Here is a 57,671-nt window from a genome sequence, read left to right as displayed (position 1 = left end):
CTGATTAGCACCTAAATTTATTTTTACCACTCACCTCTAGCCTGGTGCTTGTATTTTTATTACCGCTTTTCACCGCTGCTTACACACGCTTCATAGCCTATACTAAAGAGTTTCAAATAAAGTCACTACCTGAGTTTTTCAAACCCCACAGTCTAAGTTTAGAAGATTCAAACTCATTAAGAGATTTCTACAAAACCGAATTTACCTCCTTAAACAAAGAACTTTCTAAAGCAAATAAAATTATCACAGACTACAGAACAAAAGATGAAAATATATTTAAAGAGTACAAAGACAAAATTAATAACGTGTTTGATTTATTTGCAGCTGTAAAGTTAGATGAAAACATTTTAAAAAACGAACTAGCAAACCCTGAAATAGATAAAATAAGATTCTTAGAGCAATTTCTAAGCTCCTCTGTGAATCATGAAAACCTCTATCCAGATTCAACATATATTTTAAAAAACAGTAAGACTTTATCTGCATGGGGATTTGAAAGCGATTTAATAGAAATTGAAGATGAAAATGAAAATGAAAATGAAGATAAGATCAATATGATAAAAATAACTAGAAAAGGGGTTGAAGAGCTTTCTAATTTGAAGTTTGAAGCATTTAAAAAACACTACGATCTAAATTCAGTCAATAGCTTTAATGGGCATGGCTTACATTAACTTATCAAGAAAAATTAAATCGTTGGGTTTCGTTTCACTCAACCCAACCTACGCTAGTGACATCCCAAAACCAAAAAAGCACTTATAAAATAAGTGCTTTCGTTGGTTTGCTCAATTAGGGTGGTTTACAGCGCGTTAAATACGTCGTCTGTTTTAGCTGCGCAAATAAAATCGTTTTTGTGTAGGCCTTTAATTGAATGGCTCCACCATGTAACGGTTACTTTGCCCCACTCGGTTAATAAACCAGGGTGATGACCTTCGTCCTCAGCCATGTCGCCGACTTTGTTAGTAAACGCGATAGCTTGTTTAAAGTTTTTAAATTTATAAACACGCTCAAGCTGCATAATGCCGTCGCGTACTTCTGGAACCCAGTCTGGGATTTTAGTAATTAATTGCGCTAACTCTTCGTCAGATACTTTTGGCGCATCTACGTGGCAGGCTTCGCATTTTTGTGTACTTAATGAAGTCATTCTAAATCCTTACTTTTAGCTTTTTAGCATTAATGTTTAACTGGCTAATTTTTCTTTTGGTGGAAATTTTGGGTCGTGCAAGCCAAGCTCTTTAGCTCGCTCAACTAAAGTCATAACATCCATTTGCGATATATCAAACAAGTCATGAATCGAATTTATGGTGTAGTACTGTGGTTGCATAATATCAATACGGTACGGAGTACGCAGTACATCAAGCACATTCATTGGGCTGATTTCTGGTGTATTTGAGTATACGTATTGAGTCTCTCCTGGGCTTGATAAAATACCGCCGCCGTAAATACGCAAGCCATCTTCGGTTTGCATTAAACCAAACTCAACTGTAAACCAGTAAACGCGTGCAAGGTATACACGGTCTTTCTTTTGCGCTGCGTAAGCTAACTGCCCGTATCTATGCGTAAACTCAGCAAAGTCTGGGTTACTTAACATTGCACAGTGACCAAATATTTCATGAAAAATATCTGGCTCTTGCAGGTAGTCAAATTCTTCACGGCTTCGAATAAACGTTGCAATAGGAAACTGCTTGTTAGCAAGTAATCTAAAAAACTCATCAAAGTCGATAAGCGCTGGAACAGGGGTTACTTGCCAACCGGTAGTCGCTAGCAACACTTCGTTCAACTCGCTTAATTGCGGAATGCGATCGTGTGGCAGATTAATTACTTTTAAACCTTCCATGTACTCGTTACACGCTTTGCCTTCTATACATTTAAGTTGACGTGCTACGAGTTCAGACCAAATTTTATTTTCTTCATCACTCCAATGTATAACCCCATTTTCGTCTGGTGTTTTGGAGGTGTATTTACTTGCTTTAGCCATAAGTACCTTCTTGGGGTTAACCTTAAATCGGTGTAAGTGTGATACTTAAAATCAATCAAATATCGAATGACCCCATACTATGCAAAAGTGAAGAGAAGTTTAATAGGTAGGCTAACATCTATAATTGGCACGATCACAACATTCGTAAATATAAATTTACACCAGTGACCACAATAAAATACAGACCTTTAAATAAAGGTCTGCAGAAGCAAAAACACTGTACACATTTAAATACAGCTATTGAATTTGAGTGAAAGCATGGTCTAAATCATCAATAATATCGTTAACATTTTCAAGCCCAACTGATAGACGGATCAAGCCATCACTTATTCCTGCTGCAGCTCGCTCTTCGGGAGTATAAGGTGAGTGAGTCATTGAAGCTGGATGCTGAATAAGAGTTTCAGCATCACCTAAACTTACTGCTAAAGTACAAAGTTTCATACTATCAATGAACTGCGCACCATCTTGCAATGTGCCTTTTATTTCAAATGCAATAACACCACCAGCGGCTTTCATTTGATTACCAATAAACTTATGACCAGGATGCGATTTAAGCCCTGGATAATATACGGTGCTCACTTGTGGGTGCGCTTCTAGATATTCGGCAATAATCTGTGCGCTTTGACAATGGCGCTCTATTCTTATAGCAAGGGTTTTTAAACCTCGGTTAATTAACCATGCGTCATGTGGGCTAATAGTTGCGCCAATATCTTTTAATACGGTCATTTTAATAAGCGTTATATGATCGGCCGATCCACATACAATACCCGCTACTACATCGCCATGCCCGTTCAAGTACTTAGTTGCACTGTGCACTATTATGTCAATGCCGTATTTTTTAGGCGATTGCAGTAAAGGCGTTAAAAAGGTGTTGTCGACCACGCTAATTAAGTTGTACTGTTTTGCTACACTGCCAATAAGTGCTAAATCGATTACCGCCATGGTGGGGTTAATGGGTGTTTCTACAAATATCATTTTTGAATTAGGTTTAATTGCTGCGCGTAATTCGGCCTCGTTAGTCATATCAACAAAAGTGACTTCGATTCCCCAGCGCGGCAACATATGCGAGAAAAACGCGAAGGTACATCCATATAAAGCACTTGAGGCAACAAAGTGATCTCCTTGCGATAAAAAGCTTAATACCGACGCAGACACTGCCCCCATTCCGGTTGCGGTTGCAGCTGCGGCTTCACACGTTTCTAGCTGAGCAACTTTTTGCTCAAGCTCGGTAGTTGTAGGGTTTCCTAAACGCGTATAAATATAGCCAGGCTCGTCGCCTGCAAAACGCGCAGCACCTTGTGCAGCATTTTCAAAATGAAAGGTAGAGGTTTGATACAAAGGAGAAGTGAGTGCGCCGTGCGGGTCGTTTGCTTTTTGTGGTCCGTGAATACACTGGGTATTTATATGATGCTTGCTCATTGTAGGCTCATTTTTTTGATTATTATGTTTTATCGATTTCATAATCAAAACGTATGGGCTTACAAACAGCAAGCATGCCGGATGCTCAGATGGCTATTTGTGAAAAGTTTATGCATATAGCTGTACACAAATATTGCCAAGTCATTGTGAGCTTTAATTTATTTAAAGTAGTTTTAAAACACTTATTAAAAATACTTACTCTGGCGTTGCTGGCTTTTTACGACTAATAATTTTACTCGCAATGCTTTGTACCGTCTCTTTTAATAAACTGCGCTTATTTTCAAGCCTTGGTAATGGTCGGCTAAGCTCCATTGCTTTATAGCCAATTCGCGCGGTAAAAATACCCGCACTTATACCTTGAGCCGCACGACCCGACAGTTTACCAAGTAATTCTGCACTGAGCGCTGTGGCGGCTAAATCCGACACTAACTCTGCACTGCCTACAAACATGACTTGCCTTATAAGCATACGGTATAGCTTTATACGGCTCGCATAACCAAAACCAATGCCATAAATTTTACCTATTTGCTCAATAAGTTTTGTACCGCGCCAAAGCACCGCCATCATATCGACCAGTGCAAGTGGACTAAGTGCCACCAGTAATGCAGACTCAGTTGCAAAGCGATTAATTAGCTTTTTAGCTTTAGTGTCTTGCGTTATTAATAAACTATTGGCGTATAGCGTCATTATTTCTTTGTCACTGTGATGCGTAGCTACTTGGCTTTTAAAGGTTTCAAAGTTATCAAGCTCTTGGTGTTTATTAAGCTTTTCTAACCAAGGTAATGCACCACCTACTTGCTCACTATTTAAAAGTCTATCAGCTTCAACTCTATGTAACTGATTACGCTTTAAACTGCGCAGCATTCGATACTCTCGCCATAACAAGCGCCCTATTAGTAATACACCGCTTACAACGGCGGTTAAATAAACACTCCCTAAAATAACGGATTGCTCAAAAGCGAACACTAACGAAAACGCAAATTCTAAAAGTACCAGTATCAAAAAACTAATAGCAAAAATACCCTTGAGGGTTTGCCATTTTGATTTTTTATAGACAGGTTCTAAGTCAATTTCTGGCTCAAGTGCTTCATCTTCAAGGTCTTCGTAATCACTTTGCCCGTGCTGAATAACTTTTGCACTTGATAAAACAGACTCATCTTGTTCAATACTTTGTGCGTTAATTCGACGCCCTGCTTGAAATTGTTGGTTTAACTCACTCATGTTAATTTGTCTCCTAGCAGGTACTGCATTACATGGTCTAATCGAATATGTTTTAGCTGTTTATCAGGATTTGCCATAGGGGAGAACGATAAAAACTCAAACCCCTGTGCAGGCCACTCACTTTTATTGAGCATTCTCGCTGGTGGCTGTGGCGGTAAATAAGTAAGCCATTCAAGTTCGTTTAAAGGCTTTCCGTAAATACAGTCAAGCGTTTGACCTTTGTCGGTAATTTGGCGCGATTGTGTCGCTGCGATTGACGACATAGCCATGGTTTCTATTTTTACACCATCAAACTTTAAATGATTACTTTGCTCATGCACGAGTGAATCGAGCAGTAACGCTAAGTCTTTATGGTGTTTAGCACTTATATGGTCTGATTTGTTAGCCGCAAATAATATTTTATCAATATTGGGTTTAAACAAGCGTTTAAAAAAGCCCGACTCTCCATAACTAAAATGAGCGAGTAACTGATTTATTACACTGCTTTGCTCTTGCAGGGTTTCATGCCCTTCGTTTAATGCGCTAAGTACATCTACAAGTACTATTTGGCGATCGAAGTGCTTAAAGTGCTCATTATAAAATGGTTTTACGACTTCTTTTATATAGGCATCAAAACGCTTTATTAAATGCGCTAAGTTTGAGCCCGATACAACGTCGTTATTTATATGATCCCCCGATACCGGAAAAAACAATAACAACGGTGCACCCTGTAAGTCACCAGGCATTAACATGCGACCAGGTTGTAACATGGCTAATTTGGTGTCTTTTTTAAGCCCTACCAGCATACTTTGATAAAGCTGTGCAATATGAGCAAGTGCACTTTCATCTACAGGTGCATTTAAATCGAGTTGCTCAACGGCAGCTAAAAAATCACTTGATGTATTTACACGCGACGCTTGTGTTAATAATGGATATTGTTGGGTGCACCACTGCTCGTAACTTTGCTCAAGCATAGGTAAATCAAGCAGCCACTCACCGGGGTAATCAATAATATCTAAATAAAGCGTTGATTGCGGTGAAAAGTGCCCGCGCAGTCCTGCGTTACTTCGATATTTAATTGCCAAGCGTAATGTATTAATTCGCTCAGTTGATGCAGGCCAACTCGGTTCGCCATCGCTTGGTAATAAAGCATTGAGTGCTCGAGGGTAATCAAACGTAGGCACTTTTAGCGCCTCTTGCGGCACTACTTTTGTGGCAATGTGGCGATGCTCACGCATCACATCAAAAAAAGGTAAGTTTTTATCATCAGCTTGGGTTGTTAGGTGCTTAACAAGCGCAGTAATAAACGCTGTTTTACCGCTACCACTTAAGCCTGTTACGGCCAGTTTTACATGTTGGTCTAAACTGCGATGAAGGGCTTTTTGTGCTTTGCCTTTAATGCTTTTAAAGGTCTTTTTTGCAAATGATTGGCTCATAAAGTGTCTTGCACCCTATCTGCCGTAATTTATCACGCTACAAACAAGGTGCTTATAAATCCTTTAAAGTTTATTAATTTCACGGCTTACCGTAAATTCGCTCGAAGTAACATGGCGTTCCATATCTTGTAAGCGAACATCTACACGCGTTAAGCGCTCTTTTAAATCTTGCAATGCGCGGCGTGGTGGCTCGCCTTTTTGCCAGACTTTAAATTTTACTTCTAACGGATCGTCATGTTTAGTTGAATTTGTATTCGCTGTAGCAGGTTCTTTTTTATCTAAAATAAACCACGCTGCAATATACGCTACCACAAATAATGGACCACCTGTTAGCAGTACCGCACTAACAAATATAATGCGAACTAACCATAACTCCATATTAAAGTAGTCACTTAATCCCGCACATACGCCGGCAATTTTACCACGCTTTGGGTCTCTTAATAATTCGCGTTTGGTACTCATACTTTGCGTCTCCATTGTGGTGACTCTTGATCAAGCAATGCTTCTAGCGTTTCTACTCTATCAGCCATTTTTTCAGCTTTGTGTGCGAGTTCAAGTAACTGGCGATGTTCGTGTTCACTTAACCCTTGGCTTACTTGTTTTTTGCTACGGTAGTGTAAAATTAACCACAGTGGAGCAACAAAAATCATAAACAAGATAAATGGTGCAACTAGTATCTCTGGGTCAAACATAATCCTCTCCTGACAATCCGTTTTGATGTTTTTAAGCTGGGGCACATGGGCCCCATATATTTTTATATGTAATTATTTATTAGCCAGCTTCTTTTTAAGTTTGGCTAGTTCATCATCTATCTTTTCATTTTTTTGTAAATCAGCAATTTCGTCTGCTAACGTTTGTTTACCTAAATCGTAAGACTCAATTTGAGATTCTAGTCCATCAATTTTAGTTTCGTAGCGTTCAAAGCGATTAAGAGCATCTTCTACCTTTGAGCTATCAAGCGCTTTTTTCACTTCAAGGCGCGACTCAGCCGAACGTTGACGCAGTATAATCGCTTTTTGACGTGATTTAGCATCAGCTAACTTATCTTGAAGTGTTGTAACTTCTTGTTGTAGCTTTTCAATATGAGAATCTACATTTTCAAGCTCACTTTGTACTGCGGCTACTGCATCTGCCGACTTTTGCTTTTCAAGTAGCGCTGAACGCGCTAAATCGTCGCGGTCTTTACTTAAAGCCAGTTCGGCTTTATCTTGCCAATCACTTACCTGTGCTTTAAGTGTTTCTACACGGCGTACAATTTCTTTTTTCTCTGCCAATGTTTTAGCTGACGTAGAACGTACCTCAACAAGCGTATCTTCCATCTCTTGAATTATCAGACGAACCATTTTTTCTGGGTCTTCTGCTTTATCTAAAATGGCGTTGATATTAGAATTAACAATATCTGCAAAACGTGAAAAAATTCCCATAACATTTACCTCTGTAATTTAAACTTAGTTAGTCTGCTCTAACTAGTATCAATATGCTTGCCAACTTTTCAAAAGTTAAAATACACTGTATTTTCATTACGTTAAACTATATAGACAAATTACTTTAGTTATCTATGATTATGAAATACACTAACTGTTAGTAAAAATGACCAAGAGTTAGGAAATATGAGCCAATATCGCCAGCAAGATAATTTACTCGGCCAATCAGATAGCTTTCTGTCTGTATTAGATCAGGTATCGCAACTCGCTAATTTAGATAAACCGGTACTTATTATTGGTGAACGCGGCACAGGTAAAGAATTAATAGCAGCACGCTTACACTTTTTATCCAAACGTTGGGAGCAAAACTACGTAAAGCTTAACTGTGCAGCGCTTAACGAAAACCTACTCGAAAGTGAATTATTTGGTCATGAAAGTGGTGCTTTTACAGGTGCAAGTAAACGCCATGAAGGTCGTTTTGAGCGCGCTAATAGCGGTACTTTATTTTTAGATGAGCTGGCTAACACATCGCCAATGGTACAAGAAAAACTGCTACGCGTTATAGAATACGGCGAATTTGAACGTGTTGGCGGCAAACAAACAGTAAAAGTAGATACTCGTTTAGTGTGTGCTACAAACGAAGACTTACCCTATTTAGCTGAGCAAGGTGAGTTTAGAAGTGATTTACTCGACCGTTTAGCATTTGATGTAATTACCCTACCGCCACTGCGAGAGCGCCAAGACGATATTATGCTACTTGCCGAGCAATTTGCGATGAATATGGCACGTGATTTAGAGTGGGAATTATTTAGCGGCTTTACTCGAAGTGCTACCGAAACACTCCTTAGTTACAATTGGCCTGGTAATATACGAGAACTTAAAAACGTAGTTGAACGTAGCTTATATCGTCACGGCAGTGAACATATCCCCGTTCACCAGATTATTTTAGACCCATTCGATAGCCCATTTAGACCAAAGCCACGTGTAAAAGCCGTTGCAGCCTCACCAATAATTGCACCAGAGCCTGTAATTACAGCGACTCCTGTTGTACAACAAAACATTGAGCTTGCTGCTAATATTCAATTTCCATGCAGCTTAAAAGAACGCTCAAACGACTTTGAAATAAACATGATTAATAAAGCACTCGAACATAGCCAATTTAATCAAAAGAAAACTGCAGAAGTACTTGGTTTAACGTATCATCAATTACGTGGTTATCTAAAAAAATACAATTTGTTGGATCAACAATAGTTAGAGGTTATGCGGGTGCATAAATTATTACTTTCTTTGCTAGCAGCCACTTTAGTTGGCTGTATAGATAGCAAAGAAGAAATCATAGAAGAAAAAAATCAAGGCTTAGTTTATTGCGCTGAAGCTAACCCTGTGTCGTTTAATCCGCAAGTAACAACCACGGGTTCGACTATCGATATTATTGCCAACCAATTATACGACCGACTAATTAGTATTGATCCCGTTACGGCTGAATTTCAAAGTGAATTAGCTACCGATTGGAAAATCAGTAAAGATGGTAAATCGGTAACCTTTACCCTGCGTAAAGGTGTTAAATTTCATACAACAGCTTATTTTACTCCTTCGCGTGACTTTAACGCCGATGACGTTATTTTTACGTTTAGCCGACTATTCGATGTGTATAATCCTTATCACTTTGTAGGTGATGCAAATTATCCTTATTTTCAAAGTGTGGGAATTGATCAGCTAATCCGAAAAATTGTTCGCGTGTCTGACTATCAAGTACGCTTTGAATTATTTAGCGCAGAAAGCAGCTTTTTAGCAAACATGGCAACTGACTTTGCGGTTGTGCTTTCAGAAGAATACGCAACAAAGCTAAAAGAGAACGACCAAACTAACCTATTTGATCAGTACCCTGTTGGCACAGGACCGTATATTTATAAAGAATATCGCCGCGACCACTTAGTACGCTTTTACAGAAATCCGCTGTACTGGAAGCACGATGTAGCACTTGAGCAACTCGTTTACGATATAACGCCTAATGGCACTGCTCGTATTGCTAAAATGCTGACTAAAGAATGCGATGTAACAGCCCACCCTAGCAGCGCGCAATTGAGTATTTTGGCTCAGCGTGATGATATAAATATCGAAAAAGAAACAAACTTAAATGTTGGCTATTGGGCATTTAATACAGAGCGTGCTCCATTTGACGACCTCAGAGTACGCCAAGCACTCGCGCATGCCATAGATATAGATAAAATTATGCAAGCAGTGTATTACGGTAACGGTACGCGTGCACAATCAATTTTACCACCAACATCGTGGGCTTTTGAACCACAAGAAAACATTCCAACCTTTGACCCTGAGCTTGCCAAAAAACTATTAATAGAAGCTGGGTTACCTAATGGCTTTGACATGAATATTTGGGCAATGCCGGTAAGCCGTATTTATAATCCCAATGCTCGAAAAATGGCTGAGCTAATGCAAAGTGATTTACGCAAAGTGGGTGTTAACGTAAGTATTGTAGAATACGAGTGGAATACGTTTATTCAACGTATTGGTGAGCATCGCCACGACAGCGTATTACTTGGTTGGGCTGCTGATACACCAGATCCTGATAACTTTTTTAGCCCACTGCTTAGTTGCTCAGCAACCTTTAGCGGAAAAAACCCAGCAAACTGGTGTGACCCTGAATTTGATTTACTCCTTACCCAAGCTCTCGATACGACAGATTTAAATATGCGTAAAAAATACTACGAGCAGGCGCAAAGTCTTATTATTGATAAGCTGCCATTATTGCCTATTGCTCATGGTTTGCGTTTTCAGGCAAGCAGTTCTGATGTAGAAGGCATAACACTTGGACCATTTGGTGCTATTTCACTAGCTAATGCGAGGAAAAAGTAATGATCTTAGATTATATTTTTCGTCGCCTTGGTTTATTTTTTTTTATGATACTACTGCTGAGTATCTTTACTTTTTCACTCGCCTATTTATTCCCAGGTGATCCACTCAGTAATTTAAGCGGCATACCAAGTAGTAACTTTACCCAGCACAGCGAGCTCGAAGATAAGTACTTATATGATAGTAATTACTTTATGCAATATATCGCCTTTTTAGGACGCATTTTTCAAGGTGATTGGGGCGTTTCTTTTGCATCAGGGCAAAACGTATTTTCTCATATTGTTGATTTATTACCTGCTACATTAGAGCTCAGTATTTATGCACTTTTTGTATCGGTTGTGGTAGGTGTACCTGTTGGTATTTTAGCTTCTGTTTATTATAAACGTTGGCCCGACAAACTAATTAACTCGACTGCTATTGTTGGTTATTCAATGCCCGTTTTTTGGTTAGCGCTATTACTTATTATGGTGTTTTCGTTAAAGTTAGGTTGGTTTCCTATGTCGGGAAGAATGGGATTACTTTACGAGATTCCATCTGCTACTGGTTTTATTTTAATTGATATTGCCTTAGCCAATTTTCCCTATCAGGGTTTTGCTTTTTTAGATGCATTGCGCCATTTAACTCTGCCCACCATTGTGCTTGCTATGTATCCAACCACAGTATTAATTCGCTTTACGCGTGAATCAATGCTTAAAGTAATGGATCAAAACTTTATAAAAACAGCTAGAGCAAAGGGTCTTAATCGCAGACAGCTAATAATGCACCACGCGCTGCGAAATGCTTTGCTACCGGTAATTAAACAGATTGGTTTGCAATTTAGTACGCTCATAACACTTGCTATGATAACCGAAGTTATTTTTTCGTGGCCAGGTATTGGTCGCTGGTTAATTGACAGTATTTATCAACGCGATTTCCCCGCGATTCAAGGCGGATTAATGGCGGTTTCGCTCTTTGTTATTTTAGCCACCATCATAACTGAGCTTACTTATACTCTATTCGACCCAATTTCACGGAACCAAACCCATGGCAAAGTTTAATTTATTTTCTGAAGAGTCGAATACATCGCCACTTGCGCGATTTTGGCGTAAATTCAAAAATAATCATCCAGCATTAGTTGGCCTATGGATATTTTTAGCGTTTGCCTTACTTGCTGCAAGTGCTCCCTTTTTAGCTCCATATGGTGTAAATCAGCAGCACAGTGATGCATTACTTATTCCGCCTTCGTGGCGAGAAATGGGCGATGTACGCTTTATTTTAGGCACCGATGATTTGGGTCGAGATGTACTTTCTCGTTTAATGAATGGTGCTACATATACTTTTGGTTTATCGGTAGTGGCCGCATTGCTCACCACTATTATTGGCGTTTTAGTAGGTACTTTTGCAGGTATTAGCCGAGGGCTTCGTTCAAGTTTTTTAAATCATTTACTTGATATAACGTTATCTATTCCCTCTTTGTTGCTGGCTATTATTATTATTGCGGTGCTCGGTCCTGGTTTAATGAATACGGTTTGGGCTATTATTTTGGCGCTCCTTCCGCAGTTTATTCACTCAATTAAAAGCTTAATTGTTGACGAGTTAAATAAAGATTATATAACTGCATTTAAGCTCGATGGAGCGTCTAATTGGCATATAATATCGCGCGGTATATTCCCTAATATTTACGAGCATATTGTGGTTATATTTACGATGGCGCTTTCTACGGCAATTTTAGATATTTCGGCATTAGGCTTTTTAAAATTAGGCGCTCAACCACCGACTACAGAATGGGGGGCAATTTTAGCTGAAAACCTAGGTCTCATTTATTTAGCGCCTTGGACTGTTGCACTACCCGGTGTACTATTATTTTTAGCAGTGCTTTCAACCAACTTAGTGGGCGACGGGCTGCGACAAGTGTTAAAAGAACGTAAGGCTGATTAAATGCAATTACTAGATGTTCGAAACCTAACTATTGAGCTGCGCACCTCTGAAACGGTAATTAGAGCCGTAGACCGAGTGAGTTTTAGCTTAAAAGAAGGCGAAGTACACGCACTTGTAGGCGAGTCAGGCTCAGGAAAGAGCCTAATAGCAAAAGCAATTGTAGGTGTTCTTAACGAACGCTGGGATATTACCGCCGACAGAATTCACTGGCGCGGTGTTGATTTAATGCGTTTAACACCCGAGCAACGCCGTAAAACAGTAAGCCAAGACATAGCAATGATCTATCAAGATCCAAGCCGATGCCTTGACCCTACTGCTAAAATATTTGACCAAATAGCCGAAACACTGCCTGAAATTGCAAGTAAAGGGTTTTTCTTAAAGCGTAACCGCGAACGAAAAGATCGCGTTAAGGCACTCATACACAAAGTGGGGATTAAAAACCACGAAGCCGTACTGAGCAGTTACCCGCATGAACTCTCTGAAGGTGTGTGCCAAAAAGTCATGATTGCAATGGCTATTGCACGTACTCCTAAGTTATTAATTGCCGACGAACCTACTACAGCACTTGAGAGCACAACTAAAGCACAAGTTTTTAGATTATTAAAAAGTCTGAATCAATTAAAAAACATGTCAATTTTAATGATTTCTCATGAACTCGAAGAAATTGCACATTGGTCGCATGGAATTCATGTTTTATATTGCGGACAAATGGTCGAAGCTGGACCTACGCACAAAATATTTAGCCAGCCGCGCCACCCGTATACACAAGCATTATTAAAAAGCTTGCCAGACTATGAGCAAGGTTTAGCCCATAAAGAGCCTTTTTATGCGCTTAAAGGCACTATTCCTACACTACAGCATTTACCTATTGGTTGCCGACTAGGACCACGTTGCCCACAAGCACAAAAAGCATGTGTAGTAACTCCTAAGTTTACAAAGCACAACGGACACAGTTATGCGTGTCACTTTCCGCTAATTAAGGATATGAGATAATGCAGCCTTTATTAAAAGTACAAGCTCTGTCAAAAACGTTTAATGTGCGAGCGGGGCTTTTTAGCCGTAAAAAATTTGAAGTATTAAAAAATATTTCATTTTCGGTTGGTAAAGGTGAAAGCATTGCAGTTATTGGCGAAACGGGTTCAGGAAAAAGCACCTTAGCAAAATTGCTCTCTGGTGCTGATAGTGCTGATAGCGGGCAAATTTTACTCGAAAATAACATTATCGAAAATAATGGTGTTCGCGACAATCAATGTCGTCATATCCGTATGATTTTTCAAGACTCAGGTGCGTCGCTAAATCCAGGATTAACTATTGGCGATATGCTCGACGATTGTCTTTTATATAATACTGATTTTGAAAAACTAGAACGTATAGAAAAAATTAATACAACGTTATCTAAAGTGGGTCTATTAATAGATCACCAACATTACTATCCACATATGTTTAGTGTAGGGCAATTACAGCGTGTAGCGCTCGCTCGTGCATTAATTTTAGATCCGAAGGTTGTGGTGCTCGACGAAGCTGTTTCGTCATTAGACCCCTCTATACGTGCGCAAATTGTTAATTTATTACTAAAGCTTCAACGAGACACTGGGCTGACTTATGTGATGATCACTCATCATTTAAGTTTAGTGCGCCATATTAGCGACCAAGTTATTGTGCTCGATAAAGGTGAGGTAGTTGAATACGGCCCCACTGAATCTGTATTTCAAAACCCACAATCTAAAGTTACCCAACGTTTACTTAGCTGTTAATAACAGCTTTCTTACCAGCAAACCTCAACTTGTGTGCAATGTAACCTCGTTTATAAAGGTCTTTATTAAATGTATTGCATTTAATACCAATTTTATTAAAAACATAATCAATAATTTAATGTAATTGGTATAACACCTAAATTATAAAGAGGACCTATGCTTAAAAAAACATTACTCACCGGTATTTCATCGCTATTACTTTTATCAACAACGGTTATTGCCGATGTAACCCCTAAAGATCAAAACTGGGTTGGTGGAGTTGATCATCTAGGGTTAACAGTATCAAACCTTGATGCTTCTAAAACATTTTTTGCTGATGTACTTGGTTTTAAAACGCTAGGAAGTGACCCAACCTACCCTGCTTATTTTTTATCAAACAATAAAATAACCATTACATTATGGCGCGTTAAAAATGATGAAAAACGTGTGGAGTTTAATCGCGCAGAAAATGTGGGCTTACACCACTTAGCACTCAGTGTTGAGAGTATTGAAAAGTTAAGCGAGCTTCACAAACACTTAAAAATGCAAAATAATATTATTATAGAATTTGCACCTGAAAACCTAGGTAAAGGTCCAACGCAACATATGATGATTAGAGAGCCTAGCGGTAATCGTATCGAGTTTATTGCCAGACCTAGCTAATATAAACTTTATTCAAGACAATAAAAAAGGCGCTTTTAAAGCGCCTTTCTTTATGAACTAAAATTAATTACTCAACTGGTTGTGTAGTCGTTGGTAAATTAAGTTTAGCTTTCGCCTTTAACGCTTCAATAAATACCATATAGTTTTTATTAGCTTGCGCCATAGTAATGCTTTGTTTTGCTTGTGGGTCAATGTTAGCTGCAACTTGTGCATTTGTAACCGACTTAAGCGCAACAATTGCTGCATCGCCATTATTTAAATAAACAAGTTCAACTACAGGGGCACCTGCTGGGTGAGCCATTTTAAATGCCTGAGTCGCAATAGCTGGCGAAACAGTATAGCTTTGACGCGTTAACTTAGCTTCTTGGCGAACTGTTAAGTTTTGCTCACTAGCAACGTCATTTAAGCTCTTACCTGCTTGTACATCTGCAAATAAGGTGCGTGCTTTTTCTTTAGCAAGCTCTGATGACTTTTCATTAACTAAGCGTGCTTTTATTTCTTCACTCACTTCACTCAATGGCTTAGTTGCAGCAGGCTTGTGCTCATTTACACGAACCACAATCGCATGCTCATTTCCAAGCTCAATAATCTCAGAATTTACTTTATCTTCAAGTAAATCAACTGAAGATAATGCAGTAATAACTGATGGAGTGTTTAACGGCTCTGGTAATTCATTAAGAGATAAAAGCGCTGTTGATTTAACTTCAACGTCTGCAACTTCAGCTGCATCGTCTAAGCGGTCTGAAATTTCAAATGCTAATGCACCCATTTCACTTTGCTTTTCGTAAAACGCATCTACTTTCTCAGCTTGCTCAAGCTCTGCACGTAAGTCAGCTTTTACGCTGTCGAACGATTTAACTTGCTCAGGTTGAATATCAGTTAATTTAATTATGTGGTAACCAAACTCTGAAGCAACAACGTCTGAAATATCACCTTTGTTTTCAAGTGCGAATGTCGCATCTTCAAAAGCAGGATCCATTACATCACGCTCAATCCATTCAAGGTCGCCACCAATTTCGCCACTAACAACATCATCAGATGATGTTTCTGCTAGCTCAGCAAAATCTGCACCTTGTTTTAATTGTGCTAATAACGCATCCGCTTTTTCTTTGGCAACATCATCATCTTCACTGTTATCAATTAAGATATGCGAAACGCGACGTTTTTCTGGCTCAATATATTGTGCTTTATTTTGCTCGTAATACGCTTTAACATCGTCTTCAGTTACTGATTCTACAGTTATGTCATCGGCTTTAAGCTCAATATAATTTACTGAAATAAGCTCAGGCGATAAAAACTGTGATGCATTTAGCTCATAGTAATCAGACACTTCTTCATCAGATACTTCTACAGTGGTAGCTAATGCTTCTTTATTTACAACCAAGTAATCAATACTACGTGTTTGTTGCTGTAGAGCAATTGCGCTTTTAAGTTCGCTATCTAGTGCAAACTCAGTACCGGCAACAGCAGATACAAGCTGACTACGTGTCATATCTTTACGTAGGTATTCACGAAATGCATCTGGTTGGAAATTCATTTGACGAATAACTTGTAGGTAACGGTCGTTATTAAACTGCTCACCTACTTGAAAATATGGTAGTTCTAAAATTGTTTTACGTACACTTGCGTCGCTAACGCGAAGACCTAAATCAGCCGCTAGTTGTGATTGCAATTCTTGTTGTACTAAGCGGTCAACTACACCTTGGCGAATTTGTGCCATGTAATTTGGATCTGCTGCAATTTGTGTAAAGTACTCACCAAATTGTTGCTCTAAGCGACTACGTTCGTTTTGATAAGCACGGTTAAAATCGGTTTGGCTAATTTTAATTCCATTTACTTCAGCAACGGGTTGTTCTGTGGTTTGACCTAAGTAACTACCGATCCCTGCTAAGGCAAAAGATAAAATCACCGCGCCTAAAATTATTTTGGCTATAGGTCCTTGCGAACCTTCTCTGATTTTCTCAAGCATTTGTTTATCTCTTTTCGATCAAGGTTTTTTACCTTGTCACATGTAAAAAAAGCGTATCTTACCAGATACGCTTTTTCACTTGAAGTAACTGGCGGTAAAGTTACTTAATTCATCATCTGCGATTATTAAGTACTTGTACATTCGCCATAACTAATGTGTTTAAAACAGTGATTAGTTTACTGCGTCTTTAAGCGCTTTACCGGCTTTGAAAGCAGGAATGTTAGCAGCAGCAATTTGAATAGTTTCACCAGTTTGTGGGTTACGGCCTGCTCGTGCAGCACGTTCACGTACTGAGAAAGTACCAAAACCTACAAGTGCAACTGAATCGCCATCTTTTAGCGCGCCAGATACAGATTCGATGAATGAATCAAGTGCACGACCTGCAGCCGCTTTAGAAATGTCAGCATCAGCTGCGATTTGATCGATTAATTGAGATTTATTCACAATATCATCCTCTTTCATTGTTATTATCAAGAGCGATGGTTTTTTAAACTAACATCACTTTTTTGAAAATTTTAGAGCAAACTAATTATGCTCACATGATTATATTTTTCTTAAGCCTAGGCCCTATAAGGGCTAGGCTTGAAAACCAGTGCTTAACTTATCATACCGTTTAGATTTGAAAAGCCCTAAAAAGCACTTTTTTTAGGTTTTTTACTGCTTTTTTGGTGTTTCGACTGAAAAAGTCTCAACTGGGTGCACTAAAGCTAGTTTTAAAACTTCGTCAATCCAAGTAACAGGGTGAATATCTAAGCCTGCCAGTACGTTTTCTGGGATCTCTTTTAAGTCACGTTCGTTAATTTTTGGAATAATTACTGTTTTAATACCGCCACGATGCGCCGCTAATAACTTCTCTTTTAAGCCACCAATAGGAAGTACTTCACCACGTAATGTAATTTCACCAGTCATCGCTACATCAGCGCGTACAGGATTACCTGTTAAGCTCGACACTAAACCGGTTACCATTGCGGCGCCTGCACTTGGACCATCTTTAGGCGTAGCGCCTTCAGGTACGTGTACATGAATATCACGCTTTTCATAAAAGTCGCTGTTAATACGAAATGCTTCAGCTCGATTACGTACAACGGTCATTGCAGCTTGAATCGACTCTTGCATTACATCACCAAGTGAGCCGGTATAAGTAAGCTTACCTTTACCTGGTACTGCTGCGCACTCAATAGTTAATAAGTCACCACCAACCTCTGTCCATGCAAGACCGGTAACTTGACCTATGCGGTCACCATCTTCAGCTTTACCATAGTCAAAACGTTGCACACCTAAAAACTCTTCAAGGTTGTCTTGATCAATAGTGACGGTAGTTGTGTCTTTTTCGATTAAGATATTTTTAACCGCTTTACGACACAGCTTAGAAATTTCGCGTTCTAAGTTACGAACACCCGCTTCTCGCGTGTAGTAACGAATAATGCCAATGATTGCACTGTCAGCAATCTCAATTTCATGCTCTTTTAAGCCATTACGCTTAACTTGCTTAGTAATTAAATGCTCTTTTGCAATATTTAGCTTTTCATCTTCGGTGTAACCCGATAAACGAATAACTTCCATACGGTCTAATAGCGGACCTGGAATATTAAAGCTGTTCGATGTTGCAACAAACATAACATCTGATAAATCGTAATCTACTTCTAAGTAATGATCAGCAAAATGACTATTTTGCTCAGGATCTAATACTTCAAGTAATGCAGATGCTGGATCACCACGCATATCTGCAGACATTTTGTCGATTTCGTCTAACAAGAACAATGGGTTTTTAACGCCCACTTTAGTCATGTTTTGAATTAATTTACCTGGCATTGAGCCAATATAAGTTCGACGATGACCACGAATTTCAGCTTCATCACGTACACCACCAAGCGCCATACGGATGTACTTACGCCCAGTAGAACGTGCAATAGACTGACCTAATGACGTTTTACCCACACCAGGAGGTCCTACAAGGCACAATATTGGACCTTTAAGCTTATTTGTACGCTGTTGTACTGCTAAGTACTCTAAAATACGTTCTTTAACTTTTTCTAGACCGTAATGATCACTATCAAGAATTTTTTGAGCGCCCGCTAAGTCTTTTTTCACTTTAGAGCGTTTTTTCCACGGTACATTAATTAACGTATCAATATATGAACGCACTACAGTGGCTTCAGCCGACATAGGCGACATCATTTTAAGTTTATTAAGTTCTGTGGTCGCTTTTTCTTGTGCTTCAGTTGGCATACCTGATTCTTCAATGCGCTTTTTAAGGGCTTCAAATTCATCAGGCACATCATCAAGCTCACCAAGTTCTTTTTGGATAGCTTTCATTTGCTCATTGAGGTAATACTCGCGCTGAGATTTTTCCATCTGCTTTTTAACACGGGTACGAATTTTTTTCTCAACTTGCAATAAATCTATTTCGCCTTCCATCAATGCCATTAAATATTCAAGGCGCTCTGTAACGCTTGATATTTCTAGTACTTTTTGTTTTTCAGGTACTTTTAATGGCATATGAGCGGCCATTGTATCGGCAAGGCGCGCAGGCTCATCAATACCCGACACTGACGTTAATACTTCAGGTGGGATTTTTTTATTTAGCTTTACATAACCTTCAAATTGGCTAATTGCACTGCGAATGAAAACATCTTGCTCTTGCTCGTCTATTAAATCAGATTCAATAAACTGCGCGGTAGCAACAAAAAAGTCATCGTTATCGACAAATTCTTCAATTTTCGCACGTTGTGTACCTTCCACTAACACTTTTACAGTGCCGTCAGGTAGTTTTAGTAACTGAAGTACTGTGGCAATAGTACCAATACGATAAATATCATCTTGCTCAGGTTCATCTACAGTTGCATCTTTTTGTGCAACCAAGAAAATTTGTTTGTCTTTGTCCATTGCCGCTTCTAGGCATTTTATTGATTTTTCACGGCCTACAAAAAGCGGGATCACCATGTGTGGATATACCACTACATCGCGCAGTGCAAGGACTGGGATTTCGACTCGGTCGGTTCTCTCAAGCGTCATTATATTTTCTCTTCGCACTTTATTTATATTAAAGATTACTCAAGTATATGGGGATAACCTAATTAAAGTTCAACAATTTTTCTCTAGTCGATTAAATTAATTATAAAAAAAGGAGCCTAAGGCTCCTTTTTTCATTCAAATAGCTTAAAAACTACTCTGATGCTACTTTTTCTTGTTTATTATTTTCATAAATCAAGATTGGGTCTGATTCACCTTTAATAACGGTTTCATCAATAACCACTTTGCTTACATCATCCATTGAAGGAAGCTCGTACATAGTATCAAGCAATACACCTTCAACGATTGAACGAAGACCACGTGCACCTGTTTTACGCTCCATTGCTTTGTGGGCAATGGCAGCTAAAGCATCTTCGCGGAACTCAAGTTCAACATCTTCCATACCAAACAAAACAGAAAACTGCTTAGTAATCGCGTTTTTAGGTTCGCTTAATATTTGTATCAATGCAGCTTCATCAAGTTCAGTTAATGTTGCAACCACTGGTAAACGACCAATAAACTCAGGAATTAAGCCGTATTTAACTAAATCTTCTGGCTCTACGTCTTTAAATGTATCACTTAAAGAACGGCTCGCCGCAGACTCTTTTACGCTAACGCCAAAACCAATACCGGTATTTTTATGGCTACGTTGCTCAATAACTTTATCTAAGCCCGAAAATGCACCACCACAAATAAACAAGATTTTAGACGTATCTACTTGTAAAAACTCTTGTTGTGGATGCTTACGACCACCTTGAGGTGGAACTGATGCAACAGTACCTTCAATCAGTTTAAGCAGTGCTTGCTGCACACCTTCACCTGATACATCACGCGTAATTGACGGGTTATCTGATTTGCGAGAAATTTTATCAATTTCATCAATGTAAACAATACCACGTTGGGCTTTTTCTACATCGTAATCACATTTTTGTAAAAGTTTTTGAATGATGTTTTCAACATCTTCACCCACATAACCGGCTTCAGTTAATGTAGTTGCATCAGCCATTGTAAACGGTACGTCTAGTAGGCGTGCTAACGTTTCAGCAAGTAATGTTTTACCACTACCTGTTGGACCGATTAATAGTATATTACTTTTACTAAGTTCAATATCTTGCTTAGTCGATTGATTGCGCAGGCGTTTGTAATGGTTATATACCGCTACAGACAATACTTTTTTAGCATGGTCTTGACCAATAACGTAATCGTCTAAGTGTTTACGAATCTCTTTAGGTACAGGTAGTTTATCAGACGTATCATGCTTAGGAGCAATGTCTTTTATTTCTTCCCTGATTATATCGTTACACAGCTCTACACATTCATCACAAACGTATACTGAAGGGCCCGCAATTAATTTACGCACTTCATGCTGGCTTTTTCCACAAAAAGAACAGTATAACAATTTACTACTTTTGTCGCCGTCTGTAGGAGTGTCAGACATTCAGCTACCTCATTTTATACGTTGGCTGCCAAACTAATTGGCAGCTATTTCAATACGTTTTAACTATACCAAAATTTAATTTTTTCGCATAGTAACTCAAAGTGGTAAACAGATTACCTATTTACCAAACGCTTACTTTTTATCGCGATTTGTAAATACTGAATCTACAATGCCGTAATCTACAGCTTGCGTGGCACTCATAAAGTTATCACGGTCAGTATCTTTTGAAATCACATCTAAAGGTTGACCTGTATGATCAGCCATTAAGCGATTTAGTTTGTCTTTAATAGACAGTATTTCTCTAGCGTGTATTTCAAAGTCAGACGCTTGACCTTGGAAGCCACCTAATGGTTGGTGAATCATCACGCGAGAATTAGGTAAACAAAAACGCTTACCTTTTGCACCAGCGGTAAGTAAAAAAGCACCCATGCTAGCAGCTTGACCTACACAAATTGTACTTACATCTGGTTTGATGAAGTTCATTGTGTCGTAAATAGCCATGCCTGCAGTCACTGAGCCGCCTGGTGAATTGATATATAAAAAGATATCTTTATCAGGGTTTTCTGATTCTAAAAATAGCATTTGCGCTAAAATCAGATTTGCCATGTTGTCTTCAACTTGACCTGTTAAAAAGATAATACGCTCTTTTAATAATCTCGAATAAATATCATACGAGCGTTCGCCTTTAGGTGTTTGTTCTACAACCATAGGGACCAATGCGTTTAGGGGATCTGTAATACCAGTATTCATACTTATTTAATTCCTTATGCGCTTATACTTATCCTTATTATAAGGAAGCATAGTTATCGTTTTTCGCAAATTTAGAGCCAAAAACTAAAATGGCCCGGGCACGCTGTATAAACAGAGTAGCACGAGCCATTTAATCGTTAGCGAGAGCTTAAGTCAATGACTTATTAAGCACCTTGCTTTGGATTCATGATGTCATCAAATGCTTTTTCAACATCAGTAACAACTGCTTTAGCTAAAATAGCTTCAACAGCTTGCTCTTCCATCGCTACATTACGCATTTGTTGCATAAGTTGATCACTTGTTCTGTAGTATTCTACTACTTCAGCTGGATCTTCATATGCAGAAGCTACGTTTGCAATTAATGCATCAACTTTAGCGTCATCAATTTTAATCTCGTTAGCTTTAATCACTTCACCTAATAAAAGGCCAGTTTTTACGCGAGTTACAGCTTGTTCATGGAACAATTCAGCTGGAAGCTCAGGCATGTTTTGAGCGTCGCCGCCAAAACGTTGAGCAGCCTGTTGACGTAATGCATCAACTTCTTGATCAACAAGTGATTTAGGAACTTCGATTTCGTTGTTCGCTAAAAGACCTTTGATTGCTTGGTCTTTAACGTTAGCTTTAACCGCTTGGTCTAGCTCACGAGTCATGTTCTTTTTAATTTCAACTTTAAGCGCTTCAACACCGCCTTCGTTAACACCGAATTTAGTTGCAAATTCTTCGCTTAATTCAGGTAACTCTTGTGCTTCAACTTTTTTCACTGTGATAGTGAATTGAGCAGATTTACCTTTTAAGTTTTCAGCATGGTAATCATCAGGGAACGTTACATCAGCAACTACTTCTTCGCCTGCTTTTTTACCAACGATATTATCTTCAAAACCTGGGATCATACGACCTTGGCCAAGTTCTAATGGGAAGTCTTCAGCTTTGCCGCCTTCAAATACTTCACCGTCGATAGTACCTACGAAATCAACCGTAACACGGTCATTTTCGCCAGCTGCAGTGTCAACATCAGCCCAAGCTGCATGTTGCTTACGAAGTGTTTCTAGCATGTTAGCTAAATCTTCGTCAGTTACTGTAACTGCTGGTTTTTCAACTGTAATTTTATCTAAACCTTGAACTTCAACTTCAGGGTATACTTCAAATGTAGCCGAAAACTCTAAATCTTTACCAGCTTCAAGTGCTTTAGGAGCAAATGTTGGTGCGCCTGCTGGGTTAATTTTTTCTGAAACAACAGCTTCGTAAAAATTACGTTGCATTACTTCGCCAGCAACTTCTTGACGAACTGCAGGTCCAAAACGCTTGTTGATTACTGAAACTGGAACTTTACCAGCACGGAAACCATCTATACGCTGCGTTTTTGACAGTTGTTGTAAGCGTTTTTTTACTTCGGTCTCAACGTTCTCTGCAGGAACGGTGATGGTCAGACGGCGCTCAAGGCCTTGAGTCGTCTCAACAGAAACTTGCATGATTTACCTCAATATTCAATTTTGGCGACTGTTCGCCTTCCTTACAAACAAAGTAATCTCCATGATTATTGATGAGTTACAAGCAATTTTTCTCGCTTAAAAACATCCGTCGTTACCATGAGATACCATTGCTGCTCTGCCCTTCGGGCACTATGTTAAACAATAGACGCGGCATTATAACCTAATATCTATGATAGTCGAGTGTAGGGGGCAATTATTTGGGCTAGATCAGGTGAGATACCGACCAACTGAATAAAAAACAAACTAAAAAGGGGTTAATGCAAAATATTTATTTGATGAAGAAGATATTTATAGTGTAAAAGATAGAATTTATAAAATGAGATATGAGATTTTAAATCACTTAATCTTATTAGGATAAGAAAGTGGTCGGCGATGCAGGATTTGAACCTGCGACCCCTTGGACCCAAACCAAGTGCGCTACCAAACTGCGCTAATCGCCGACATATATATTTTGAATACTTAAATTTTGAACTTAAGACCACTTATAAGAAAGTGGTCGGCGATGCAGGATTTGAACCTGCGACCCCTTGGACCCAAACCAAGTGCGCTACCAAACTGCGCTAATCGCCGATATTCGTTTTCTGTAAATGGGGTGACTGATGGGGCTCGAACCCACGACAACCGGAATCACAATCCGGGGCTCTACCAACTGAGCTACAATCACCGCTATATTTACAAGTTTTCAAATGGTGCACCCAGAAGGATTCGAACCTTCGACCCACGCCTTAGAAGGGCGTTGCTCTATCCAGCTGAGCTATGGGCACATCGAAAACTTCATAGCTAACCAGTAAGCCATTGTTATAATAAATTATAAAAATGGTCGGCGATGCAGGATTTGAACCTGCGACCCCTTGGACCCAAACCAAGTGCGCTACCAAACTGCGCTAATCGCCGATGCTTACTATTGTTAACGAGAGACCTCGTTGACAACGGGGTGCATAATAGTGATTTGACGGGGTTAGGTCAAACGTTTTTTTAAGAAAACCAATCAACTGGTCACTTTTAGTTCATAATGGTTAAATATTGCAAAACTAGAGCGGTATTTAAGCAGCTTTCTATAATCAAACGCTTTATAACTTAAAAGCAACTTGGCGCTTTAGTCCTTTTCTGCGAAAATAGTAAATACATTATAAAAACGAGTTAAATAAAGAATACATTTTTCTTTATTCGCATTATTACCCCTATTTTATTATGCATTCGTTTTTAAAGTATCGATATCAAGTTAATTAACCCCAATTAAGGTCACCCATGACGGCAAACATCATTGATGGTAAAGCAATCGCAAAACAAGTACGCAGTGCTGTAGCAGAACGTGTAAGCGAACGTGTTGCAAACGGTTTACGCGTACCAGGTCTTGCAGTAGTACTTGTAGGACTTGATCCGGCAAGCCAAGTTTATGTTGGTTCAAAACGTAAAGCCTGTGAAGAAGTTGGTTTTATTTCTAAATCATTTGATTTACCAATAGACACAAAAGAGCAAACGCTTTTAGATTTAATTGACGAGCTGAATAATGATGCACAAGTAGATGGTATTTTGGTACAACTACCATTACCAAAAGGGCTAGATGCAGAAAAGATTTTGGAGCGCATCACACCGCATAAAGATGTAGATGGCTTTCACCCTTATAATATAGGTCGTTTAGCGCAACGTATGCCGGCACTTCGCCCTTGTACGCCTAAAGGTATTATAACGCTACTTGATTCAACTGGTGTGCGTTACAAAGGTATGCATGCTGTTGTTGTTGGTGCATCAAACATTGTTGGTCGCCCAATGTCGCTTGAGCTTTTACTTGCTGGTTGTACTACGACTGTTTGCCATAAATTTACACAAGATTTAGAAACGCATGTGCGTCGTGCTGATTTATTAGTTGTAGCGGTAGGTAAACCTGAATTTATACCAGGGGATTGGATAAAAGAAGGCGCTATAGTCATTGATGTAGGCATTAACCGTTTAGATACGGGTAAATTAGTAGGTGATGTTCAATACAGTGTCGCTGAACAAAAAGCGCATTTTATTACACCTGTACCAGGTGGCGTTGGTCCTATGACGGTAGCAAGCTTAATTGAAAACACACTAGAAGCGTGTGAGAAATATCACAGCTAAGCTATTAAAAAATAAAAAAAGGGTTGCCATTTGGCAACCCTTTTTTAGTTGGACGTGAATTACTTTAAACGCTTACGCTTTACGCCACGTTGTTTTACCCGCTGAATCTTCAAGTATTACACCTAACGCATTAAGCGCATCACGTGCTTCATCAGCAGCAGCCCAGTTTTTACTGGCACGTGCTTCATTACGTTTTACAATTAATGCTTCTATTGTCGCAACTTCGTCGTCATCTTGCCCACCTTGTAAAAAGGCTTCCGATGATTGCTGAGCAACACCTAAAACGTTACCAATACTGCGTAATATAAACGCAAGTTGCCCAGCTTGAACAACATCACTTTCTTTTACGCGATTTAGCTCTTTAGCAAGCTCGAACAATACTGGTAATGCTTCTGGAGTATTAAAGTCGTCATCCATCGCTTTTCTAAATTTAACGACATACTCACTCCCCTCAAGATTACACTCTACAGGCTCAACATCTCGAAGCGCTGTATAAATGCGTTCAAGTGATGAACGCGCTTGGTCTAAATTTTCTTGCGAGTAATTTAGTTGGCTGCGGTAATGGCCTGAAATTAAAAAGTAACGAACAGATTCGGCATCGTATGCTTTTAAAACTTCACGCACTGTAAAAAAGTTATCTAACGACTTAGACATTTTTTCTTTATTTACTTGCACCATGCCAGTATGTATCCATGTATTTACATACTTACCGTTATTTGCACAGCACGACTGCGCAATTTCGTTTTCGTGATGTGGAAACTGTAAGTCAGAACCGCCACCATGAATATCAAAATGCTCACCTAGGTGCTTTGAGCTCATTGCCGAACATTCAATATGCCAACCCGGACGCCCTTCACCCCACGGTGATGACCATGATGGCTCACCTGCTTTAGCTTTTTTCCATAACACAAAATCAAGTGGATCGTCTTTATCTTGCGCTACTTCAACGCGAGAGCCCGATTGCAACATAGTTAAATCTTGCTGGGAAAGCGCACCGTATTGCTCAAACGTTGATACATCAAATAATACATCGCCATCAGCTGCAACATAAGCATGGCCCTTTTCAATCAGGCGCTTAACCATAACGATAATTTCATCCATATGGCTTGTAACTGTTGGTTCAATATCTGGGCGTAGCATGTTTAGGCTATCAAAGTCTTCGTGCATCGCTTTAGTCATACGCACAGTTAAATCGTTTATTGACTCGCCATTTTCATTTGCGCGTTTAATAATTTTGTCGTCAATATCAGTAATATTACGTACATATTTTAAATCGTAACCAATATGGCGTAAGTAGCGCACAATAACGTCAAATCCAACAAAGGTACGTGCGTGTCCAATATGGCAGTAATCATAAATGGTGATACCACACACATACATGTCGATTTTTCCTTCGACCATAGGTTTAAATTGCTCTTTTTTTCGCGTGAGTGTGTTGTATATATTTACCATTTATTTTGAGTCCTTAACTATTAACTTGAATAACTATGTTACCACTTGAAAAGCCCCTGCTCTAGCGCTTTATAACAAACCAAACATCTACTTTGTTAATCTTAGCTAACTACGATAAAATAGCGCTAATATTTAAACCAGATACAGGAAACCTCATGGTTGTTCTACACACAAACTTTGGTGATATCACCATTAAAATGCACGAAGCCGAAGCACCAAATACAGTTAAAAACTTTTTAGAGTATGCAAACTCTGGTTTTTTCAGCGGTACTATATTCCATCGTGTAATTGATGGCTTTATGGTTCAAGGCGGTGGTTTTGTTTCAGGTATGGAACAAAAAGACGTAAACGATCCAATTCAAAATGAAGCTAACAATGGTCTATCTAATAAAATAGGCACTTTAGCAATGGCACGTACGCCTGATCCTCATTCAGCTACAGCGCAATTTTTCATTAACGTTAACAACAACGATTTTTTAAACCACAGCAGCGAAACGTCGCAAGGCTGGGGTTACTGTGTTTTTGCTGAAGTAGTTGAAGGCATGGACATTGTAAATAAAATTAAAGATGTAGCAACGGGTAGTACTGGTTTTCACCAAGACGTACCACTTGAAGATGTGATCATCGAAAGCGTTACTGTTAGCTAATAGTATTTGCTTACACTATTGTGAGCACATAAGCGGGCATTAGCCCGCTTTTATTTAATAAAAAATAGACTAACCTATGACCCGCAAAACTTACTTTATCGCCGATTTACACCTAAGTGAAAACCGCCCTGATATCAGCGCGGCATTTTTTGATTTTTTAAATACGCACGTACTTGAGCAAGATGTTGATGCGTTATACATTTTGGGTGATTTTTTTGAGGTATGGGTAGGTGATGATTATGTCACTGCACTTAGTACTGACGTAGCCAAACATTTAAAATCGGTAAAAGATGGGGGTACTCCTGTTTATTTTATTCATGGTAATCGTGATTTTATAATGCGTAAGCAATATGCAAAAATGGCTGGCATGGAATTACTAGATGAACAAACCGTTATTGATTTATATGGTACACCTACCGTTATTTTACATGGCGATGAAATGTGTACACAAGATATTGAATATCAAAAGTTTCGTAAAAAAAGCCGTGGTTGGTGGTGGCCAAAGTTAATGCTCGCAATGCCACTTTGGTATCGTAAAAAAGTTGCTCGTAATGCACGAGAGAAAAGTAAGCTTAGCCAAGCTGATAAGCCAATGGCAATTTTAGATGTTGTTGATGATGCTGTGCTTGCTACTTTTGCAAAACATAACGTTACCAATATGATTCATGGTCATACACATCGACCTAACGTGCATACTTACACTGTAAATGCACAAACGCTTACCCGCACTGTGCTCGGTGACTGGTACACACAGGGCTCGTACTTAGTTGTCACTCCAAAATCACAACAGTTAATTAGCACTCCTTTTGTATAAACTAAGGCATTGGGTTTTATTTAGTTTAAGCGCGAGCTAAAAAACGACTTTATTAGCTTGCACTTACGTGCCTCAAAACCTATCTCTTTAAGTGCATCAAATACTAAAAGCCTTTTATCACTAAAATAGTTTAAAAACGATTTAATTTGATAGAGCAGGTACGCCACTGTGAAACTTAAAGTCGGTATCTGGAGTTGAAATAAGCTCTCGTTCTTTTTCACCAAAAAAGTTTACTCGCTCAGTAATATCAAACCCTGCAATCTCTTGAGCCAAAGTTAAATAGTCTTGGTAATGACGCGCCTCTGAGCGTAGCAACGAAATATAAAAATCACCCAAACGCTTATCAACATGTGGTGCAAGTTTGGCAAAACGCTCACACGAGCGTGCCTCGATATAGGCACCCACAATCAATTTATCAACTAATGCATCAGGCTCAAATGTTTTAACATGACGTAGCATACCTTTTGCGTAACGACATGGAGTAATACTTTGATACTCAACACCATATTCATCCATAATTTCGAGCACTTGATAAAAGTGATGTAACTCTTCTTTTATCAGTAATACCATTTTATCAATTAAACCTTGCCCATATGGCGAATTAGATTTAGGAATTATTGACTTAGTTAACTTATTTTTAGCTGCTAAATCGCGCCAATTTCCTTCGCGCTTGTAAATAAGTGTTTCGAATGGCTTTAGCCATTCAAGTAATGCGTCACTGCCTTCTTTATCTACTGCATACTTACGTATTAAAAACATTGCACTTTGAGCCGCTTTTAATTCACAAATTAAATGATCAATTAAGATTATTGATAAGTTTTCTTTTTTAATTGCTTGCTCTACCCATTGCTCTGGCGTAGTACACAATAAAAAGTTATTAATAGGCTCTAAAAGCTTGCTGTGTGGCACGTTGGCTGCTCGTTACTTAGTAAATTTGATAGGTTGTTATTTTAACACGAAAAATTGCTCGAGATAAAATAAAGGCATATGCATTACTTAATTGTTAATAATGAGTTAACTTGACTTTGTAAAATAAGTGAACCATAACTGTACATGAACTGTATAAAAATAAACCAATAAAACAGCAATACGTTCCTTTTACGGAGTACACGCTATGTTACTAAATCACTTATGGGGCATTTATGCTCACCCGCTAGAAGAATGGCAAACAATAGATAATCAACATGAGAGCTTAACTTACAGTTTATCTCATATTTTACTCATTGCTTTATTTCCCTCAATTATGGGCTATTACTCGTCTGTATATTTAGGCTGGAGTATAGGCACTGGAGATCCCGTATTTTTAACGCACAATAGCGCATTACTTATTGCTGGCGCTATGTATGTTGCTTTAATTGGTGGTGTATTTGCCCTTGCCTATTTAGCTCACTGGATGGCAATAACATTTGGCTCAAAACCAACATTTACACAAACACTTGAACTTGCAGCATATACCGCAACACCTGTATTTATGTCTGCACTAGCTGCTTTTTGGCCTGTACTATGGTTTGTAGTATGTATTGGTATTATTGCATTAGCCTACTCGGTTTACTTGTTGTATACCGGCGTGCCAATACTTATGCACATACCTCAAGAACGTGGCTTCATTTATGCCAGCTCGGTTGTAACGTGTGGATTAATTTTGCTTGTTATTATTTTAGCTGTAACTGCAATGCTTTGGACAAGTGGAATTGTAAGCCCCATGTTCACTTAATTGTTTAAGCTTATTTAACTTAAATTCTAGCTAAAAGATTTAATAAGATACTAGGGTCTGTTGATCTTTGCGGATTAAAATTTGTTCAAACTAGAGGCTATTTAATCGCGGCGCGAGATTTGTAACCTAGTGGGCTAAGTAAAAATCGAGCAACAAAGAGTAAATAGCCCCTAGGAAGAACCCTTTGGGCAGCGCCTATTTGGTATTAATGCTACGTTATCGCCTATTTATGGGGAACAACCACACTGCATAGGCTCTGCCTTGCCTAAATACCAAACAGACTGCTGCAAATTTAACCTTGAAAGATTAACAGATCCTAAACCATAATAGTATTTTAATTTAGAAAGAAATTTTTATTAGTAGCAAAGCTAATTTGTGTATTAATAGCTGGCTTAGATAGGTTTACTACTCAGCAATTCAGATGGCTTAATATGCTAGTTTAATATGTTTATTTAATAGAGATATTCCCTTCCCTTTATTTTCTTCGCAAAAAAGGAGCTAATTAGCTCCTTTTTTTATGTTTAACGATTTTTATAGATTAAGTATTAATCAGCTTCGTTTTCATCTTGGTTATGTATTTCTAAACCTGAAGACATTGCACTTTCGCGTGTACTTTTAGCCGAATCATTACGTAACTTATCAATACGATTTAAATAGTTTTGATCAATATCACCAGTGATATATTGGCCATCAAATACTGAGGTTTCAAATTTAGTAATTTCAGGATTTTCTTGGCTAACTGCTGCAATTAAATCTTTTAACGATTGAAAAATTAAGCCATCAGAACCAATACTTGCGTTAATATCTTCAACTTCACGACCATGAGCAATTAGCTCTGCAGCTGAAGGCATATCAATACCATAAACATTAGGGAAACGTATTTCAGGAGCTGCCGATGCAAAGTAAACGTTTTTAGCACCAGACTCTCGAGCCATTTCTACAATTTGTGCTGATGTAGTACCACGAACAATTGAGTCATCAACAAGCAATACGTTTTTACCCTTAAACTCACGATCGATCGCATTAAGTTTTTGGCGTACAGACTTTTTACGCATTTCCTGACCAGGCATGATAAATGTACGACCGATATAACGGTTTTTAACAAAGCCTTGACGGTAAGGTAAATCAAGCACACGTGCAATTTCTAATGCTACGTCGCATGATGTTTCTGGGATTGGAATAACTACATCAATGTCTTTATCAGCCCATTCACGTGCAATTTTTTCGCCTAGTTTAGTACCCATATTTACGCGTGTTGCATACACCGACATACGGTCGATTGTAGAATCAGGACGAGCGAAATATACAAATTCAAATATACACGGTGAGTAAGATGCTTTTTCTGCACAGCTTAATGAATGAAATTCACCAGCCTCAGTTACATAAATAGCTTCACCTGGCGCTACGTCGCGAATAAATTCAAAACCATCAGGTTTTAACGCAACACTTTCTGAGGCAAACATATACTCAGTGCCAACTTCAGTCTCACGCTTACCAAATACAAGCGGACGAATACCATTAGGGTCACGAAAAGCAACAATACCATGACCAATGATCATCGCTATAGTGGCATAACCACCATTTACTTTATTATTAACTTCGGTTACCGCTGTAAAAATATCTTCAGGGTCTAAATGCAATTTATCTGACTTACTTAATTCGTGAGCAAGTACATTAAGTAAAATCTCTGAATCAGATGTTGTATTCACATGGCGACGAGCTTCTGAGAATAATTGCTCTTTTAGTGCTTCCGCATTAGTAAGATTGCCGTTATGGGCAAGTGCAATACCAAATGGAGAGTTAACATAAAAAGGCTGTGCTTCAGATGAGCTTGAAGATCCTGCTGTAGGGTAACGTACATGACCAAGACCAATTGTGCCTTGTAGTCGTTTCATATGACGGGTGTGAAAGGCATCTTTCACAAGGCCATTTGCTTTGCGTAAGCTAAACGTATTATTCTCAATGGTAATGATACCCGCGGCATCTTGACCACGGTGCTGCAAAACAGTTAAGCCATCATAAATCGCCTGATTCACAGGAGATGTTCCGACTATTCCAACGATACCACACATGTAATTTATCCTCGCCGATTAACGGTTTACTGAATTTAAAAAGCTCGAGTTGTTTTCAAGGTACGAAAAGAACCACTCAACAACAAAGCCAAATTCTGGAATCAAAATAGAATTGCCCCACCAGTGCGTATTGGGTGCACCAGTAAAAGCATCAAGAAAGAAGAGTAACGCGCTCACGACCAACACGCCTCGTAGAGCACCAAACACTATGCCAAAAACACGGTCGGTGCCCGATAACCCTGTACGATGTACAAGCTCACCTAAAATGTAGTTTAGTAAACCGCCTAACAGTAGCGTCGCAAAGAATAATATGGCTATGGCCGCCGCATTTCTTAAAAGGGGTTCAGAAATGGTTGTTAGGAAGGAAGCTAAATATTGGTAAAACAAACTAGAGATGATGAAGGCGCCAGCCCATACAGCAAGTGACATCGCTTCTTTAACAAAGCCGCGTATTAAACCGATGATGGTAGACAGTGCAATGATGCCAATAATGGCGTAATCAACCCAGATCATAAGAACCAATTAGTCGCTAATTTGGGGCGCATTCTATACCCAAACATCGTTAATATGCAAGTTTAAACGGGAGATAACTGACGGTAAATGAATACAAAAATTTAACATCAATATTCAAAAATGTTAAACCATAAATAGTTATATAAATACACTATATTGAAATTAAATAGCCTTGTTAAACAAGGCTATTTAAAATGATTATTTTGTTACTTCGTAACGAGTAACTTTACCATTTAACTTTGTAAGTACTTTAAGTTCAGGCAACTGTTTTTGTAACTCATTTTTATCAAGCGATGGTCCAACAAATACTTTAGTTAATGTACCGTTTGGCGTTTTAACCGGTTTAGTAAACGTTTTAAAGCCTTTCGCTTTGAGTTTAGCTTGTAATGCTTTTACATTCGCAACGTGAGAAAAACTACCTAATTGAACCACATAAGCCATGCTTGTTAAGTTTTCATCACTTGTACGAGGAGCAATTGGTTTTTCTTTTACAGGAGCAACCGGTTTCGCTGTTACTTTAGGTTTAGGATCAATTGTTACTTCAACAACTTTAGCCTCTGAAGCATAATCGCTTTCAGACATTGAGCTTTGCTCTTCAAAAGCTTCATCGTCAGCTTGAATATCTTCAATTTCATCTTGCTTTAATGGCTCGGCATCAGCCATATTTTCATCAATAGGTTCTTGAAGGTCGATTGTTTTGAACTCAGGGCTATCAGGAATAGCTTTAAAGCCTTCTTTATAATGCACTTTTTCGCCATCGAGTATATTAGGAATAAACACAATAGCTGCGATTACCACAATACTTGTTCCGACTAAGCGATTAATAAAACTTGAGTTCACCGACATTCTCTCTATTTTTTAAAGTAATTAATAGCGCCAGCAACTGTAAAAAATGAACCAAAAACAATTAAAACCGTATCGTTTTTTTGCTTTGGTAAAATTACACTCAGTGCTTCTGCTACGCTATTATAATCATGCATTATATTATGATCAGATATGTTCTGCAGAGCACTTTCTAAGTTGCTTGCAGTATCGCCACGCGGACCATTTAAGCTCGCTAATGACCACTCATCAACCAAGTGGCTAACCTCTTTAAGCACACCCGCTTTATCTTTATCAGCAAGCATAGCGGCTAATGCATGAATTTTAAAGCCTTTATCTTTAAAGCTTAACAACTTATTGGCTAAATAACGTGCTGACTCGGGATTATGCGCCACATCAGTAAATACTAATGGTTCACTGCTTAATTGCTGAAAACGCCCTTCTACTACTAAATCAGCTAAACAATTTTTTACTATCTGTTCACTAGGTAATAAATCTAAAACACACAAAACGGTTAAAGCAGTTGCCGCATTTTGACAAGGTATGGCTGGTTTTGCCAACTCAAAATTGTGCTCTTTATACTGCCAGTTAAAGCTTTCTGTATTTTCTTTAAAAATAAAATCGCTACCCGATAGAACCATATTAGCGTTTATTTTTTTACCGTAATCGGTCATGGTATGCGGAATATTTAAATCGCCAATAATGGCTGGTGTATTCTCGCGAAAAATCCCCGCTTTATCATAAGCAACTAATTCACGTGTATCACCAAGATACTCTTTATGATCTAAATCGATAGTTGTAATTACACTGGCAAAAGGGGTTACAATATTTGTAGCGTCAAAGCGCCCACCTAAGCCAACTTCTAAGAGTACGTAGTCAACGTTACAACGTTTAAAAATTGCCAGCGCACCCAAAGTACCGTATTCAAAATAAGTCAGTGGTGTATCTTTACGACCTTGTTCTAGTAAATTAAAAGCATCAACATGAAATTGATCAGCGAGTTCTTCGCCATTAACACGCACACGCTCGTTATAACGAATTAAATGAGGAGAAGCATAAGTACCTACACTAAAACCTTGTGCTAATAATAGCGATTCTAGGCAACGCGCTGTAGTGCCTTTACCGTTAGTTCCGGCAATGAGGATTATTTTACTTAAGGTATTTAAAAGACCAATGTTATTGGCAACATTGTTAACGCGCTCTAATCCCATTTCAATATTAGCAGGGTGAACACTTTCTAAATAACAAAGCCAATCATCAAGGCTTGATGATTGGCTAGGAATTGTTTTTGTCATAGCATGAAATCAGTAAAACTAAAATTTATGCTACTCTATGCTCTTGTTCCGTAGAAGGCAAGTTCATAAATTTAGCTAAAATACGTGCAAGTGTATCTCGCATTTCACGACGATCTATAATCATGTCAATAGCACCGTGTTCAAGCAAAAACTCACTACGCTGGAAACCTTCTGGTAATGTTTCACGAACAGTTTGCTCAATAACACGAGGACCCGCAAAACCGATTAGCGCTTTTGGTTCAGCAACGTTAATGTCGCCTAACATAGCAAGCGATGCAGACACACCACCCATTGTCGGATCAGTCATTACTGAAATATAAGGTAAGCCTTTTTCAGTCATTTTTGCCAGCGCTGCACTTGTTTTAGCCATTTGCATAAGCGACATAAGCGCCTCTTGCATACGAGCGCCACCAGATGCCGAAAAGCAAATTAGTGGCATATTATGCTCTAAACATTGCTCTACAGCGTCAACAAAGCGTGCACCAACAACTGATGCCATTGAACCACCCATAAAAGAGAATTCAAATGCAACTGCGGCAACGGGAATGCCTTTTAAGCGACCTTTAATAGCAACAAGGGCATCTTTTTCACCACTTGACTTTTGTGCTGCGCTAATACGATCAGAGTACTTTTTAGAATCTTTAAACTTAAGAATGTCTTTAGGTTCATGCTGCACACCAAGCTCTTGACGTTCGCCTTCATCTAAAAAGTTTTCAAGACGCTTACGACCACTAACGCGCATATGATGATCACACTTAGGACATACGTTTAATGACTTTTCTAATTCAGCTTTATACAAAATTGAATCACACGATGTGCACTTAGCCCAAACACCTTCTGGGATTTCTTTACGACCTGATGATTTTGTCGTTTTAGGTAAGATTTTTTCTAGCCAACTCATTTGCAACTCTCTTAATGCTGTTCTGTGTCGCGAGCCTGCCAATAGCAATTAGCAGACGGATTTTTTCAATTAAAACATGAATTACACTAACGCGGTATAAAAAACTGGTCTTAGTAGTTAGAAATGTTCATAAAAAGTACTAATAACAACCAAAATTAAACTCCAGCGTCAGGTAAAAACAATGGTCCTAATGGCATTTTAGGGATATTAAATTGCTCAGGATAGTCAACATCTACTAAATATAAACCAGCAGCTTTAGCTGTCGCGCTTGCTTTTGCACGCTCTTTACAATCAAGCAGCTCTTTTAACCAAATAGGTTGCTGCTTATGTAAACCAATATCCATTAAACTACCCGTTATATTACGGACCATATGATGTAAAAACGCATTCGCTTTAATATCAATTATAACGTAGCTACCTTGTCGGTGTACCGATAAATGATGAATAGTACGAGTGGGTGTATTCGCTTGACAATGAATCGCTCTAAAAGAGGTAAAATCGTGTTTACCAATTAAATACTGACATGCTTCCTGCATTTTCACTTCATCTAGTTGATGATGAAAGTGCGTAACCCCTTCATTTAGAACAGCTCCACGCAAAGGTGAGTTATAAATAATATAGCGATAACGACGAGCTGTTGCACTAAAGCGTGCATGGAAATCATCAGCGACAGGTTGTGCAAAACGAATAGCAATATCTTTAGGCATTAGGGTATTCATACCCAATGTAAAAGCCACCATATCGCGTGGTGCTTCGGTTTCAAAATGTATTATTTGACCTGTACCATGCACACCAGCATCAGTTCGGCCTGCGCATACAACTTCAACAGGATGATTACAAATGCGTGACAACGCTTTTTCTACTTCTTGTTGTACGCTGTTTACATGTGATTGACGCTGCCAACCACTATAGCGTACGCCATTGTATTCAACTCCAAGTGCTACTCGCATAATTACTGCTTTACCTACTGTGCTAATGAACGAGACATTTTATGCTATCTATCGACGCAATAAAAGGAGGTGTAATGTAATACCAATTTTATTAAAAAAACGATTATTTTTACTGATGAGATATCTCGTTAACTAAATTTAAAATTATTAATACAAAACAAGCATATAAAATAATTTACGTTTTATTATTAAGCTACTTTTTCATCGTTATAATAGAACTCTAATTTAACACGATTGCTATAATCAAACTCGCACCTATAAAAAACCCGTAATTAGCATAACTAATTACGGGTTTTTTATGACTTTATTTATTATTTGAGTTTAGCTTTTAAGCTAAGCGCTTCCTCTTGAACCTCTTCAGGACCTTTATTAATAACCTCTTCAATTACTTTAAGTGCGGAGTCAAAGTCATCAATTTCAATGTAAGCACGTGCTAAATCTAATTTAGCTGAATAACCACCACTTTCGGCATCAACATCTGTTGGGTTGTCGCCGGCAAGTAAAGCTTCAAACTCCCCTAAGCCAACGTCCATATTTGCATCTGTGTAAGGCTCGTGTTCAAGCTCAGCCTCGTCACTTTCTTCTAATAATGAATCAATATCAACAAAGTCGTCTTCAGTAGAAGGCGTAGTAATACTTTCTTGCTCAACAGATTGTTCATTTAATATTGATTCTTCAACATCTAAATCTTCATTTAACAATGAATCAAAATCAACATCAAACTCACCACTATCATCAACATTAAACTCTTCTGGTTCTGCTAATTCATTAAGTAATGAGTCAAAATCAGTCTGTGTTAAATCAGCCATAAACTCATCATCGAGCTCATCGTCTGAAGCAATATTGTTATTTTCAGGTGTATCCGTTTTAGTAATTTCGGCTTCACGGTCTACATTTGTTTGCTCAGCTTCAAATTCCTCAGATAAACTTTCTAATAACTCGCTTGGCAATTCACTATCAGATTCAGGATGTAATTCTTCAAGATTAACATTCTCAACTGCACCATCATTTAGATCACTACTTAATGATTCTTCGCCTGATAGTTCAGGGTCTATTGTCGCTAATTCTGTATCTAATTCTGAAAAGTCATCGTCAATTAACAGTTCATCGTCAAAGTCATCTTCTAAGCTATCTAAATCATTTTCAGCAGCGAGTGCATTTGCTAAGTCTTGCTCTGTTTGGCTAGGTGATATCCCTTTGGCTTCACCATCTAAATCGTCGCCCTGTAACTCTTCTGGAATAAACGAGTCTTGCTCATCAGGAGTTAATGTGTCGGGTTCATCTAAATCTAGAGGTTGAATATCATCAAGCGCTGATGTTAAATCGTCAAGATCATTAACATCGGCTAAATCTTCTGTTAAATCATCAAGCTCTCCATCTAATTGCTCAGATGGTATATCCATTGATTTATCATTATCTTCTAGAGAGTCATCAAAATCAGCCTCTAAATCATGACCAAGCTCTGTATCTAGCTCTGTATCTAGCTCTGTTTCTAACGTTGTATCTAGTTCAGTAAAGTCGTTATCAATTAACAACACATCGTCAAAGTCATCTTCTAAGCTATCTAAATCATTTTCAGCAGCAAGTGCATTTGCTAAGTCTTGCTCTGTTTGGCTTGAAGAAATTCCTTTCGTTTCACCATCTAAGTTATCACCCTGTAACTCTTCAGAGATAGGTTTGTCTTGCTCATCGGCAGTTAGAGACTGTGGTTCATCTAAATCTAGCGGTTGAATGTCATCAAGCGGAGATGCTAAATCATCAAGCTCTCCATCTAATTGCTCAGATGGTATATCCACTGATTTATCATTATTTTCTAGAGAGTCATCAAAATCAGCCTCTAAATCATGACCAAGCTCTGTATCTAACTCTGTTTCTAGCGTTGTATCTAGTTCAGTAAAGTCGTTATCAATTAACAACTCATCGTCAAAGTCATCTTCTAAGCTATCTAAATCATTTTCAGCAGCAAGTGCATTTGCTAAGTCTTGCTCTGTTTGGCTTGGCGAAATACCTTTGGCTTCACCATCTAAATCGTCACCTTGTAACTCTTCTGGAATGAAAGACTGCAGCTCATCAACATCGAGAGGTTGATTATCATCAAGCTCTAATTCAGGATATTCATCTAACTCTTCGCTAGGTGTTACCGTATCAGTATCTAGAGGTTCATCTTCGAGCAATAAATCTGAGTTAGTATCATCAGCTAATGGATCGTCTCCTAAATCAACTTCAACCTCTTCAATTTCGTCATCTAAATCGTTTAACGACCATTCAGGTGATTCAACATACTCTTCATCTTCTACCTGTTGTAGTTCACTTAAAAGATCGTCAATACTTTTCAATGCGTCATCGTTGTATTCTTCAAGTGCATCTTCTGGATCTAATAAAGTTTTTGAAGTGTCTGAGAAATCATCGGTAATTAGCTCATCTGTATCAAGCTCAGGCTCGTTTTCAAGTTCAGGCTCTTCTTCAAGTTCAGGCTCTTCTTCAAGCACAGGCTCTTCTTCAAGAGCAGGCTCTTCTTCAAGCTCTGGTTCTTCTTCAAGCTCAGGCTCTTCTTCAAGCTCAGGCTCTTCTTCAAGCTCTGGTTCTTCTTCAAGCTCAGGCTCTTCTTCAAGCTCAGGCTCGTCTTCAAGCTCTGGTTCTTCTTCAAGCTCAGGCTCTTCTTTAAGTTCAGGCTCTTCTTCAAGCTCCGGCTCTTCTACAAGCTCAGGCTCTTCTTCAAGCTCAGGCTCGTTTTCAAGTTCAGGCTCTTCTTCAAGCTCAGGCTCTTCTTCAAGCGCAGGCTCTTCTTCAAGCGCAGGCTCTTCTGCAAGCTCAAGCTCTTCTTCCAGCTCAGGCTCTTCTTTAAGTTCAGGCTCTTCTTCAAGCTCAGGCTCTTCTTCAAGCTCAGGCTCTTTTTCAAGCTCAGGCTCTTCTTCAAGTTCAGGCTCTTCTTCAAGCTCAGGCTCGTCTTTAAGTTCAGGCTCTTCTTCAAGCTCAGGCTCTTCTACAAGCGCAGGCTCGTCTTCAAGTTCAGGCTCGTCTTCAAGCTCAGGCTCTTCATTTAATGTAGATGCTAAAGATTCAATATCATCCACACCTAACTCTTCTTGAGCTTCAGCTAAATCTTCTATCGAATCAGCGAGTGCAGCATCAATATCTGTATCACGTTCAATTGGTTCTTCTAGTTTTACGGATTCGTCAATTAAGCTGTCGATATCATCTAAATCAAAGTCATCACTTTCTTCTACTAATGATTCATCTAACTTATCAGGCGTATTATCATCGGCTACATTATCTATTAAGCTGTCGATATCATCTAAATCAAAGTCATCGTTTTCTTCGACCAATAATTCATCTAACTTATCAGGCGTATTATCATCGGCTACTTCATCTATTAAGCTGTCGATATCATCTAAATCAAAGTCATCGTTTTCTTCGACCAATAATTCATCTAACTTATCAGGCGTATTATCATCGGCTACTTCATCAATTAAGCTGTCGATATCATCTAAATCAAAATCATCGCTTTCTTCTACTAATGATTCAATGGGCTTATCTGGCGTATTATCATCTGCTACTTCATCAATTAAGCTGTCGATATCATCTAAATCAAAGTCATCGCTTTCTTCGACCAATGATTCATCTAACTTATCAGGCGTATTATCATCGGCTACTTCATCAATTAAGCTGTCGATATCGTCTAAATCAAAATCATCATTTTCAAGTGACTCAGTCTTAACTTCTGATTCAAGCTCTGATTCTAACTGAGGCTCAGCACTGGCTTGATCTAATAGATCGTCAATATCAAAATCATCGTCATCAGCAAGCTCTTCACTAAGCGAAGCCATTTCATCATGCGACTCTAAACTGTCATCACTTTCTATATCACTTGGTTTTGGCGCATCGAATTCAGATAAGCTGTCATCTTCATCAAATAAGCTATCTAGATCGTCATTACTTAAAATATCATCGTTGTTTGATGACTCTGGTGTTAAATCTAAATCTATATCTTCTAGGCTATCATCCGATGGTTCATCAAAACCTTGCTGCATAAAAATGTCGAGCTCATCGTCATCCGTATTCTCATCGTCAAAAACAATGTCGTCACTCAACAAGCTTTCTAATTCATCTTGATCGAGTAAGTTGTCTGACTCTGAAAAGTCATCGACGTTATCGTCGAGTAAGTCATCTTCCGGCAACATATCATTTTCGAGGCTATCGTCTAACTGAACACTTAAGTCATCTAATGGGTCTGGAATAATCGGGTCGTCAGTAAGATCTAAATCGTTATCTGCACTATAGCTTGGTGTTTGCGGTAAAAAATCATCATCTGACTCCGTATCTGTTGCAGCGTTAGATTTTTTACGTAAAAACATCACAACAGCAAAAATAATCAGTAAACCAGGAATAAACATTAATAACCCAAGTACTATTGGGTTAGATAATAGTGCCCAAAAGTCAAACTCAGCCTCAGGTTTAATGTCTTTAACTTTTTGCTGCTCTATTATTTCGTTTTGCTTAAGTATTAACTCTTTTAACTGCAGTTGTATTTCACTGTCTTTGCCCAGTTGCTGGCGAACATTTTCAAGTTCTTTAGAAATACCGGTTAGTTGTTTTTTTAAGTTATTATTCTCAGTTAATATGTCTTCAACACTGCTGACAGAATTTTTAAACTGCTGTTGTAATTCAACTAATCTATTACTTTGAACTGTTTTAATCTCTTTTATTTCTTTTTGTAGTTCTTTCTTTGCGTCGTCTACATCTACTTTACGGGCTTGAGTAACTTGGGTTTGAGCGGAGTTAATTTCTGTTTGTGTAAGAGTGCCGTTTTTTTTCTTTTCCCACAGTCCATCATCTTGCTCTGAGCGTTGCTTTGCTAATTGAGGATTTACACGTCTTATTTCGGCTATTGTAGGTATTTTTAAATAACTACCATTTTGAATATGATTAAGGTTTTGTTCTAGAAATGAGTCTGGATTTTTTGCATATAAAGCCTGCATAACTTGATAAATACTTACCGAATTATCTGGACGTACTTTTGCAGCTATACGCCACAAAGTATCTGTAGACTTTATAGGCCCAATAGATCGACCTTGCGCACCATAGTCAACGCCTTTAGGCCCCTTTAATTGGGTACTGTCTTGAGAGTAAACTGGCGTTACTATCAATGCAGACGCTAATATAATAAGTGTAGCTAAACCGCGCATGCTGATCCTTTACTGTTTAAATGTTGATGCAACACCAAAAAAAGTGGGTACCTAAACATTGATTATTCTTGCCGTTATCAGCCAAATGGCTGACTCACATTTGTTATTACAATCTTTTTTTGTTGCAAGCTCTATTCCAATTACAAACTATAAACCAGTTGAGAGCTAATATCCATCGCAACATATTGAAAATGAATGCCTAAAAAATCATTATGAATATAAGTTTATCGAGGGTTATATGCTTAGTAATATAAGTGGCAAAAAATTGGCAGACAATAAAAACAAAAAACGGCAAACAAATAATGTTTACCGTTTTATGGTGCATTCAAAGTTATAAAAAATTACATGTAGTTAGCAATAAGCTCTTCTGCAATTTGGATACTATTAGTTGCAGCGCCTTTACGAGTGTTATCACTTACAACCCACATATTTAAACCATGTGGATGTGAAATATCTGCACGTAAACGACCAATGTAAACAGTATCGTTACCACTTGCATCAGAAACTGCTGTTGGGTAATCGCCTTCATCATCTATTAACTCAACACCAGGAGCATCTTTTAATAACTGCTTAACGTGTTCAAAGTCATAAGGCATGCGTGTTTCGATGTTAATTGATTCAGAGTGACCAAAAAATACGGGTACACGTACACACGTTGGGTTAATAGCTATAGTAGTGTCACCCAAAATTTTATGCGTTTCGTTAACCATTTTCATTTCTTCGCGCGTGTAACCGTTATCTTCAAAGCTATCAATTTGAGGAATAACGTTAAATGCCATTTGCTTTGGAAATACTTTATTGTCTACAGGGCGAGCGTTCATTAAGTTAGCGGTTTGCTTTGCTAGTTCATCAACCGCTTCTTTACCTGCACCCGATACAGCTTGGTATGTAGATACATTAATACGATCGATCCCATATGCATCATAAATAGGTTTAAGTGCTAGCATCATTTGAATAGTTGAACAGTTAGGATTTGCAATTATATTGCGGTTTCTAAAGTCAGCTAAACTTGAAGCATTTACTTCTGGCACAACTAGCGGTATTTCAAAATCATTTCTAAATTGCGATGTATTATCAATTACTATACAACCTGCATCGGCTGCAATAGGTGCGTATTTTTCTGACACACTTCCACCAGCAGAAAAAAAGCCAATATGCGCTTGGCTAAAATCAAAGCCTTCAACGTCAAGTACTTCAATGCTATCACCACGAAAATTTATGTCTTCACCTGCACTGCGGCTGCTAGCAAGTAGAAAAAGCTGATCAACTGGAAATTTACGATCTGCTAATGTTTCAATGATTTGACGGCCAACTAAGCCGGTAGCGCCAAGTACGGCAACGTTATATTTTTGCGACATATTTCTTCCTCTATAAGCGATATTAAAACAACATCGCTAGTTAAAAATTAATTGGTTATAGTAAAACCAAGTTGTTCAAGAGCTTCAAGTTGCTGGCTTTCACCTTTTAATACTAGGGTGCTAAATTCACGTCTTACTGGGTAATTTTTACGTAAAGTGTCAAAGCCTTCTTTAGCTAAACTTCGCAGTAAAATGCCGTCATCGCGGCGTACGTCGTAAATTAAATGCACCAAACGAGCAATATCAGCTTCACTATAACTTTGCGTTAATGTGGCTTGCGTAATTGCAGGTACGGGTAAAAACTCATCAAGCGACTTTGTTGCTTCTACATTGTTTAGTTCACATAACTTTTGATACAGTATTTGCGTGCCACGGGCTTTACCCTCGAGAGTATGACCTGCAATATGCACACTTGCATAACGTACATGTTCAAGTAATTCAGTTAATATATTTGGCTCTTTTTCCCAAACATCTAAGACTAAATCTAAGTCTGCACCAGATTCCATTACTTCAAGTAATGCTTGGTTATCAATTACATCTCCACGGCTTGCATTTATTAATGTAAGCCCTGGTTTTAGTGATTTTAATCGTGCCTTATTCATCATATGCAGTGTTTTATGTTTACCACTTTTTATAAGAGGAACATGGAACGTTACAACATCTGATTTGGCTAGTAATTCATCAAGTGGCACGTGTTCATGTAATAAACCTTGCTCGTGCTTTACAGGATCGCATAAAAGTACAGTGACATTTAACGCTTTTAATTTTTGCGCCAAACACGAACCAATGTTACCAACTCCAACAATACCAATTATTTGTCCACTTAATGGACGAGCATTTTCTTGGCTTAATGCAAATAAACTACTAATTACATATTCAGCTACAGCAATTGCATTGCAGCCTGGGGCACTGCTAAAGGCAATGTTTTTCTCATTTAAGAGTTGCGTGTCAATATGATCAACACCAATCGTGGCTGTACCAACAAAGCATAGCTTATTTGCTTGTGCTAAAAGTTCATTATTAACCTGAGTTACTGAACGAGTAAGTAATACATCTACATCTATTAATTGTTCAGCCGTTAATTTACGACCATCAAAACGCTCCACCTCACCAAAGTCCGCAAAGTACTGCTCAACTAAAGGCATATTTTGATCGGCAAGAATTTTCATCATGCTGTCCGTTTGGCATTTAGGGAGCGCCATTGTAACGAACAACCTAGGTCTTACACAAACTAAAAAGTGATACATTGCACAATGAATGCATGCAAAAGAATTATATAAAAAAACACTTATACTCGTGTTATTTTTTGTACTGTATTATTTAATTTTACCTTAAAACAAAAATGCAGCTCACCTAAGTGAACTGCATTTTAAACATCCTAGCTTTAAAAAGTTACTTTGACGTTTTGTCTTCTTTTACATCGTCAATATCCGTAGCTTTTTCAACAACGTCGTCGTTAACAAAATCACTACTTTGGGTATCTTTTTCAATAACGGTTTCAATAGCAGTTTGCACTGCTACTGCATCATTATCGTCAATCGGTGTATCTTCTGCAGGCTCTTTTTTGTAAAAAGTAGCACCAGAGGCAGCCATTGCTAACAATGTTTCACATGGTGTAAAAATAGCATCGCTATTAGCTAGTGTAGACATATCAGAGCTTATTTTACTTGCCCCTAATTTATCCATGTAGCTAAACGGTCCACCTAAAAATGGTGGAAAACCAATGCCAAATATAGCACCAATGTCGCCATCACGAGGGCTGGCTATAATCCCATCATCTAAACAACGCGCGGCTTCGTTAAGCATTTGCGATACACAACGCTTAGCAATTTCACTTTTGTTTAAACGTGGAGCCGGTGTTACACCCAACAGTTCGTAAACTGACTCATCAACTTTTTTGCCTTTTTTATCGTATTCATAAAAACCACGACCCGATTTACGACCAAGGCGTCTAGAATCAATCATACGAGTAAATGCATCTGGACCTTTAAAACGCTCACCTAATTCTTTTTCAAGAATTGGAGCAATTTTAGAGCCAATATCAATACCTACTTCATCAAGTAGAGCCAGCGGTCCTACCGGAAAACCAAACTCAACTAAGGCGGCATCAATTTTTTCAATTGGCTCACCTGCAAGCATTAAGTTAGCAGCTTCGTTTAAGTAAGGCGCTAAAATACGGTTTACATAAAAGCCAGCCATATCTTTTACAACAATTGGCGTTTTACCTTGCTTACGCGCAAAATTAACAACGCGGGCAATTGTTTCTTGAGATGTACCTTCGTGTGGAATAATTTCCACTAATGGCATTTTTTCCACTGGAGAAAAGTAATGTAAACCAATTACATTTTCAGGGCGTGCTGCCTGTGCTGCAATTTGCGAGATTGGTAATGATGATGTGTTACTTGCAAAAATTGTATTTGCTTGGCATTGCTGCTCTACATCTGCAACCATACCTTGCTTAAGTGCAAGATCTTCAAATACCGCTTCTATTACTAAATCAATGTGTTTAAAACCACTGTAATCAGTTGTACCTGTAATACGGTTCATTGTTAACTGCACATCAGCTTTAGACATAATACGGCGTTTAAGTCGCTTATCTAAAATTTTATAGGTGTAGCTCATTGCATTACTAATGCCCTGCTCTGCTACATCTTTAATACGTACCGGTACTTTAGCTTTAACCGCACTTACGTGCGCAATACCTGCGCCCATTAGTCCACCGCCTAAAACAGCCGTTTTGCTTATTGCGGGTGCGTCATCATTGCGCCACTCTTTTTTCATTTCGGTGGTTGCAAAGAAAATACTGCGAAGCGCTTTAGACTCACTACTCATTACTAAAGTGGCAAACGCTTCAGCTTCTGTTTTATACGCTTTTAGTTCATCCAACTCTACGCAAGCTCGCACTGCTTTAATAATGGCAAGTGGCGCTGGGTAGTGCCCACCCGTTTTTTTCAGTACGTTTTCTTTGGCTTTTTTAAAGATAAAGTTACGACCAAACGGATTAGATTCTAATAATTTACTAATATTGTCGAGCTTCGGCTCTTTTGCTTGTGGCTTTTTCTTCGCGGCAAATTCTTTTGCTACTTTTAGAAGTACACTGTGCGGTACACAATCATCAAGCACGCCTGCTTTTTTAGCTTGCTTAGGACGAATTTGTTTACCTGTTAGCATCCACTCTAGTGCTTTTTGAATACCGACAATTTTAGTTAAACGCTGCGTACCGCCGCCACCAGGAAGCAAACCAAGTTGCACTTCTGGTAGGCCAATTTTTGTTAAATCGCTGTCGGTACCAATACGGTAATCACACGCTAAAGCAAACTCTAAACCACCACCTAATGCAGCGCCATGAATTGCACTAACTGTTGTGTATGGCAGCTTTGTCATATCAAAAAACGCTTGATGGCACAGCTCACTAATAGCTAAAGCATCTTCACGCATTTTAACGCTATCAAGCATTTTAACATCGGCACCAGCAATAAAGTTATCGCTTTTACCGCTTATAAATACCATGCCTTTTACGTTTTGCGATTTTGCGTCTTCTAGTAACGCTTTTAAATCATCGGCAAAACTACTGCGCAGGGTATTCATTTTCTCCCCTGGCACATCGATAGTTACAACGGCTATTTTATTTTCGTCTACCGCTAAATTAAATACTGAATCTGTCATTACGCGCTCTCCAATACAAAGGCTGCACCTAAACCACCAGCAGCACATGCTGTTGTTAATGCTAAACCGCCACCACGACGTTTAAGCTCGTGTAAGCTTTGCGTAATTAAGCGAGCACCTGTTGCAGCAAATGGATGACCATATGCTAAAGAGCCGCCGTTAACGTTAAACTTATCCATGTTAATTTCGCCAATTGCTTTACTGCGACCTAAATGCTCTTGTGCAAATTTGTCTGAGGCAAACATTTTCATGTTAGCGAGTGTTTGCGATGCAAACGCTTCGTGCATTTCAATTAAATCTAAATCAGCAAGCGTAATACCCGCTCTATCAAGTGCGATAGGCGTTGAATGAGCTGGGCCCATTAACATGTCTTTTTCTACACCAATTGCCGAAAATGCAAAGCTACGTACGTAACCTAATATTTCATAGCCAAGTGCTTTTGCTTTGCTTTCGCTCATCATAAGTACAGCCGCTGCACCATCTGTTAATGGTGTTGCATTTGCTGCCGTAACTGTACCGTGCTGACGGTCAAAAACAGGTTTAAGCTTTGCGTAGCCTTCAACCGTTGAGTTTTTACGAATATTATTATCTTCTTCAATAAAGCTTTTATATGGCGGTAAATGCGCCGTCATAACTTCATCTTTTAATTTTCCATCAGCCCACGCTTGCGTTGCAAGTGAGTGAGAACGATGTGCTAATGCATCTTGATCTTCACGGCTAATGTTATGTGTTTTAGCCATTTGCTCAGCAGTTTGACCCATTGAAAGACCTGTTGAGTACTCTGCTACAGCAGGTGGCACTGGTAATAAATCTTTTAAACGCAGTTTCGAAAATATTTTTAAGCGCTGACCAAGTGTTCGCGCTTTATTTAAATCAACTAAGCTGCCTGCTAGCTTTTTACTAACACCAATTGGTAATACTGATGACGAATCGGCGCCGCCTGCAATACCCACACTTACAGAGCCTGCCATAATAGACTCAGCTACATTAGCAATTGCCTGAAAGCTGGTGGCACATGCACGCGATACCGAATATGCATCAACCGATACTGGCATACCCGTACCTAATACAATTTCACGCGCAATGTTTGGCGCTTCTGGCATTTGTACTACTTGACCAAATACAAGCTGATCGATTTCTGATTTATTGAAATTTAATCGTTCAAGCATTTCGTTAACCACTAACTTACCCATATCAAGTGCAGGTACATGGTGGAACGCTGTTGCTTGTTTTGCAAAAGGTGTACGCAAGCCGCTAACTATAGCTATACGATCGCCCTTTGGTGTTTTAAGTATGTTTTGCTCAGACATTATGCTCTCCCGCTGACAGGTCTGACCTGTTTATTTTTCTCGATTCTAAACAACCCGTGTACTAAAGCCAATAGATAAACTGTAATTAATGCGAATGCATCAAATATAAATAATTTACATACTAGTTATTTAAGGTACAACCATAGGCTTTTTTAGACGCTTTTACAAAATTTTGTGATACGCTGAAAATCATTAAAAAATAACGAACTTTTTTAAAAAATACAGTCTAACCCTTGAGTTACACAACTATAAACCTTATAACTAGTTCAGTATTTAACACCTAAAGCATTCAGGTATAAACCCAGCTGACGAGGAAAGTCGAATTATTATGGCAGCTAACGCATTTTCACAATTAAAAACGTATTTAGATACACAAATTATTGGCCAGCCAGAGCTCACTCAAGCGCTACTCATTGCAATTTTAGCCGATGGTCATTTATTAGTAGAAGGTCCTCCTGGGCTTGCAAAAACTCGTGCCGTAAATGCACTTGCTAAAGGTATAGAAGGGTCTTTTCAGCGCGTGCAGTTTACACCTGACTTATTACCTGCTGATGTAACCGGTACCGATATTTATCGTCAACAAACCAGTGAGTTTGTTTTTGAAAAAGGCCCTCTTTTTCATAACCTTATTTTAGCCGATGAAATTAACCGTGCACCAGCAAAAGTACAATCAGCTCTTTTAGAAGCAATGGCTGAGCGTCAAGTTACGGTAGGTAAAAACACTTATCCACTAAGTGAACTGTTCCTTGTTATGGCAACGCAAAACCCGCTCGAACAAGAAGGGACTTACCCACTGCCTGAAGCGCAACTTGACCGATTTTTATTGCATTTAAGCATTGGTTACCCTGGCGCCGAACATGAGCTTGATATACTGCGTTTAACACGTGGCGAAGCATTAAATGAACAACAAGCAGTAATGCAAAAAATTAGTCAAAGTGATTTATTTGCAGCTCGTAAAGCTATCCTTGGTCTTTATTTAGCCGAACCACTTGAAAAATACCTAGTGCAATTAATTATTGCTACGCGTGAAGGTGCTGCATTAGATGCACAACTTGGTAGTTGGATAGAGTTTGGCGCAAGTCCGCGTGCCACTATTGCACTTGATAAATGTGCCCGTGCACACGCTTGGTTACAAGGTCGTGATTTTGTAGCCCCTGATGATATTCAAGCTGTAGTGCATAACGTGTTGCGCCACCGTATTATTTTAAGTTACGAAGCCCAAGCCGACGGCATTACTAAAGATCAGGTAATAAGCCGAATTGTTGAACTTGTAGCCGTACCATAAGTTATGCAAACACAATTAGAATCCCAAGCATGGCTCAATCAGAGCCATAGCCACGGTGTAAATTTAGCCCTTAAAGAGCTAATGTACTACAAAGCCAAAGCGCAGCTGCTTGAGCTTGCCCCTAAGGTAAAAATAAAAAACGCCTTAACTGGGCAATATCTTGCACCGCACAAAGGTCGTGGAATGGAATTTGCCGAAGTGCGACATTATCAACAAGGCGATGACATTCGCTCTATTGATTGGCGAGTTACTGCGCGCACCGGTGAAACTCACACTAAACTTTTTCAAGAAGAGAAAGAACGCCCTGTTTTTATATTTACTGACTTCTCTAACTCAATGTTGTTCGGTTCAAAGTTATTGTTAAAATCGGTGCAAGCTGCGCATATTAGTGCCTTAGTTGCATGGTCTGCTAGCCAACGCGGCGATAGAATTGGTGGTATTGTTTTTAATCAGCACTCTCACTTAGAGCTAAAACCAAGCGCTCGTGATAAAGCAGTATTAAAACTTTGTCATAATTTATGCGCAAACCACCAGCAAGCTCTTAACTCTATTGATGAAAAAGCGACAAATAACTTTAGCGATAACTTAAAGCGTCTTAACCATTTAGCTAAACCTGGCAGTTTAGTTTATTTAGTTTCTGACTTTAACGCCCTAGACGATGCCAGTTTTAAGCAACTTGAGATACTCAGTCGACATTGTGAATTAATTGGTTGTCATATTAGTGACCCTTTTGAACACCAATTACCTGCATTTAAGCAAGCTGTAACAGTTAGTGCAAATGGTCAAGATTTTGCTCTGCCATTAATGGATAAAAGCTTTAGAGAACGCTTTGCCAAAAATGCTGAGCAAGCATTTAGCACACGATTTAATCGCTTAACAAAATCAGGTCTTAATTTAATATCATTCAATGCAGCAATACCGCTTGAGCTGCAATTAGTGAGAAAATAACCATGCAAACGTCTCCACTCGATGGACTGCACGATATAATAGCGCCAAGCCAAGTTAGTTGGTGGCCACTCGCTCCTGCTTGGTGGGCTATTATTGCGCTACTACTTTTGGCACTGTGTGCAGCAATTTATATTTTTTATAAAAAGCATCAATTTAATAAAGCAAAACGTTACGCAATAGAACTAAGCCTTAAATTAAATGATGCACAACAGCTTCATATTATTTTAAAGCGTTTAGTAATCGAATATTACGATAAACGTCTTGCTGCACAATCTACTGCTCAATGGTGTAATACACTTACCACCCTAACGAGTTTGACCTTTAGCGAACAAGAAATTTTAAGTCTTTATAATGTACAACAAAAAGATGCACCACTTTGTGACAAGCTTCGCCAAAGTATTAAACAATTTAAAATAAAGGAGCGAGTTAATGTTTGAATTTAGCTGGCCATGGCTTTTTATATTGCTGCCACTTCCTTTATTACTTTTGCTATTAAAACCTCTAGCTAGCAACACAAATACACGCTTACGCATACCAAGCTTTTCTAAACATAATTTAACTAACCAAAGTATTGAGCAAGGCGCGCGTCGCTTAAGTCCTTTTGAATGGGCTATTTGGTTGTTACTCGTTATTGCAGCGGCTAACCCCACTTGGTTAGATGAGCCTATATCAATGCCAAATGAAGGTCGCGATATAATGCTTGCTGTAGATTTGTCAGGCTCTATGACCGAGCAAGACATGGCTTACAATGGTCAATATGTTGACAGGCTTACTATGGTAAAAGCCGTATTAAGTGACTTTATAGAGCAGCGCCAAGGTGACAGGCTCGGTCTTATATTATTTGGGGATACTGCTTTTTTACAAACCCCGTTGACTCGCGATGTTAAAACCGTAAGTAAAATGCTCAGTGAAGCACAAATTGGTTTGGTCGGTCGTGCTACTGCTATTGGTGATGCTTTGGGGCTGTCAGTAAAGCGTTTTGCTAATAAAGATAAAAGTAATCGTATTGTTGTACTGCTTACCGATGGGCAAAACACCGCCGGTAACCTAAAACCAGAAGAAGCTTTACTACTTGCTCGCGAAGAAGGTATTAAAGTGTATACCATTGGCGTTGGCTCAGATAACCCTCGCGGCTTTAGTTTATTTAATATGAGTGGTGCTAGCGGAAGTAGTTTAGATGAAAGTCTATTAAAAAGTATTGCAGAGCAAACAGGTGGTTTGTATTTTAGAGCTAAAGATGTAGCCGGTTTACAACAAATTTATGCTGAGCTCGACAAGCTTGAACCTATTAGTGCCGACGAACAAACGTTTCGCCCACAAAGCTCTCTTTTTTACTACCCGTTACTTATCGCTATTTTACTTATTAGCTTAAACGTAATGTTAAGTACATTACGTGCGTTAAAGGAGCCAAGCTAATGGATTTTGAATTTATTCGCCCCGCTGTTTTGTGGCTTTTGATACCCGCAATAGCGTTGTTTTTTGTCGCATTAATTAAACATAAAAAAACAACAAGCGAGCATTTAATAGCACCGCACTTAGCCCAGTTTATTATGAGCGAATCAAATACTAAAACTAACCAACCACTTTGGTTAGTAGCACTATTTTGTAGCTTAGGTATTTTATTTAGTGCGGGACCTAGCTTTGAGAAAAAACAAGTTCCTGTGTTTCAGAGCAAAAGTGCCCGCGTTATTGTTATGGATATGTCGTACTCTATGTACAGCACTGATATTTTACCAAACAGACTATTACAATCGCGTTTTAAAGCGCTTGATATGATTGATTTGTTTAAAGAAGGCGATACCGCTTTAATAGCTTATGCTGGTACAGCTTATACTATTTCCCCTTTAACGAATGATGCCACCACTCTTGCAAATTTAATTCCTAGTTTAAGCCCTGAAATAATGCCTGATAAAGGCTCAAACGTTTTAGCCGGGCTTGATATGGCAAAAGAACTGTTAACACAAGCAGGCTATGTAGATGGCGATATTATTTTAGTAACCGACGGTATTGAGCAGCAAGAGTTGAGCGAAGTAACCGATTTTACTAACAAAACTCAATATCGATTAAGTATCTATGGTGTAGGTACGCCCCAAGGTGCCCCAATTAAGTTACCTGAAGGTGGTTTTTTGAAAGATACTTATGGGCAAATAGTAGTGCCTAAGTTAAACGCTTCACAATTAAAAAGCTTAGCAACAAGCAGTGGCGGTAAATTTGCCAGCTACCAACCAAGTAGTGCCGACATAGCCACATTTTCTCCTAGTAATAATAGCGAGCTTTTAAAAGATGAAAAACAAAGCCACGCCCTTTGGAGAATAGATGCAGGTATTTATGGTTTATTACTTTTATTACCACTTGGTCTTTATTTGTTTAGACGATCTGCTTTGGTAGGTGCTTTTTTAATCTTTAGTTTTTTACCACAACAAAACGCATTTGCTGTAGAGCTTCCATCACTTTTAAAAAACACCGATCAACGTGCGCTCGATGCTTATCAAAATAAAGATTACGATAGTGCAAGTGCAGCTCAATCAACCCAATTAAAAGGCTCTGCTCTGTATCAACAAGGTGATTACGAAGCCGCTATAAATCAGTTTAGTAACGATAAATCAGCAACTGGTTTTTATAATTATGCCAATGCGCTTGCCAAGGCAGGTAAATTAGAAGAGTCAGTTGAGGCATATAAACAGGCTCAAGCTTTGCAAAATGACTTTACCGAAGCTTCTGAAAATCAGGCACTTGTTGAGCAGCTACTCAATCAGCAGCAAGACAAACAAGATGAAAAAAATGATGACTCTCAAGATGATGGCGAAAAAGGCGACCAAGACCAGCAGCAAAAAGATGATCAATCTGAGCAAGATCAACAAAAAGGTGATGGTGAAAAAGGTGAGCCTAAAGAGAGTGAAAATCAACAAGGTGATAAATCTGATCAAGATGCTGAGCAATCAGAGCAGCAAGATGAATCAGGCGAGCAGTCAGAAAATCAATCTGGTGATAAATCAGATAAGCAAAATGAACCTGATATGCAAGCAGAGCAGCCAACTGACCAGGCTCAAAATGAAGATGCTAAAAACCCTGAAGACGATGCACAGCAAACAGATACTCCTCAAGCTATGAGTGAGCAACCTGCTAGTGAGGAGCAAAAGCAAAATGCTCAACAGCAGGCAATGCAAGCACAAGCTAGCGAATTGACTAACGAAGAGAAAGAAAAAGCTCAACAACTTAATCAATTACTCAGAAAAGTTCCGGATGATCCGGCTATTTTATTACGGAATAAAATGCAATTAGAAGCCCAAAAAAGACAATATAAACGTCGCCCTGCAGGAGTAGAAAAATCATGGTAATGCGATTAGTTTACTGTTTATTATTATTGAGTGTTATGCCTTCATGGGCTGCAACTAAACTAGAAGCCAGTGTTAATAAAAATCCTGTTTTAGCAGGTGAATTTTTTATGCTTAACATCTCTGTTGACGATACGGTTAGAGGTGAGCAACCAGATACATCAGCATTATTAAAAGACTTTGTTGTAGGTCCTACTAGTTTGAGTTCGCGTACTAACGTTATCAATGGCAGCATTAATAAACAAACAACGTGGTCTGTTAAATTAATGACTCGCGCTGAGGGTGAATATACCATTCCGGCTTTTAGCGTTGCAGGGCTTACATCACAACCAATTAATTTAAAAGTATCTAAACGTGACGTTGATGCGGATAAAAACAATGATATTTTTTTAAAAACCTCACTTTCTAACAATTCGTTATTTGTTCAAGAAGCTGGTGTTTACACCATTAAGCTTTATTTAGCTAAAGAGTTACTTGATGGCAGCTTAAGTACGCCAAGCATGGAAGATGCTCAACTGACGCAATTAGGTAAGCAAACCGAAAGTTATGAACTTGTGGATGGTAAACGTTATTTAGTAATTACTCGTGAATATTTAATTCAACCACAAAAAAGCGGTGTTTATACAATTGCAGGCCCTGCGTTTCAAGGTCGTGTACAACAAAATTATCGTCAATTAGAAGTATCTGCGTTAGGTGATGAGCAACAAATAGAAATCAAGCCAATTCCAAGTAATTATAAAGGTGCATGGTTACCAAGCGAATTAGTTAACTTAGATGAGCAATGGCAACCTAAAGATAATACTGTAGAAGTAGGTACTCCTATCACTCGCACAATTACTTTAACGGCACTTGGTGTGACTAAAGAGCAACTCCCTGAAATAGCAATGCCAGCTATTGATGGAATTCGCAGCTACCCTGATGAAAAAGAAAATAACAATGCAGTTCGTGATGGGCGTGTTGTATCACAGCAAACAGCATCTTATGCGTTATTACCGCAAAGAGCAGGTACTTATACACTCCCAGAAATAAAACTACCTTGGTATAACACTAAAACAAACCGCATTAGCTACGCAACTTTACCTGAGCGCACTATTACAGTAATACCAAGTAGTACCTCAGCTAATCCACCCGTTGAAAATAATCAGCAAAATATAGCTAATTCACACTCGCCGCAAAATACCAATGCGGATATAATAAATTCGCAATCAGTGCAAACTCAAAGTGAAACACCTATATGGCTAATAGTTATTGCTGTGTTAGGTTATATTTTATGGATTGCGACTGTAATTTATTTTTGGTTAACCCGTTCTACTAAAAACGATGAAAAAAATATACCCTCAAGTAATAACACGCTTAAACAGCCGAGTTTAAAAAGACTTACTGCAACAGCGAAAAAGCAAGATGCTAAAGACTTTTACAATGAACTAAATAACTATGCGGTATTACATACACACAAAGATACGGGCGCAATTGATGAGCTATGCCGTATCATAAATAATGATGAGTTAAATAACCATATAACTCAATTACAGGCACAGCTTTATAGTAATAGAGCAACAAATGCTGATCTTAATGCTATTATTAAAATACTTGAAAAATATCATGCTCAAGCATTAGAGTCGCAACAAGCTGTATTAAAAGACCTTTATCATTAATATTTGATATATGCAGGTCTTTCATGCATTAAATAATAATTTTTAACTAAAAAAGTACTTATGCTTGGAAAGAATAAATCAAATAATCAGGTCTTAATCAATATGGCAGAGAAACAAAAACGTTATGAAGCCTTGGTCCACGTTTACAATAAGGAGCTTTACCGCTTCGCTTATTGGTTATGTCGTGATCCACACATAGCAGACGATTTAGTACAAGAGACGTTTTTACGTGCTTGGCGTTCACTTGATTCTTTATTGGATCAAAAAGCAGCTAAACCATGGTTATTAACTATTTTACGCAGGGAGAATGCACGCAGATTTGAGCGTAAGCAATTTGATTACAGTGATGTAGAAAACGATACGCTTGTTGATGAAACGAGCCACTCGTTAGATGATGAAATGGAACAAACGGTTATTCAGCGCCAGATTGCACTGCTTTCAGATGAATACCGAGAGCCTTTATTACTTCAAGTTGTAATGGGCTGCTCTGGTGAAGAGATTGCAGGCATACTTAATTTAAATAAAAACACGGTAATGACTCGCTTATACCGTGCTAGAAATCAACTTAAAGAGGCTTTAAGCCGTGATGATGAACAACTTAAAGGGGCATCAAAATAATGGATGAACTTGAGTTTCGTCGCCGCACTATTGCGCAGCCAAACGACATTGACAAGGAGCTCATGGAGTTTGCAAACAATAACCAAGAGCGACAAAGTTTTATTAGTGATATGAAAGATTTTGATAAATATATTCAAGATGCTTTAGATATACCCGTACCTGAGAACCTTGCGGATCGCATTCTTTTAAATACATCGTTAAAAGAAAAAGCACTTCAAGAAGAGCAAGCTACAGGTGATAATGTAGTTGATGCTCGTTCGCGTTTTAAGTTTGATCGCGTACATTTAGGATTAGCCGCTTCTTTTGTAGTGGCAATTAGCGCTTTCTTTTTTAGCGCAGAGCAAAACATAGTGAACGAAGCTGGTGAGCATGCCCTTACCCACGTTTATTACGAAATTAGCTCTCTTGATAAAAAAGAACCTATTAGCCTACAAAGTGTAAACGACAAATTAGCGATACTAGGCGGTCATATTGATGAACTTCCTGGTAAAGTTACTTATGCTATGTTTTGTGATTTTGAAGGTGAGAAAGGCCTGCATTTAGTCTTTGAATCAGACTTTGGACCCATGACTGTATTTATTGTTCCGTCTGAAAATAAATCGTTTGGGTTTGGCGATGATAGCTTTGGAGATGACCGCTTTGAAGGGCATATTAATAGAGGATCACAAGCAGATACTATTTTAGTAGCAAATGCTGGTGCACCAATTAATATGTATAACGAACGCGTTACTGGCGCTATTCGTTGGTTATAAGATGTTTGCCGCTTAGTATTTACTAAGCGGCTTTTTTATAACTAATTTTTAATTCACTAAATCTAAAATACTATCGACTTGCCACGCCCAGATGCTTCAGATGCTGCATCTAACTTACCGTCGTTATTAATAATAACTTGTAGATCACCAAAGTGGCTCTCATTTATGGTGTAACCCATTTTCATAAGTTCTTTTTTTACTTTATTAGTTAACCCTTTGTGTGCTCTGATTATATTTTTAGGCCATAGCTGATGATGAAAACGAGGGCTATTAACAACCTGCTCTGCACTCATATCAAAATCTACCGCATTTAAAATAGACTCATAAACTGAGCTAATAATTGTTGTTCCACCTGGCGAGCCAGTTACCATTTTAACTGTATTGTCTTTAAGTAGTATTGTAGGTGTCATAGAGCTAAGCATACGCTTGTGTGGCTGTATTTCGTTAGCTTCACCACCAATTGCACCAAACACATTCATAACACCTGGTTTGGCGCTAAAATCGTCCATTTCATCATTTAAAATAAAGCCAGCCCCTTCAACAACCACACCACTGCCAAAACCTAAGTTTATTGTGGTCGTGTTTGCAACAGCGTTACCCATTTTATCAATAATTGAAAAGTGTGTGGTTTGCTCGCTTTCTTTAAGACCTGGTTTAATGTTTTCTGTCGTTGAAATAGCTGTTAGCGAAATACCATCACTACGACCTTTTAGGTAGTTAATATTAGTTAGCGCTTTTACCGGTACATCAAAAAAGTCAGGATCGCCTAAATACTCTGCTCTATCTGCAAATACACGTTTACCTATTTCAGACAATAAATGCACATATTGTGTAGAGTTATGCGCTAAGCCCACTTTAGGTTTTTGTAACTCATACATTTTAAGCCATTGTAAAATAGCAATACCGCCTGAACTAGGCGGCGGCGATGTAAGGACTTCGTAACCATTCCAGCTTGCTTTAATAGGTGTACGTGATTTAGCG

The 57,671-nt window shown here is 38.6% G+C and carries 48 protein-coding genes and 5 tRNA genes (1 of these 53 cut by a window edge); 20 read left to right on the top strand and 33 right to left on the bottom strand.

The genetic code is table 11. The features are described 5' to 3' along the window. Positions 1-44 precede the first annotated feature (44 nt). Positions 45-668 carry a DUF2192 domain-containing protein gene (locus GQR56_RS02370; RefSeq protein ID WP_166109020.1) on the top strand — a complete coding sequence of 208 codons (624 nt, stop codon included), beginning with the start codon at positions 45-47 and terminating at the stop codon, positions 666-668. A 125-nt stretch (positions 669-793) separates the two neighbouring features. Here the strand turns inward: GQR56_RS02370 and GQR56_RS02365 are convergent, their stop codons facing one another. The 8 genes from GQR56_RS02365 to pspA form a co-directional block, all read right to left on the bottom strand. Beyond that, on the bottom strand, positions 794-1,138 hold the full coding sequence (locus GQR56_RS02365) for a 4a-hydroxytetrahydrobiopterin dehydratase (protein WP_166109019.1): 345 nt from the start codon (positions 1,136-1,138) through the stop codon (positions 794-796). A 36-nt stretch (positions 1,139-1,174) separates the two neighbouring features. Beyond that, entirely contained in the window at positions 1,175-1,972 is a 798-nt protein-coding gene (phhA, locus tag GQR56_RS02360) for a phenylalanine 4-monooxygenase (protein WP_166109018.1), read from the bottom strand. Positions 1,973-2,209: 237 nt separating this feature from the next. Next, positions 2,210-3,391 (bottom strand): methionine gamma-lyase, encoded by a 1,182-nt coding sequence (gene megL, locus GQR56_RS02355; protein ID WP_166109017.1) that lies wholly within the window; start codon positions 3,389-3,391, stop codon positions 2,210-2,212. Between the two features lie 195 nt (positions 3,392-3,586). Further along, a complete protein-coding gene (locus tag GQR56_RS02350; protein ID WP_166109016.1) occupies positions 3,587-4,612 on the bottom strand; it encodes a TIGR01620 family protein in 1,026 nt (341 codons plus the stop codon). Beyond that, complete coding sequence (locus GQR56_RS02345; RefSeq protein WP_166109015.1) at positions 4,609-6,027, bottom strand: YcjX family protein; 1,419 nt, start codon at positions 6,025-6,027, stop codon at positions 4,609-4,611. The genes GQR56_RS02350 and GQR56_RS02345 overlap by 4 nt, the downstream gene beginning before the upstream one ends. 63 nt (positions 6,028-6,090) lie before the next feature. Next, the gene (gene pspC, locus GQR56_RS02340) at positions 6,091-6,489 is read right to left on the bottom strand and encodes an envelope stress response membrane protein PspC (protein ID WP_166109014.1); all 399 of its coding nucleotides are present in this window, start codon (positions 6,487-6,489) and stop codon (positions 6,091-6,093) included. Beyond that, positions 6,486-6,719 (bottom strand): envelope stress response membrane protein PspB, encoded by a 234-nt coding sequence (gene pspB, locus GQR56_RS02335; protein WP_024612319.1) that lies wholly within the window; start codon positions 6,717-6,719, stop codon positions 6,486-6,488. The genes pspC and pspB overlap by 4 nt, the downstream gene beginning before the upstream one ends. Positions 6,720-6,791: 72 nt before the next feature. Then, on the bottom strand, positions 6,792-7,451 hold the full coding sequence (gene pspA / locus GQR56_RS02330; RefSeq protein WP_024612318.1) for a phage shock protein PspA: 660 nt from the start codon (positions 7,449-7,451) through the stop codon (positions 6,792-6,794). Positions 7,452-7,637: 186 nt separating this feature from the next. Between pspA and pspF the strand changes: the two genes are divergently transcribed. The 7 genes from pspF to GQR56_RS02295 all read left to right on the top strand — a co-directional run bounded on the left by pspF (position 7,638) and on the right by GQR56_RS02295 (position 14,635). After that, positions 7,638-8,702, top strand: coding sequence for a phage shock protein operon transcriptional activator (pspF, locus tag GQR56_RS02325; protein WP_024612317.1), 1,065 nt, complete (start codon positions 7,638-7,640; stop codon positions 8,700-8,702). A gap of 15 nt (positions 8,703-8,717) precedes the next feature. Then, positions 8,718-10,325 (top strand): ABC transporter substrate-binding protein, encoded by a 1,608-nt coding sequence (locus GQR56_RS02320; protein ID WP_166109013.1) that lies wholly within the window; start codon positions 8,718-8,720, stop codon positions 10,323-10,325. Then, entirely contained in the window at positions 10,325-11,359 is a 1,035-nt protein-coding gene (locus GQR56_RS02315; RefSeq protein ID WP_166109012.1) for an ABC transporter permease subunit, read from the top strand. Before GQR56_RS02320 ends, GQR56_RS02315 begins: the two co-directional genes overlap by 1 nt. After that, positions 11,346-12,239, top strand: a complete 894-nt coding sequence (locus tag GQR56_RS02310) for an ABC transporter permease subunit (RefSeq protein ID WP_024612314.1) — start codon at positions 11,346-11,348, stop codon at positions 12,237-12,239. The genes GQR56_RS02315 and GQR56_RS02310 overlap by 14 nt, the downstream gene beginning before the upstream one ends. After that, on the top strand, positions 12,240-13,232 hold the full coding sequence (locus GQR56_RS02305; RefSeq protein ID WP_024612313.1) for an oligopeptide/dipeptide ABC transporter ATP-binding protein: 993 nt from the start codon (positions 12,240-12,242) through the stop codon (positions 13,230-13,232). It abuts the gene before it with no gap. After that, positions 13,232-13,993 (top strand): ABC transporter ATP-binding protein, encoded by a 762-nt coding sequence (locus GQR56_RS02300; protein ID WP_024612312.1) that lies wholly within the window; start codon positions 13,232-13,234, stop codon positions 13,991-13,993. Before GQR56_RS02305 ends, GQR56_RS02300 begins: the two co-directional genes overlap by 1 nt. A 156-nt stretch (positions 13,994-14,149) precedes the next feature. Continuing rightward, positions 14,150-14,635, top strand: coding sequence for a VOC family protein (locus tag GQR56_RS02295; protein ID WP_166109011.1), 486 nt, complete (start codon positions 14,150-14,152; stop codon positions 14,633-14,635). A gap of 67 nt (positions 14,636-14,702) precedes the next feature. Here GQR56_RS02295 and GQR56_RS02290 read toward each other — a convergent pair whose 3' ends face one another. From GQR56_RS02290 to GQR56_RS02240, 11 genes are all read right to left on the bottom strand, one after another. Then, a complete protein-coding gene (locus GQR56_RS02290) occupies positions 14,703-16,604 on the bottom strand; it encodes a SurA N-terminal domain-containing protein (protein ID WP_166109010.1) in 1,902 nt (633 codons plus the stop codon). A gap of 171 nt (positions 16,605-16,775) precedes the next feature. Further along, entirely contained in the window at positions 16,776-17,066 is a 291-nt protein-coding gene (locus GQR56_RS02285; protein WP_157849304.1) for an HU family DNA-binding protein, read from the bottom strand. Between the two features lie 192 nt (positions 17,067-17,258). Then, positions 17,259-19,619 (bottom strand): endopeptidase La, encoded by a 2,361-nt coding sequence (gene lon, locus GQR56_RS02280; protein ID WP_024612309.1) that lies wholly within the window; start codon positions 19,617-19,619, stop codon positions 17,259-17,261. 151 nt (positions 19,620-19,770) lie between these two features. Continuing rightward, positions 19,771-21,054 (bottom strand): ATP-dependent protease ATP-binding subunit ClpX, encoded by a 1,284-nt coding sequence (gene clpX, locus GQR56_RS02275; RefSeq protein WP_166109009.1) that lies wholly within the window; start codon positions 21,052-21,054, stop codon positions 19,771-19,773. A gap of 132 nt (positions 21,055-21,186) precedes the next feature. Continuing rightward, positions 21,187-21,804, bottom strand: a complete 618-nt coding sequence (gene clpP, locus GQR56_RS02270) for an ATP-dependent Clp endopeptidase proteolytic subunit ClpP (protein WP_024612307.1) — start codon at positions 21,802-21,804, stop codon at positions 21,187-21,189. Between the two features lie 164 nt (positions 21,805-21,968). Continuing rightward, positions 21,969-23,273, bottom strand: coding sequence for a trigger factor (gene tig / locus GQR56_RS02265; RefSeq protein ID WP_024612306.1), 1,305 nt, complete (start codon positions 23,271-23,273; stop codon positions 21,969-21,971). Between the two features lie 384 nt (positions 23,274-23,657). Next, positions 23,658-23,734: transfer RNA gene (locus tag GQR56_RS02260), tRNA-Pro, on the bottom strand. Positions 23,735-23,787: 53 nt separating this feature from the next. Continuing rightward, positions 23,788-23,864: transfer RNA gene (locus GQR56_RS02255), tRNA-Pro, on the bottom strand. 18 nt (positions 23,865-23,882) lie between these two features. Further along, positions 23,883-23,958 (bottom strand) — tRNA-His (locus tag GQR56_RS02250). A gap of 23 nt (positions 23,959-23,981) precedes the next feature. Then, a tRNA-Arg gene (locus tag GQR56_RS02245) sits at positions 23,982-24,058 on the bottom strand. A gap of 53 nt (positions 24,059-24,111) precedes the next feature. After that, a tRNA-Pro gene (locus tag GQR56_RS02240) sits at positions 24,112-24,188 on the bottom strand. Between the two features lie 354 nt (positions 24,189-24,542). Between GQR56_RS02240 and folD the strand changes: the two genes are divergently transcribed. Further along, positions 24,543-25,397 (top strand): bifunctional methylenetetrahydrofolate dehydrogenase/methenyltetrahydrofolate cyclohydrolase FolD, encoded by an 855-nt coding sequence (gene folD, locus GQR56_RS02235; protein WP_024612305.1) that lies wholly within the window; start codon positions 24,543-24,545, stop codon positions 25,395-25,397. A gap of 72 nt (positions 25,398-25,469) precedes the next feature. Here folD and cysS read toward each other — a convergent pair whose 3' ends face one another. Then, positions 25,470-26,849, bottom strand: coding sequence for a cysteine--tRNA ligase (gene cysS, locus GQR56_RS02230; protein ID WP_166109008.1), 1,380 nt, complete (start codon positions 26,847-26,849; stop codon positions 25,470-25,472). A 155-nt stretch (positions 26,850-27,004) separates the two neighbouring features. Between cysS and GQR56_RS02225 the strand changes: the two genes are divergently transcribed. After that, positions 27,005-27,496 carry a peptidylprolyl isomerase gene (locus tag GQR56_RS02225; protein WP_166109007.1) on the top strand — a complete coding sequence of 164 codons (492 nt, stop codon included), beginning with the start codon at positions 27,005-27,007 and terminating at the stop codon, positions 27,494-27,496. A 76-nt stretch (positions 27,497-27,572) separates the two neighbouring features. Further along, positions 27,573-28,310, top strand: a complete 738-nt coding sequence (locus tag GQR56_RS02220; protein WP_166109006.1) for a UDP-2,3-diacylglucosamine diphosphatase — start codon at positions 27,573-27,575, stop codon at positions 28,308-28,310. 141 nt (positions 28,311-28,451) lie between these two features. Here the strand turns inward: GQR56_RS02220 and miaE are convergent, their stop codons facing one another. Beyond that, positions 28,452-29,219 (bottom strand): tRNA isopentenyl-2-thiomethyl-A-37 hydroxylase MiaE, encoded by a 768-nt coding sequence (gene miaE, locus GQR56_RS02215; protein WP_024612300.1) that lies wholly within the window; start codon positions 29,217-29,219, stop codon positions 28,452-28,454. Positions 29,220-29,424: 205 nt separating this feature from the next. On the opposite strand from miaE, the gene GQR56_RS02210 reads away from it, so the two are divergent. Next, complete coding sequence (locus GQR56_RS02210; protein ID WP_166109005.1) at positions 29,425-30,024, top strand: Yip1 family protein; 600 nt, start codon at positions 29,425-29,427, stop codon at positions 30,022-30,024. 545 nt (positions 30,025-30,569) lie between these two features. Here the strand turns inward: GQR56_RS02210 and purF are convergent. The 11 genes from purF to fadI form a co-directional block, all read right to left on the bottom strand. After that, on the bottom strand, positions 30,570-32,096 hold the full coding sequence (purF, locus tag GQR56_RS02205; protein ID WP_166109004.1) for an amidophosphoribosyltransferase: 1,527 nt from the start codon (positions 32,094-32,096) through the stop codon (positions 30,570-30,572). An 18-nt stretch (positions 32,097-32,114) separates the two neighbouring features. Continuing rightward, positions 32,115-32,609, bottom strand: coding sequence for a CvpA family protein (locus GQR56_RS02200; protein ID WP_007376853.1), 495 nt, complete (start codon positions 32,607-32,609; stop codon positions 32,115-32,117). A gap of 198 nt (positions 32,610-32,807) precedes the next feature. Continuing rightward, positions 32,808-33,449 (bottom strand): SPOR domain-containing protein, encoded by a 642-nt coding sequence (locus tag GQR56_RS02195; RefSeq protein WP_166109003.1) that lies wholly within the window; start codon positions 33,447-33,449, stop codon positions 32,808-32,810. A gap of 11 nt (positions 33,450-33,460) precedes the next feature. Continuing rightward, a complete protein-coding gene (gene folC, locus GQR56_RS02190) occupies positions 33,461-34,726 on the bottom strand; it encodes a bifunctional tetrahydrofolate synthase/dihydrofolate synthase (protein ID WP_166109002.1) in 1,266 nt (421 codons plus the stop codon). A 25-nt stretch (positions 34,727-34,751) separates the two neighbouring features. Beyond that, positions 34,752-35,627 carry an acetyl-CoA carboxylase, carboxyltransferase subunit beta gene (accD, locus tag GQR56_RS02185; RefSeq protein ID WP_166109001.1) on the bottom strand — a complete coding sequence of 292 codons (876 nt, stop codon included), beginning with the start codon at positions 35,625-35,627 and terminating at the stop codon, positions 34,752-34,754. Positions 35,628-35,782: 155 nt separating this feature from the next. Further along, the gene (truA, locus tag GQR56_RS02180) at positions 35,783-36,577 is read right to left on the bottom strand and encodes a tRNA pseudouridine(38-40) synthase TruA (protein ID WP_024612295.1); all 795 of its coding nucleotides are present in this window, start codon (positions 36,575-36,577) and stop codon (positions 35,783-35,785) included. Between the two features lie 311 nt (positions 36,578-36,888). Further along, a complete protein-coding gene (locus tag GQR56_RS02175; RefSeq protein WP_166109000.1) occupies positions 36,889-41,763 on the bottom strand; it encodes a FimV/HubP family polar landmark protein in 4,875 nt (1,624 codons plus the stop codon). Between the two features lie 341 nt (positions 41,764-42,104). Then, positions 42,105-43,121, bottom strand: a complete 1,017-nt coding sequence (locus tag GQR56_RS02170) for an aspartate-semialdehyde dehydrogenase (RefSeq protein ID WP_024612293.1) — start codon at positions 43,119-43,121, stop codon at positions 42,105-42,107. Between the two features lie 47 nt (positions 43,122-43,168). Then, entirely contained in the window at positions 43,169-44,290 is a 1,122-nt protein-coding gene (locus GQR56_RS02165) for a 4-phosphoerythronate dehydrogenase (RefSeq protein ID WP_166109044.1), read from the bottom strand. A gap of 223 nt (positions 44,291-44,513) precedes the next feature. After that, on the bottom strand, positions 44,514-46,787 hold the full coding sequence (fadJ, locus tag GQR56_RS02160; protein WP_166108999.1) for a fatty acid oxidation complex subunit alpha FadJ: 2,274 nt from the start codon (positions 46,785-46,787) through the stop codon (positions 44,514-44,516). Continuing rightward, positions 46,787-48,097 carry an acetyl-CoA C-acyltransferase FadI gene (gene fadI, locus GQR56_RS02155; protein WP_008138643.1) on the bottom strand — a complete coding sequence of 437 codons (1,311 nt, stop codon included), beginning with the start codon at positions 48,095-48,097 and terminating at the stop codon, positions 46,787-46,789. Before fadI ends, fadJ begins: the two co-directional genes overlap by 1 nt. Before the next feature lie 328 nt (positions 48,098-48,425). Between fadI and GQR56_RS02150 the strand changes: the two genes are divergently transcribed. The 8 genes from GQR56_RS02150 to GQR56_RS02115 are packed head-to-tail and all read left to right on the top strand — an operon-like array spanning position 48,426 to position 56,690. Next, positions 48,426-49,382, top strand: a complete 957-nt coding sequence (locus GQR56_RS02150) for a MoxR family ATPase (RefSeq protein ID WP_024612290.1) — start codon at positions 48,426-48,428, stop codon at positions 49,380-49,382. A gap of 3 nt (positions 49,383-49,385) precedes the next feature. After that, positions 49,386-50,330 carry a DUF58 domain-containing protein gene (locus tag GQR56_RS02145; RefSeq protein WP_024612289.1) on the top strand — a complete coding sequence of 315 codons (945 nt, stop codon included), beginning with the start codon at positions 49,386-49,388 and terminating at the stop codon, positions 50,328-50,330. 2 nt (positions 50,331-50,332) lie between these two features. Further along, the gene (locus tag GQR56_RS02140) at positions 50,333-50,767 is read left to right on the top strand and encodes a DUF4381 family protein (RefSeq protein WP_166108998.1); all 435 of its coding nucleotides are present in this window, start codon (positions 50,333-50,335) and stop codon (positions 50,765-50,767) included. Continuing rightward, entirely contained in the window at positions 50,760-51,746 is a 987-nt protein-coding gene (locus GQR56_RS02135; RefSeq protein ID WP_024612287.1) for a VWA domain-containing protein, read from the top strand. The genes GQR56_RS02140 and GQR56_RS02135 overlap by 8 nt, the downstream gene beginning before the upstream one ends. Then, positions 51,746-53,668 (top strand): VWA domain-containing protein, encoded by a 1,923-nt coding sequence (locus GQR56_RS02130; protein ID WP_166108997.1) that lies wholly within the window; start codon positions 51,746-51,748, stop codon positions 53,666-53,668. The genes GQR56_RS02135 and GQR56_RS02130 overlap by 1 nt, the downstream gene beginning before the upstream one ends. Then, a complete protein-coding gene (locus GQR56_RS02125; protein WP_166108996.1) occupies positions 53,662-55,320 on the top strand; it encodes a BatD family protein in 1,659 nt (552 codons plus the stop codon). The genes GQR56_RS02130 and GQR56_RS02125 overlap by 7 nt, the downstream gene beginning before the upstream one ends. Before the next feature lie 60 nt (positions 55,321-55,380). Continuing rightward, positions 55,381-55,938 (top strand): sigma-70 family RNA polymerase sigma factor, encoded by a 558-nt coding sequence (locus GQR56_RS02120; protein WP_033024481.1) that lies wholly within the window; start codon positions 55,381-55,383, stop codon positions 55,936-55,938. Next, positions 55,938-56,690, top strand: coding sequence for a DUF3379 family protein (locus GQR56_RS02115; protein ID WP_166108995.1), 753 nt, complete (start codon positions 55,938-55,940; stop codon positions 56,688-56,690). Before GQR56_RS02120 ends, GQR56_RS02115 begins: the two co-directional genes overlap by 1 nt. 62 nt (positions 56,691-56,752) lie before the next feature. On the opposite strand, the gene ggt is transcribed toward GQR56_RS02115, so the two are convergent. Then, a protein-coding gene (gene ggt / locus GQR56_RS02110; RefSeq protein ID WP_166108994.1) for a gamma-glutamyltransferase crosses the window boundary here: on the bottom strand, positions 56,753-57,671 show its 3' portion. 755 nt of this gene lie beyond the right edge of the window; only the last 919 of its 1,674 coding nucleotides appear in the window; its start codon lies beyond the right edge, outside the window — the gene reads right to left on this strand; the stop codon is at positions 56,753-56,755.

The sequence above is a fragment of the Pseudoalteromonas sp. Z9A5 genome, from assembly GCF_011378875.1.
GTDB lineage: Bacteria > Pseudomonadota > Gammaproteobacteria > Enterobacterales > Alteromonadaceae > Pseudoalteromonas.
Note: the sequence above shows the minus strand (reverse complement) of the source record. Positions and strands in the feature narration are given on the sequence as shown.

What these genes read in the sequence shown, in the direction of transcription:
- GQR56_RS02120 (WP_033024481.1), top strand. Translation starts at nt 55,381, where the DNA reads ATGCTTGGAAAGAATAAATCAAATAATCAGGTCTTAATCAATATGGCA.
- pspF (WP_024612317.1), top strand. Translation starts at nt 7,638, where the DNA reads ATGAGCCAATATCGCCAGCAAGATAATTTACTCGGCCAATCAGATAGC.
- GQR56_RS02220 (WP_166109006.1), top strand. Translation starts at nt 27,573, where the DNA reads ATGACCCGCAAAACTTACTTTATCGCCGATTTACACCTAAGTGAAAAC.
- lon (WP_024612309.1), bottom strand. Translation starts at nt 19,619, where the DNA reads ATGACGCTTGAGAGAACCGACCGAGTCGAAATCCCAGTCCTTGCACTG.
- GQR56_RS02345 (WP_166109015.1), bottom strand. Translation starts at nt 6,027, where the DNA reads ATGAGCCAATCATTTGCAAAAAAGACCTTTAAAAGCATTAAAGGCAAA.
- GQR56_RS02295 (WP_166109011.1), top strand. Translation starts at nt 14,150, where the DNA reads ATGCTTAAAAAAACATTACTCACCGGTATTTCATCGCTATTACTTTTA.
- GQR56_RS02315 (WP_166109012.1), top strand. Translation starts at nt 10,325, where the DNA reads ATGATCTTAGATTATATTTTTCGTCGCCTTGGTTTATTTTTTTTTATG.
- GQR56_RS02145 (WP_024612289.1), top strand. Translation starts at nt 49,386, where the DNA reads ATGCAAACACAATTAGAATCCCAAGCATGGCTCAATCAGAGCCATAGC.
- purF (WP_166109004.1), bottom strand. Translation starts at nt 32,096, where the DNA reads ATGTGTGGTATCGTTGGAATAGTCGGAACATCTCCTGTGAATCAGGCG.
- clpX (WP_166109009.1), bottom strand. Translation starts at nt 21,054, where the DNA reads ATGTCTGACACTCCTACAGACGGCGACAAAAGTAGTAAATTGTTATAC.
- GQR56_RS02290 (WP_166109010.1), bottom strand. Translation starts at nt 16,604, where the DNA reads ATGCTTGAGAAAATCAGAGAAGGTTCGCAAGGACCTATAGCCAAAATA.
- pspC (WP_166109014.1), bottom strand. Translation starts at nt 6,489, where the DNA reads ATGAGTACCAAACGCGAATTATTAAGAGACCCAAAGCGTGGTAAAATT.
- GQR56_RS02365 (WP_166109019.1), bottom strand. Translation starts at nt 1,138, where the DNA reads ATGACTTCATTAAGTACACAAAAATGCGAAGCCTGCCACGTAGATGCG.
- phhA (WP_166109018.1), bottom strand. Translation starts at nt 1,972, where the DNA reads ATGGCTAAAGCAAGTAAATACACCTCCAAAACACCAGACGAAAATGGG.
- truA (WP_024612295.1), bottom strand. Translation starts at nt 36,577, where the DNA reads ATGCGAGTAGCACTTGGAGTTGAATACAATGGCGTACGCTATAGTGGT.
- fadJ (WP_166108999.1), bottom strand. Translation starts at nt 46,787, where the DNA reads ATGACAGATTCAGTATTTAATTTAGCGGTAGACGAAAATAAAATAGCC.
- GQR56_RS02170 (WP_024612293.1), bottom strand. Translation starts at nt 43,121, where the DNA reads ATGTCGCAAAAATATAACGTTGCCGTACTTGGCGCTACCGGCTTAGTT.
- GQR56_RS02310 (WP_024612314.1), top strand. Translation starts at nt 11,346, where the DNA reads ATGGCAAAGTTTAATTTATTTTCTGAAGAGTCGAATACATCGCCACTT.
- GQR56_RS02200 (WP_007376853.1), bottom strand. Translation starts at nt 32,609, where the DNA reads ATGATCTGGGTTGATTACGCCATTATTGGCATCATTGCACTGTCTACC.
- GQR56_RS02210 (WP_166109005.1), top strand. Translation starts at nt 29,425, where the DNA reads ATGTTACTAAATCACTTATGGGGCATTTATGCTCACCCGCTAGAAGAA.
- GQR56_RS02285 (WP_157849304.1), bottom strand. Translation starts at nt 17,066, where the DNA reads ATGAAAGAGGATGATATTGTGAATAAATCTCAATTAATCGATCAAATC.
- GQR56_RS02150 (WP_024612290.1), top strand. Translation starts at nt 48,426, where the DNA reads ATGGCAGCTAACGCATTTTCACAATTAAAAACGTATTTAGATACACAA.
- GQR56_RS02305 (WP_024612313.1), top strand. Translation starts at nt 12,240, where the DNA reads ATGCAATTACTAGATGTTCGAAACCTAACTATTGAGCTGCGCACCTCT.
- megL (WP_166109017.1), bottom strand. Translation starts at nt 3,391, where the DNA reads ATGAGCAAGCATCATATAAATACCCAGTGTATTCACGGACCACAAAAA.
- GQR56_RS02140 (WP_166108998.1), top strand. Translation starts at nt 50,333, where the DNA reads ATGCAAACGTCTCCACTCGATGGACTGCACGATATAATAGCGCCAAGC.
- GQR56_RS02135 (WP_024612287.1), top strand. Translation starts at nt 50,760, where the DNA reads ATGTTTGAATTTAGCTGGCCATGGCTTTTTATATTGCTGCCACTTCCT.
- GQR56_RS02350 (WP_166109016.1), bottom strand. Translation starts at nt 4,612, where the DNA reads ATGAGTGAGTTAAACCAACAATTTCAAGCAGGGCGTCGAATTAACGCA.
- folC (WP_166109002.1), bottom strand. Translation starts at nt 34,726, where the DNA reads ATGACAAAAACAATTCCTAGCCAATCATCAAGCCTTGATGATTGGCTT.
- GQR56_RS02125 (WP_166108996.1), top strand. Translation starts at nt 53,662, where the DNA reads ATGGTAATGCGATTAGTTTACTGTTTATTATTATTGAGTGTTATGCCT.
- GQR56_RS02175 (WP_166109000.1), bottom strand. Translation starts at nt 41,763, where the DNA reads ATGCGCGGTTTAGCTACACTTATTATATTAGCGTCTGCATTGATAGTA.
- folD (WP_024612305.1), top strand. Translation starts at nt 24,543, where the DNA reads ATGACGGCAAACATCATTGATGGTAAAGCAATCGCAAAACAAGTACGC.
- pspA (WP_024612318.1), bottom strand. Translation starts at nt 7,451, where the DNA reads ATGGGAATTTTTTCACGTTTTGCAGATATTGTTAATTCTAATATCAAC.
- GQR56_RS02165 (WP_166109044.1), bottom strand. Translation starts at nt 44,290, where the DNA reads ATGAAAATTCTTGCCGATCAAAATATGCCTTTAGTTGAGCAGTACTTT.
- fadI (WP_008138643.1), bottom strand. Translation starts at nt 48,097, where the DNA reads ATGTCTGAGCAAAACATACTTAAAACACCAAAGGGCGATCGTATAGCT.
- pspB (WP_024612319.1), bottom strand. Translation starts at nt 6,719, where the DNA reads ATGTTTGACCCAGAGATACTAGTTGCACCATTTATCTTGTTTATGATT.
- accD (WP_166109001.1), bottom strand. Translation starts at nt 35,627, where the DNA reads ATGAGTTGGCTAGAAAAAATCTTACCTAAAACGACAAAATCATCAGGT.
- GQR56_RS02225 (WP_166109007.1), top strand. Translation starts at nt 27,005, where the DNA reads ATGGTTGTTCTACACACAAACTTTGGTGATATCACCATTAAAATGCAC.
- tig (WP_024612306.1), bottom strand. Translation starts at nt 23,273, where the DNA reads ATGCAAGTTTCTGTTGAGACGACTCAAGGCCTTGAGCGCCGTCTGACC.
- GQR56_RS02130 (WP_166108997.1), top strand. Translation starts at nt 51,746, where the DNA reads ATGGATTTTGAATTTATTCGCCCCGCTGTTTTGTGGCTTTTGATACCC.
- GQR56_RS02115 (WP_166108995.1), top strand. Translation starts at nt 55,938, where the DNA reads ATGGATGAACTTGAGTTTCGTCGCCGCACTATTGCGCAGCCAAACGAC.
- GQR56_RS02300 (WP_024612312.1), top strand. Translation starts at nt 13,232, where the DNA reads ATGCAGCCTTTATTAAAAGTACAAGCTCTGTCAAAAACGTTTAATGTG.
- cysS (WP_166109008.1), bottom strand. Translation starts at nt 26,849, where the DNA reads ATGGTAAATATATACAACACACTCACGCGAAAAAAAGAGCAATTTAAA.
- clpP (WP_024612307.1), bottom strand. Translation starts at nt 21,804, where the DNA reads ATGAATACTGGTATTACAGATCCCCTAAACGCATTGGTCCCTATGGTT.